The 57,671-nt window shown below is 58.4% G+C and carries 48 protein-coding genes (1 of these 48 running past the window's edge); 24 read left to right on the forward strand and 24 right to left on the reverse strand.

Features of this window, described 5'->3' with window-relative positions; genetic code table 11:
• Positions 1 to 372 precede the first annotated feature (372 nt).
• Entirely contained in the window at positions 373 to 1,569 is a 1,197-nt protein-coding gene (locus GWQ27_RS18030) for an NnrS family protein (protein WP_275907954.1), read from the forward strand.
• Between the two features lie 10 nt (positions 1,570 to 1,579).
• Here GWQ27_RS18030 and GWQ27_RS18035 read toward each other — a convergent pair whose 3' ends face one another.
• Complete coding sequence (locus GWQ27_RS18035) at positions 1,580 to 2,155, reverse strand: XRE family transcriptional regulator (protein WP_275907955.1); 576 nt, start codon at positions 2,153 to 2,155, stop codon at positions 1,580 to 1,582.
• A 121-nt stretch (positions 2,156 to 2,276) separates the two neighbouring features.
• On the opposite strand from GWQ27_RS18035, the gene GWQ27_RS18040 reads away from it, so the two are divergent.
• Positions 2,277 to 3,428, forward strand: coding sequence for a benzoate/H(+) symporter BenE family transporter (locus GWQ27_RS18040; RefSeq protein WP_275907956.1), 1,152 nt, complete (start codon positions 2,277 to 2,279; stop codon positions 3,426 to 3,428).
• Between the two features lie 150 nt (positions 3,429 to 3,578).
• Positions 3,579 to 4,643 carry a DUF3103 family protein gene (locus GWQ27_RS18045; RefSeq protein WP_275907957.1) on the forward strand — a complete coding sequence of 355 codons (1,065 nt, stop codon included), beginning with the start codon at positions 3,579 to 3,581 and terminating at the stop codon, positions 4,641 to 4,643.
• Between the two features lie 70 nt (positions 4,644 to 4,713).
• Here the strand turns inward: GWQ27_RS18045 and metF are convergent, their stop codons facing one another.
• Positions 4,714 to 5,610 carry a methylenetetrahydrofolate reductase gene (gene metF, locus GWQ27_RS18050; RefSeq protein WP_021140731.1) on the reverse strand — a complete coding sequence of 299 codons (897 nt, stop codon included), beginning with the start codon at positions 5,608 to 5,610 and terminating at the stop codon, positions 4,714 to 4,716.
• Positions 5,611 to 5,939: 329 nt separating this feature from the next.
• Here metF and GWQ27_RS18055 point away from each other — a divergent pair, with 329 nt between their 5' ends.
• Complete coding sequence (locus GWQ27_RS18055) at positions 5,940 to 6,740, forward strand: GNAT family N-acetyltransferase (protein ID WP_087756675.1); 801 nt, start codon at positions 5,940 to 5,942, stop codon at positions 6,738 to 6,740.
• Positions 6,741 to 6,804: 64 nt separating this feature from the next.
• On the opposite strand, the gene GWQ27_RS18060 is transcribed toward GWQ27_RS18055, so the two are convergent.
• The 6 genes from GWQ27_RS18060 to GWQ27_RS18085 all read right to left on the reverse strand — a co-directional run bounded on the left by GWQ27_RS18060 (position 6,805) and on the right by GWQ27_RS18085 (position 17,065).
• Positions 6,805 to 8,385: an extracellular solute-binding protein gene (locus tag GWQ27_RS18060; protein WP_275907958.1), complete on the reverse strand. Its 1,581-nt coding sequence runs from the start codon at positions 8,383 to 8,385 to the stop codon at positions 6,805 to 6,807.
• A gap of 8 nt (positions 8,386 to 8,393) precedes the next feature.
• Positions 8,394 to 10,373, reverse strand: a complete 1,980-nt coding sequence (locus GWQ27_RS18065) for a methyl-accepting chemotaxis protein (RefSeq protein WP_125602521.1) — start codon at positions 10,371 to 10,373, stop codon at positions 8,394 to 8,396.
• Between the two features lie 219 nt (positions 10,374 to 10,592).
• Positions 10,593 to 11,204: an OmpW family outer membrane protein gene (locus GWQ27_RS18070; protein ID WP_021140735.1), complete on the reverse strand. Its 612-nt coding sequence runs from the start codon at positions 11,202 to 11,204 to the stop codon at positions 10,593 to 10,595.
• Positions 11,205 to 11,648: 444 nt separating this feature from the next.
• Complete coding sequence (locus tag GWQ27_RS18075) at positions 11,649 to 13,334, reverse strand: diguanylate cyclase (RefSeq protein ID WP_275907959.1); 1,686 nt, start codon at positions 13,332 to 13,334, stop codon at positions 11,649 to 11,651.
• Positions 13,335 to 13,478: 144 nt separating this feature from the next.
• Positions 13,479 to 16,307 (reverse strand): excinuclease ABC subunit UvrA, encoded by a 2,829-nt coding sequence (uvrA, locus tag GWQ27_RS18080; protein WP_265452856.1) that lies wholly within the window; start codon positions 16,305 to 16,307, stop codon positions 13,479 to 13,481.
• A gap of 95 nt (positions 16,308 to 16,402) precedes the next feature.
• Positions 16,403 to 17,065, reverse strand: coding sequence for a LuxR C-terminal-related transcriptional regulator (locus GWQ27_RS18085; protein WP_265434555.1), 663 nt, complete (start codon positions 17,063 to 17,065; stop codon positions 16,403 to 16,405).
• Between the two features lie 519 nt (positions 17,066 to 17,584).
• Here GWQ27_RS18085 and GWQ27_RS18090 point away from each other — a divergent pair.
• Positions 17,585 to 18,175, forward strand: a complete 591-nt coding sequence (locus GWQ27_RS18090; protein WP_005316531.1) for a single-stranded DNA-binding protein — start codon at positions 17,585 to 17,587, stop codon at positions 18,173 to 18,175.
• A gap of 168 nt (positions 18,176 to 18,343) precedes the next feature.
• Positions 18,344 to 19,102, forward strand: a complete 759-nt coding sequence (locus tag GWQ27_RS18095; RefSeq protein ID WP_275907960.1) for a transporter substrate-binding domain-containing protein — start codon at positions 18,344 to 18,346, stop codon at positions 19,100 to 19,102.
• A gap of 75 nt (positions 19,103 to 19,177) precedes the next feature.
• On the opposite strand, the gene GWQ27_RS18100 is transcribed toward GWQ27_RS18095, so the two are convergent.
• Complete coding sequence (locus GWQ27_RS18100; RefSeq protein WP_011899188.1) at positions 19,178 to 19,303, reverse strand: hypothetical protein; 126 nt, start codon at positions 19,301 to 19,303, stop codon at positions 19,178 to 19,180.
• 452 nt (positions 19,304 to 19,755) lie between these two features.
• Between GWQ27_RS18100 and GWQ27_RS18105 the strand changes: the two genes are divergently transcribed.
• From GWQ27_RS18105 to GWQ27_RS18120, 4 genes are all read left to right on the forward strand, one after another.
• Complete coding sequence (locus tag GWQ27_RS18105; RefSeq protein ID WP_275907961.1) at positions 19,756 to 20,634, forward strand: cation diffusion facilitator family transporter; 879 nt, start codon at positions 19,756 to 19,758, stop codon at positions 20,632 to 20,634.
• Between the two features lie 172 nt (positions 20,635 to 20,806).
• Positions 20,807 to 21,091: a DUF3811 domain-containing protein gene (locus GWQ27_RS18110; RefSeq protein WP_011899186.1), complete on the forward strand. Its 285-nt coding sequence runs from the start codon at positions 20,807 to 20,809 to the stop codon at positions 21,089 to 21,091.
• A 493-nt stretch (positions 21,092 to 21,584) separates the two neighbouring features.
• Positions 21,585 to 21,797, forward strand: coding sequence for an RNA chaperone/antiterminator CspA (cspA, locus tag GWQ27_RS18115; RefSeq protein ID WP_005316548.1), 213 nt, complete (start codon positions 21,585 to 21,587; stop codon positions 21,795 to 21,797).
• Positions 21,798 to 22,225: 428 nt separating this feature from the next.
• On the forward strand, positions 22,226 to 24,172 hold the full coding sequence (locus tag GWQ27_RS18120) for a ligand-gated channel protein (protein WP_275907988.1): 1,947 nt from the start codon (positions 22,226 to 22,228) through the stop codon (positions 24,170 to 24,172).
• Positions 24,173 to 24,203: 31 nt separating this feature from the next.
• Here GWQ27_RS18120 and GWQ27_RS18125 read toward each other — a convergent pair whose 3' ends face one another.
• The 3 genes from GWQ27_RS18125 to GWQ27_RS18135 form a co-directional block, all read right to left on the reverse strand.
• Complete coding sequence (locus GWQ27_RS18125; RefSeq protein ID WP_275907962.1) at positions 24,204 to 25,619, reverse strand: sensor domain-containing diguanylate cyclase; 1,416 nt, start codon at positions 25,617 to 25,619, stop codon at positions 24,204 to 24,206.
• Between the two features lie 172 nt (positions 25,620 to 25,791).
• Positions 25,792 to 27,177 (reverse strand): ATP-binding protein, encoded by a 1,386-nt coding sequence (locus GWQ27_RS18130; RefSeq protein ID WP_059113375.1) that lies wholly within the window; start codon positions 27,175 to 27,177, stop codon positions 25,792 to 25,794.
• Between the two features lie 10 nt (positions 27,178 to 27,187).
• Complete coding sequence (locus GWQ27_RS18135; protein WP_005316557.1) at positions 27,188 to 27,910, reverse strand: response regulator; 723 nt, start codon at positions 27,908 to 27,910, stop codon at positions 27,188 to 27,190.
• A 184-nt stretch (positions 27,911 to 28,094) separates the two neighbouring features.
• On the opposite strand from GWQ27_RS18135, the gene GWQ27_RS18140 reads away from it, so the two are divergent.
• The 4 genes from GWQ27_RS18140 to GWQ27_RS18155 all read left to right on the forward strand — a co-directional run bounded on the left by GWQ27_RS18140 (position 28,095) and on the right by GWQ27_RS18155 (position 31,642).
• On the forward strand, positions 28,095 to 28,280 hold the full coding sequence (locus GWQ27_RS18140) for a hypothetical protein (protein ID WP_275907963.1): 186 nt from the start codon (positions 28,095 to 28,097) through the stop codon (positions 28,278 to 28,280).
• 83 nt (positions 28,281 to 28,363) lie between these two features.
• Entirely contained in the window at positions 28,364 to 28,696 is a 333-nt protein-coding gene (locus GWQ27_RS18145) for a hypothetical protein (protein ID WP_275907964.1), read from the forward strand.
• A 374-nt stretch (positions 28,697 to 29,070) separates the two neighbouring features.
• Entirely contained in the window at positions 29,071 to 29,421 is a 351-nt protein-coding gene (locus GWQ27_RS18150; protein ID WP_005316566.1) for a hypothetical protein, read from the forward strand.
• 226 nt (positions 29,422 to 29,647) lie between these two features.
• On the forward strand, positions 29,648 to 31,642 hold the full coding sequence (locus tag GWQ27_RS18155) for a methyl-accepting chemotaxis protein (protein WP_265422289.1): 1,995 nt from the start codon (positions 29,648 to 29,650) through the stop codon (positions 31,640 to 31,642).
• A gap of 62 nt (positions 31,643 to 31,704) precedes the next feature.
• On the opposite strand, the gene GWQ27_RS18160 is transcribed toward GWQ27_RS18155, so the two are convergent.
• Both GWQ27_RS18160 and GWQ27_RS18165 read right to left on the reverse strand, forming a co-directional pair.
• Complete coding sequence (locus GWQ27_RS18160) at positions 31,705 to 32,124, reverse strand: hypothetical protein (protein WP_275907965.1); 420 nt, start codon at positions 32,122 to 32,124, stop codon at positions 31,705 to 31,707.
• A gap of 150 nt (positions 32,125 to 32,274) precedes the next feature.
• Entirely contained in the window at positions 32,275 to 33,276 is a 1,002-nt protein-coding gene (locus GWQ27_RS18165; RefSeq protein WP_275907966.1) for a sensor domain-containing diguanylate cyclase, read from the reverse strand.
• Between the two features lie 495 nt (positions 33,277 to 33,771).
• Here GWQ27_RS18165 and glnK point away from each other — a divergent pair, with 495 nt between their 5' ends.
• The 4 genes from glnK to GWQ27_RS18185 all read left to right on the forward strand — a co-directional run bounded on the left by glnK (position 33,772) and on the right by GWQ27_RS18185 (position 36,612).
• A complete protein-coding gene (glnK, locus tag GWQ27_RS18170) occupies positions 33,772 to 34,110 on the forward strand; it encodes a P-II family nitrogen regulator (RefSeq protein ID WP_021141050.1) in 339 nt (112 codons plus the stop codon).
• Between the two features lie 25 nt (positions 34,111 to 34,135).
• Positions 34,136 to 35,377 (forward strand): ammonium transporter, encoded by a 1,242-nt coding sequence (locus GWQ27_RS18175; RefSeq protein WP_169046941.1) that lies wholly within the window; start codon positions 34,136 to 34,138, stop codon positions 35,375 to 35,377.
• A 78-nt stretch (positions 35,378 to 35,455) separates the two neighbouring features.
• Positions 35,456 to 35,707 (forward strand): hypothetical protein, encoded by a 252-nt coding sequence (locus tag GWQ27_RS18180; protein ID WP_275907967.1) that lies wholly within the window; start codon positions 35,456 to 35,458, stop codon positions 35,705 to 35,707.
• 272 nt (positions 35,708 to 35,979) lie between these two features.
• Complete coding sequence (locus GWQ27_RS18185) at positions 35,980 to 36,612, forward strand: porin family protein (RefSeq protein ID WP_005316583.1); 633 nt, start codon at positions 35,980 to 35,982, stop codon at positions 36,610 to 36,612.
• Between the two features lie 301 nt (positions 36,613 to 36,913).
• Here the strand turns inward: GWQ27_RS18185 and GWQ27_RS18190 are convergent, their stop codons facing one another.
• Positions 36,914 to 37,882 (reverse strand): AraC family transcriptional regulator, encoded by a 969-nt coding sequence (locus GWQ27_RS18190; RefSeq protein WP_275907968.1) that lies wholly within the window; start codon positions 37,880 to 37,882, stop codon positions 36,914 to 36,916.
• A gap of 57 nt (positions 37,883 to 37,939) precedes the next feature.
• Between GWQ27_RS18190 and GWQ27_RS18195 the strand changes: the two genes are divergently transcribed.
• Complete coding sequence (locus GWQ27_RS18195) at positions 37,940 to 38,338, forward strand: VOC family protein (protein WP_275907969.1); 399 nt, start codon at positions 37,940 to 37,942, stop codon at positions 38,336 to 38,338.
• 263 nt (positions 38,339 to 38,601) lie between these two features.
• Here the strand turns inward: GWQ27_RS18195 and GWQ27_RS18200 are convergent, their stop codons facing one another.
• The 8 genes from GWQ27_RS18200 to GWQ27_RS18235 form a co-directional block, all read right to left on the reverse strand.
• Positions 38,602 to 39,150 carry a GNAT family N-acetyltransferase gene (locus tag GWQ27_RS18200; protein ID WP_111589440.1) on the reverse strand — a complete coding sequence of 183 codons (549 nt, stop codon included), beginning with the start codon at positions 39,148 to 39,150 and terminating at the stop codon, positions 38,602 to 38,604.
• 504 nt (positions 39,151 to 39,654) lie between these two features.
• Positions 39,655 to 40,602, reverse strand: a complete 948-nt coding sequence (locus tag GWQ27_RS18205; protein ID WP_275907970.1) for a hypothetical protein — start codon at positions 40,600 to 40,602, stop codon at positions 39,655 to 39,657.
• Positions 40,603 to 40,717: 115 nt separating this feature from the next.
• Positions 40,718 to 42,796, reverse strand: a complete 2,079-nt coding sequence (recD, locus tag GWQ27_RS18210; RefSeq protein ID WP_275907971.1) for an exodeoxyribonuclease V subunit alpha — start codon at positions 42,794 to 42,796, stop codon at positions 40,718 to 40,720.
• Positions 42,793 to 46,413, reverse strand: coding sequence for an exodeoxyribonuclease V subunit beta (gene recB / locus GWQ27_RS18215; RefSeq protein ID WP_275907972.1), 3,621 nt, complete (start codon positions 46,411 to 46,413; stop codon positions 42,793 to 42,795). The genes recD and recB overlap by 4 nt, the downstream gene beginning before the upstream one ends.
• Complete coding sequence (gene recC, locus GWQ27_RS18220; RefSeq protein ID WP_275907973.1) at positions 46,413 to 49,817, reverse strand: exodeoxyribonuclease V subunit gamma; 3,405 nt, start codon at positions 49,815 to 49,817, stop codon at positions 46,413 to 46,415. Before recC ends, recB begins: the two co-directional genes overlap by 1 nt.
• Positions 49,818 to 50,053: 236 nt before the next feature.
• Positions 50,054 to 50,446 (reverse strand): DoxX family protein, encoded by a 393-nt coding sequence (locus GWQ27_RS18225; RefSeq protein WP_005316605.1) that lies wholly within the window; start codon positions 50,444 to 50,446, stop codon positions 50,054 to 50,056.
• 40 nt (positions 50,447 to 50,486) lie between these two features.
• Positions 50,487 to 51,173 carry a pirin family protein gene (locus GWQ27_RS18230; protein WP_021139925.1) on the reverse strand — a complete coding sequence of 229 codons (687 nt, stop codon included), beginning with the start codon at positions 51,171 to 51,173 and terminating at the stop codon, positions 50,487 to 50,489.
• A gap of 30 nt (positions 51,174 to 51,203) precedes the next feature.
• Entirely contained in the window at positions 51,204 to 51,536 is a 333-nt protein-coding gene (locus GWQ27_RS18235; RefSeq protein WP_017411873.1) for a hypothetical protein, read from the reverse strand.
• A gap of 257 nt (positions 51,537 to 51,793) precedes the next feature.
• Between GWQ27_RS18235 and GWQ27_RS18240 the strand changes: the two genes are divergently transcribed.
• Both GWQ27_RS18240 and GWQ27_RS18245 read left to right on the forward strand, forming a co-directional pair.
• Complete coding sequence (locus GWQ27_RS18240; protein WP_017411874.1) at positions 51,794 to 52,708, forward strand: LysR family transcriptional regulator; 915 nt, start codon at positions 51,794 to 51,796, stop codon at positions 52,706 to 52,708.
• A 438-nt stretch (positions 52,709 to 53,146) separates the two neighbouring features.
• Positions 53,147 to 53,911 carry a helix-turn-helix transcriptional regulator gene (locus GWQ27_RS18245; protein ID WP_005316617.1) on the forward strand — a complete coding sequence of 255 codons (765 nt, stop codon included), beginning with the start codon at positions 53,147 to 53,149 and terminating at the stop codon, positions 53,909 to 53,911.
• A 142-nt stretch (positions 53,912 to 54,053) separates the two neighbouring features.
• On the opposite strand, the gene GWQ27_RS18250 is transcribed toward GWQ27_RS18245, so the two are convergent.
• Complete coding sequence (locus GWQ27_RS18250) at positions 54,054 to 54,818, reverse strand: UTRA domain-containing protein (RefSeq protein ID WP_275907989.1); 765 nt, start codon at positions 54,816 to 54,818, stop codon at positions 54,054 to 54,056.
• Between the two features lie 232 nt (positions 54,819 to 55,050).
• Here GWQ27_RS18250 and GWQ27_RS18255 point away from each other — a divergent pair, with 232 nt between their 5' ends.
• The 3 genes in view from GWQ27_RS18255 to GWQ27_RS18265 are tightly spaced (at most 9 nt apart) and all read left to right on the forward strand, a layout consistent with a single transcriptional unit that may run on beyond the window.
• A complete protein-coding gene (locus tag GWQ27_RS18255) occupies positions 55,051 to 56,097 on the forward strand; it encodes an extracellular solute-binding protein (RefSeq protein WP_275907974.1) in 1,047 nt (348 codons plus the stop codon).
• A 9-nt stretch (positions 56,098 to 56,106) separates the two neighbouring features.
• Positions 56,107 to 56,940 carry an alkaline phosphatase family protein gene (locus GWQ27_RS18260; protein WP_275907975.1) on the forward strand — a complete coding sequence of 278 codons (834 nt, stop codon included), beginning with the start codon at positions 56,107 to 56,109 and terminating at the stop codon, positions 56,938 to 56,940.
• Positions 56,940 to 57,671 carry the 5' portion of an ABC transporter permease subunit gene (locus GWQ27_RS18265; protein ID WP_275907976.1) on the forward strand. The gene runs 165 nt beyond the window's last position, so only the first 732 of its 897 coding nucleotides appear in the window; its start codon is at positions 56,940 to 56,942; its stop codon lies off the right edge, out of view. Before GWQ27_RS18260 ends, GWQ27_RS18265 begins: the two co-directional genes overlap by 1 nt.

Raw genomic sequence — 57,671 nt, forward strand, 5'->3', positions numbered from 1 at the left:
TGTGAGTGCCCACACAGATTGCTTGATTCAAATTGTTAAAGAGCGTCACGCTTGTCGCGTTGAGGAGGCGCATATTACGCTCCTCACTTCGAAAGTCAAGCGGTTGTTTTCGCTTTTCTTTCGGCGCTGGCTTCGCAAGGAAGCTGGCTCATCAGTTCGGCGTGTTCCGCCGTGCTGGTAGTGGCGCATTATAGGGAGCGGCGCCGGGATGACAAGGGCTTTTTCATCGCAATTGTTCGTTCGCTCAGATATGCAGCAAACCCGTGCCTTTTTGCTCATAACCCCATCAATTCAGGCTTTGACTGGATTTAAATTGAACATTTGAAAAGTCACTTTATAATTGGCTTTTCAAATGTCAATTAAGGTTTAACCATGCATCAGATCCTGGATAGCCGCAAAGAAGAACAGATAGTTCCTCTGTTCCGCTTGGGGTTTCGGCCTTTCTTCCTGCTCGGGGCCCTCTTCTCTGCCTTGGCCATGCTGGGCTGGCTGGCACAGCTCAATGGCTGGATCCTGTTGCCAGGAGTCGGCAACCCCATCTGGTGGCATGCCCACGAGATGCTGTTTGGTTTCGGCGCCGCCATAGTGGCGGGCTTTCTGCTAACCGCCGTACAGAACTGGACGGCCCATCCCGGTGTTCGGGGCTGGCCGCTGGCACTGGTCGTGGGCCTGTGGGCCGTACCCAGGTGCTTGTTGCCCTGGCTGGGAGAAGGGAACCCGGTTCTGATGATGATGGATCTGATGTGGTTACCACTCTGCGCTTGGTTCCTGGCCAAACCCATCATAGTGACCCGCCAATGGCGCAACCTCTTCTTTGTCCCCCTGCTCGTGGTACTGACTCTGCTCAATGGCGCTAGCTGGCTATGGCATGGGGAGTGGATCGCCATAGAGCATCTGCTGATCACGACAGTGCTGCTGTTCACGACCCTGATTGCAGTGATGGGAGGACGGGTCATCCCCTTCTTCACCGCCCGAGGTACCGGCCTGGAGAAAGCCGCTCCCCTGCCGTGGCTGGAGCGCATAGCACTCGCATCGCTGTGGCTTATTTTGCTGTGCTGGCTGCTGCTCCCCACCCAATGGACCACCAGCACTTATATGGTGCCTCTATATATAGTGGCGGCAGGTTTGCATCTGTGGCGACAACTGCGCTGGCGCCTCCCGACCACCCTTGCTCATCCCCTGCTGTGGTCACTGCATCTCGCCTACCTGTTTATTCCGCTCGGTCTGCTCGCTCTCGGGGCGCAGACAGCAGGACAGCCCATCACCTTGTCGACGGCCAGCCACCTGCTCAGCGCCGGCTGCATGGGCACCATGATCCTGGGGATGATAGCGCGCGTCTCCCTCGGCCATAGCGGTCGAGCCTTGCAAGTGGGGCACCGGATAAGCTGCGCGTTCGCACTGGTCATAGCGGCAGCCGTGATCCGGGTTGTGATCCCGCTACTCTGGCCTGCCTATACCCTGCACGGCTGGAACCTGAGTGGTCTGGCCTGGGTCGGCGCCTATGGCCTGTTCGTCTGGGTTTATGCCCCCATACTGACCAGCCCCAGGGCGGATGGCCGTCCGGGCTGATCATCCGGGCTTATTCTCGGGGCCTGGCCGCAGGATAGTGGATCAGGTTGTGAAAGATCGCTGGAGCAATCCCCAGATTGCGATAACCATGGGGGCGATCGGCGGCAAAGCGCACCGCCTCCCCTTGCGCCAGTGAACGCCACTCCCCTTCCATCAGCACCTCCATCAGACCACTGATGACGATGACATGCTCGGTCACACCGGGCTCATGGGGTTCGGATTCGCGCTGATACCCGGGTAGCAGCGTCAGTTCAAACAATTCAAAACCAAACCGCTTCTCATAAGGAAATAAGGGGGCGACCTGCATGCCCTCTCCCGCAGGCTGCTGGCGAATGGCGTCGGCGGTACGATAGAGCACCTCTCCCTGCGCTGCCGGGGCAGGCTCGATAAAGCTGGAGAAGGAAACACGAAAGCCGGTGGCGATCTTCCACAGGGTAGCCACAGTAGGACTGGACTCTCCCCGCTCAATCTGCCCCAGCATGGCCTTGCTCACCCCCGTCTCACGCGCTGCCACATCCAGGCTCCAGCCCAGTTCGCTGCGCAATCCCTTCAGACGTTGGGCCAGATGCTGATTCATCTCTTGCATGACTGCCTCTTTATTACTCTTGCATGAATCGCCTTGTACGCTATAACGCACAACGATATAGTCAGAAGACACATTGTACGTAATAACGCACAACCAGTCACAATCCGACAAGGACGTCACTATGCCCTTCGCCCTTCCCCACCTGGTGGCAGGTTTCATCGCCGTGATGGTCGGCTACACCAGCTCCGTCATCCTGATCATTCAGGCTGCTACGGCGGCGGGTGCCGATGCCACCCAGCTTGCCTCCTGGCTATGGACGCTGGGTATCGGTATGGGAATAAGCTGTATCGGCCTCTCCTTTTATTACCGCATACCCGTACTGACCGCCTGGTCGACCCCGGGGGCCGCCCTGCTGATCACCAGCCTGGGCAACTTCACCCTGGCTGAGGCCATAGGCGCCTTCGTTATCTCTTCCCTGCTGATCACCCTGTGCGGCATCAGCGGCTGGTTCGATCGCCTGATGCGGCATATCCCGGCTCCGCTGGCCGCCGCCATGCTGGCCGGAGTCTTGCTCAGATTCGGGCTGGATCTGTTCAAGATCGCGCCACAAGATCCCTTGCTGCTTGGTACCCTGCTACTGGCCTTCCTGCTGGGCCGCCATCTCTGGCCTCGCTACACCATGGTGCTGGTGCTGGCGATGGGAATAACCCTCTGTGTCCTGCGGGGGGATCTGCAACTCGACACTCTGCACTGGCAGTTCGCCAGCCCGGTCTGGACCTGGCCGAGCTTCTCCTTCGATGCCTTGTTCGGCATAGCCCTGCCACTGTTCATCGTCACCATGACCTCCCAGAACATGCCCGGCATTACCATATTGCGAGCTCACGGTTACCAACCGGCTACCTCCTCCCTGATCACCTGGACCGGCCTGACCGGCCTGTTGCTGGCCCCCTTCGGCGGTTATGCCTTCAACCTCGCCGCCATTACGGCCGCCATCTGCATGGGCAAGGACGTGGATCCCGACGCCAGCCGTCGCTGGCCGGCTGCCGTCTGGGCTGGCGGCTTCTATCTGCTGACCGGTTGCTTCGGGGCAAGCGTGGCCGCCCTGTTCACCGCTTTTCCTGCCACGCTGGTCACCTGCGTGGCAGGGTTGGCTTTGCTCGGCACCATAGGCAGCAGCCTGCACACGGCATTGCAACAAGACGAAGCGCGAGAAGCCGCCCTGCTCACCTTCATTATCACGGCCTCCGGGATCAGCCTGCTGGGTATCGGCGCCGCCTGCTGGGGGCTGCTCGTCGGTGTCATCCTGCATCAAGTCAATCAACGAAGAAACTGACCTGACCATCTGGGGAGCCTCCCGTGAGACACAGCACAGAATTCAGAAAAATTGGTTCACAGCTGAAACTAATTGCCATTAAGTGGTGCCGAGGCACTTCTTCTTCCCCGATGCGTGCCTCATGTCAGACTCATAAACTGGAGAATAATAATGAGGAATCAGGCTGTCATCTTGTTACTGGCACTGCTGGGCGCCACCACCGCCCACGCTGCCGACTCGGATCGGGAGCTGGCACGCCAGCTCGCGCTACAGCAGAAAAACCTGCTGCCACTGCTGAGCAATCAGGAGTACCAGAGCCCGCTGCCTAACCTGCTGCAAAAAGCCAGTCCACGGCTGAAACGGCAGGCGAGCGATGCCAACCAGGCCGCCATCAGTCGGCAAGGGCTGGACGGCGAAGTCAAGCAGTTGATGCAACTGCGACTGGCCACCCCGGAGCAGGCCGCCGCACTGCAACAAGGGGTCGAACCCCTGGTTGCCTATGTACCGAGCGGAGATGAGAAGAGCTGGAGCGCGATCGAAGCTTTCGACAGCGCCGGCAATCCCGTCTATCTGGATGTGGACAAGGCACCGGCGCGACCTGTCTTGGTGGTGGAAGCAGACCCCGTCAAGGCCAAGAACGCCGGCCTGAAGGTGATGCGCAAGGCGCTGGCCGCAGCCGATCTGCAGGCAGCCCCGCGCACCGCCGCCAGTACGGCACCGCTCAAGACCAGCATCCTGAAGAAGATAAGACTGAAGGATGATCAGGAGCCCTGGCTGCTGGGTGCGGCCGAAGTCTATGCGGTGGTCGCCGGGGTCAATCCCAGCCGGGATGAGCCCGTGGTCGACATAGTCGACATGCCCTACCTCGACTATGACAACACAGACTACACCCCCAACCAGATCCTGGTGTACTGGGATCGCTACCGCTGGGGTGCCGTCGACATCGTCATGATGGAGCAGGATGACAACGTCAACTACAAGGAGCTGAGCGCCTTGTTCATCGATGCCCTCAAGCTCGCCTTTACCGCTGGCGGCGTGCCGGAGGCCCTGCCCTTCCTGGATCTCGGCGGTCGTATCGTCAAGGCGCTGCCCGACTCCTGGATGACCAACAACGATGACTATCTGGATACCTTCTACACCCTGGAGCAGGACCAGAGCTATCACCAGTATCCGGGTGCCGCCGGCAATGCGGTCATCGATCTCGAACCAAAAGAGATAGCCCCAACCCGGCCTTGATAAGCCGCTATGACAAAAAAGCCAATGAGCAGCAACTCATTGGCTTTTTTTGTGCCTGCGGCAACCTGTGTCAGGCCGGGTCCTTCGGTCTGACGCCCAGGGTATGGCAGATGGCGTAGGTCAGCTCTGAGCGGTTCAGGGTATAGAAGTGGAAATCCTTCACCCCCTCCTGACTCAGCACGCGCACCTGATCGATAGCAATGCTGGCGCCCACCAGGTTGCGGGTCATCTGATCGTTGTCCAGCCCTTCGAAACGCTGATGCATCCAGCGCGGGATCTTCACGTTGGTAAAACCGGCGAACTTGGCCAGGGTCTGGTAGTTGGAGACCGGCAGTATCCCGGGCACGATTTCAGCATCTATGCCGATGGCGGCGCATCGATCCCGAAAACGCAGGTAAGTCTCCACATCGAAGAAGAACTGCGTGATGGCGCGGTTGGCACCAGCATCAATCTTGCGCTTGAGGTTGAGCAAGTCTGACTGCGCACTTCTGGCCTCGGGATGACCTTCCGGATAGGCGGCCACCGAAATATCGAAATCAGCTTCTGACTTGAGCAGGGCCACCAGATCGGTGGCATACATATCAGGCTTGTCGAGTCCGGGCGGCAAGTCACCACGCAGGGCCACGATATGGCGGATGCCGCTGTTCCAGTAATCGCGGGCTATGGTACGCAGCTCGTCGCGACTGGCATCGATACAGGTCAGGTGGGGCGCCGCGATCAGGCCGGTACGCTCCTTGATGTCCTTGATCACTTTGTGAGTACGATCCCGGGTGCCTGAGTTGGCACCGTAGGTCACGGAGACGAACTTGGGTTCCAGCACTTTCAGCCGTTCGATGGACTGCCAGAGGGTATTTTCCATCCCTTCACTGTTGGGTGGAAAAAACTCGAAACTAACCCCTATGTCACCGCTTAAATCGGCCAGACTCTGGTTGAGTGCCTCAACCTGACGTGCACTGTGAAATCCCATCTGCTCTCTCCCTGCCCTGCAACCCATTCCTCTACGTCAAAACGGATGTTTGGACGTCTAAACGTCTTTATATCTTTATGAGAAAACGGATCAAAGTCAACCCTGATTTACAGATAGGAGTGAGACTCTGCTGTTTATTTGGCAATTAACCTGAAGTAACGATTGGCACCCCATCCCAAAAGCCGTGGAGTCGCGTTATGATGAACACAGATCGTCCTGAACGTTCTGAATCTGCGTGTGATTGTTTGGCCGGAGGTTTCTCCGGCCCCTTTTTCAACCTCTTCCCTTCCCTGCCGATAACCAATTGAGCCATTCGCAGGAGCCTCGTCATGGATACCCACCCCGGTTTTGCAACAGACCTGCTGTTCGATCGCTATCAGGGCAACGTGGTAGACCATGAGCAGTTCTGGGCCGTGCGCACCCCTGATGCTCCCGATTACTATTTTGGCAACTACCTGCTGCTCCCCACCCCCCCCAGCGATCGTGACAAAGGCTGGCTCGAGGCCAGTTTTGACAAGCTGATTGGACTGGACCCCAGAGTGCAGCATCGCACCTTTCAGTGGCCGCTGGCGGAAGGCCAGAACAGCCGCGTAGCAGGTTTCGTGGCAGCGGGATATCAATACATGGAATGCGTTGTGCTGGCGCTGGATGCCACCAACTTGCACCAGGCTGCCACTATCGACCAAACCGCAGAAGCCCGCCCTTTTTCGCCCGCCGACTGGGATGTCTGGCTGGCGTTTGAGCTCAATGAGCGAGATCCCGGTCACTCGGTGGAAAACTATCTCCCCTACCTGCAGTCCCGACGTCGCCTGTATGAAGCCATGATCGCGGATGGACTCGGGAAGTGGTGGGGGATCTGGCAGGAGGATCAGCTGGTTGCCAGCTGCGGCCTCTTCTTCACCGGGACCATGGGTCGGTTTCAACTGGTACGTACTCATCAGGAGTGGCGCAACCGGGGGCTATGCCGTCAGCTGCTGAGCCAGGTTGCGCGCCAGGGGTTGGAGCGGGCCAGGCAGCTCATCATAGTGGCCGACGAGCACTACCACGCTCAGCGGGTCTATCGTTCATTGGGCTTTACCCCTGTGGCCCGCATCGGCAGCCTCTGCCGCTGGCCCCATGAGACACAATAGCCCGAGTGGCAGGCAGAAATGAAAACGGGAGGCTGGTGCCTCCCGTTATTTATGATGTTGCCATTTACTGCTGTGGCGCTTCCAACTCTTCGGACAGTGCCTGCTCAATCTCGGCAGATGGCGCCGGTAACGGGGCGGCCGCTGCAGAGGCTGGCATAGCCGGCGTGATCGATGGGATGGGCGCGGCAGGGGCATCCTCTGTCACGGCGGGTGTGGCCGAAGATGGCGAAAGAACGGCAGGCGTCTCTGTCGTGGCGGAGACAGCCGAAGGCGCAGGATCGACCGGTACCTCGGTCGCGGGGGTAGCCGCAGGCGCTGGTGCGACCTGAGCCTCAGTGGTGGGTACCGCAGGTACGACAGTGGCGGGAACAGCCGGTGCCTCACATTGGCAATCCTGCCCCTTGGCCTTGTTGCCCTGATGGGGTGGATACCAGCCCTTCAGCCCTTGCTCCAGCCGGTCTGCCGCCGCTTGTGGTGCCATCTTGCCCAGCAGCACGGCCTGACTCACCTCGGCCAGCTCATCCCCCAGTTTGGGTTTGCCACGGGAGAGGATCTGGGTCGCCACCCGTATGGTGGAATCACACTGATCGCGCCACTCCATCATCTCCTTCGCCGCCGGATTGGTGACATCAAAGAAGTGGTTGGAGAGGGAGAAGAACCCTGGCAGCGAGTTGGTATAGAGCTCGGCAAACTGGGGGGTGGTCAGCCACTGCAAGAACGCCATGGCCGCCTCCTTGTTCTTGCTGGCGGGGTTCATGCCCATACCTATATCGGTGTGATCGGTAAAGAAACAACCATCACCCTGTTTGGCTACTGGTGGGCGCATGACGCCAAAATCGACCTTGCCGGTAAAGGGGGCGATTTCCCACGATCCCGCCACGTAGAAGGCGGCCTTGCCGGAAGTGAACAGCTCATTGGTGGTGGCATAGTCCCGGTTCTCACCCCCCTCTCCCAGGTAGGGGCGCCAGCGGGCCAGCTCCTCAAGCACCTTGACGTATTGCGGGTTGTCGAGCCGCTCCTGCCCGCCGATCAGCGCCAGACGACCATCTTCCCCTTTCCAATAGTTGGGGCCTATGTTCTGAAAACCGAGTTCGGACGAAACCCAGCTCTCGGCACCACTCATGGCCAGCGGCACATAGCGACCGTCAGCTTTCACCTTGTCTAACGCGGCAAAGAAACCATCGCGGGTTTGCGGTATGGTCAGGCCCAACTCACTGAATATCTTCTTGTTGTAGAAAAAACCGTGGATCACTGACGCCATGGGCACACAGAAGGTTTGGGCACCGGAATCGGTTTGCCAGGGTGACTGGGCAAAACTCGGGAAGTTTTCCATCCCTGACATCTCGGTCAGCTCCGCCAGATGACCGGCCTTGAACAGGGCAAGGGAGTCGTCAAACGGGCGACAGGTAATGAGATCTCCTGCCTTGCCATCCTTCAGACTGGTCAACAGGGTCGGCATGTAGTCGACGTTCTGCACACCATTGAATTTCACCTGGATTCCCGGGTGAGCAGCCTCGAAAGCAGGAATGATCTTCTGCTCCCACAAGACTTTGTCATCCGTCCGCCAGCTCTCGATCACCAGCTCACTGGCCACCAGTTGACCACATAACAGGAGACTCAGGGCCCCAATCCACTTGTTAGACATAAGCCCTCCTAGACCTTGAAATGTGCGATCAATTGCTGCTGCTTGGCGACCAGATCCGCCAGCACTTCACTGCTGCTTGCCGACTCTCTCGCCTCCCGCTCGGTCTCATAGGCCACGTCGGCGATGCCGGCGATATGTCGAGCCACCCCCTGGCTGACCGAAATCTGCTCCTGGGCGGCATGGGCAACCTGATCCGCCATCGACTTGATGGAGGTCATCCGCTCGGCGATGGACTGCAATGCCAGGTCCATTTCACGAGTCTGTTCAACACAACTGCGGGTCTGGTCCTGACTGCGGCCCATCACCTCCACCACCTGTTTGCTCGAGTTCTGCAGGTTCTCGATCATCGCCTGGATCTCTTCGGTCGAGGTCTGGGTACGGTTGGCAAGCGCTCGCACCTCATCAGCCACCACGGCAAAACCGCGACCGGCATCGCCAGCACGGGCCGCTTCGATGGCCGCATTCAGGGCAAGCAGGTTGGTTTGCTCGGCAATGCTGCGGATCACATCCAGAATGCTGCCGATATTGTTGCTGAACTCTCCCAGCTTGTAGGTGATACCGACGGCCTCTTCCATGGCACCAGCCAGTTGTTCGGTGATGCGACGTGTGGTGGCCACTTTCTGACGGCCACTTCTCGCCTCATCATCAGCCAGATCCACTTCCCGTTTTGTACCATCGGTGGAACGGGCCACCTCAGTGGCGCTCACTTCCAGCTCTGTGATGGCCGCAGCCACCTGATCGGTCTGGCTCTTCTGATCCTGCACCCGTGACATGGCCCGCTCGCTGATCTCGGCGGCGCGGCTCGCCTCCTCCACCAGGTGGCGAGAGCCGGCATTGATCTGGGAGAGCAACTCCCCCGTCTTGCCCGCCAGGGTGTCGATGGAGCGGGAGAGGCTGCCGAACTCACAACTGCTCTGATAGTTGATACGGCGGGTCATGTCACCGGCCGCCATGTAATTCAACTCTTTGTTGATCATCTGCAGCGGTCGCTGAATGCTGCGCGCCGTGGTATAGCCGATGATGAGCGCTGCCCCAGCCGAAATGGCGGCGACGATCAGGATCCAGAAGCTGGCACTGCTGACCGCATCATCCGCCGTAGTACGGCTCTGGCTGGCGATAGTCCCGGCCGACTGGCCCATCTGGTCGAGCAAGCTCAAGCTGTTGACCAGGCTGGCGTCGAGCTGCTGGTTCAACGTCTGCAAGGATGCCGCCAGTTGCTGGGCATTGCGCATGGTGGCAAGCAAGCCTTGCTGACCGAGTGCCAGCTCTTGCATGCGATCCAGGTTGGACACGAAACGCTGCTTCACATCGTCTGGAACCAGCACGCGTTCGAGGCGCTTGCGGGCCATCTCTATGTCCTTGCTGAGCACCTTTTCCAGTTCATTGAGGTCGGTTTTGGCATCGGCTCGGCGAATGTTTTTCAGATCACGGGCGATCCCGGAGGTGATGAGTTCGGCCTTGTTGCGCATGGAGCGCTTGCTTGCCGTCTGTTGCAGCAGCAGATCCGCCGCACGCTGATAGGTGTCCTCCAGCCGGATGAAATCGATCTCCAGCTTGTGGCGCTGAACCAGGGCATTGACCCACTGGCTGTGCTGGGCAAGCACCTGGTCCGCCAGACCATAGAACTGCCTGGTGGCGCTATCCACCTGCTGGAAGCGGGCATTGGCCTCGGCGACCCCGGTGAACTTGCCCATCTCCTGGCTCAGCTGAGTGAAGCGGGTTTGCTGCTCTTTGAACTGGCTGGCGAGTTGTGGCAACTGACTTGCCTCCTCGCTGGTCCGATAGACCAATACCCAGCGGTTGCTGTCTTGCAGGGCGCCTTTCAGGCCTGCAACGGCAATCACCAGTGGCGTCGCCTGGTCGGATACCTGCGACAAACCGTCGTTGATACCCCTGATCTTCACCGTGCTGATCACGCCAAGCAGGATCAACAGCAGCAGCATCAACACAAATCCGGCGATGATCCGCTGCACAATAGATAAACCCATGGAGACATCCTCACTCGTGGGGGGAAGGTAACGTGAACATAGACACTATCGGCACAAGCGGCGAATTATAGAGGGTGGGCTTGGGTTATTTTATTGATCCATATAGGGTTGGATCACCATTGACTGAGGATAAAGCAGACACAAAAGGGCCCGAACAGTGTCGGGCCAAAGAGACGTGCTTAGCTGTAAAGGCCCTTGACGGACCGGTTCGGCTACTTGTCAGAAGCGATAGCCGACACCAAACATGAAGGCCATGGGATCGATGGAGGTCTTGATGGTACCGACGGCAGTGTGTACATCGGTGTCGATATCCATGATCCAGGCAGAGGCGTTGACAAACCAGCGATCGTTGATCGCCATGTCCAGACCGACCTGACCGGCCATGCCCCAGGAAGAGTCTACGCTGACATCGGTTCCTGCCAGGGCACCACGTCCTTCCTCATCAAAGAAAGTGGTGTAGTTCACACCGGCGCCTATGTAAGGACGAACCTTGCTCTTGGCATCACCGAAATAGTACTGCGCCATCAGGGTCGGTGGCAGGTGCTTGACCTTGGCAACCTCACCCAGACCAGCAGTGGAAACGGAGTGGGAGAACGGAGTGGCTGCCAACAGCTCGACACCCCAGTTATCCGTGATCAGATAAGAGAGAGTCAGACCCAGCTGCATGTTGCTGTCAATTTCCAGCTCGCCGGTACCCAGTACGTCATCACTGCTCGTTTGAGGAGAGACAAATGCCAGGCCGCCGCGCACCAGAATATCGCCAGCTTGGTGGGCCATGGCGACGGGAGAAGCAAGTGCGGCTGCGATCATCAGAGGGAGGATCTTTTTCATCACATTTTTCCTTTTAGTTTTCGTTCTATGTTGCAAGCCTGAAGACTATAAAAGGATGTGAATGCGGGGTTATTGATTTAGCTCAAAAGTTACCAAGAAATAGATAGATGTGTACAGCAGCTTCCAGACCGCCTGAAGCTCCGACAAAATAAATAAAATTACATTAATAACAATAATTTAGTTTAAATAACTTCAGATTAAACCCCATTAAATAACCATTCAAATATATCTTATGGTGGATTTAAGCAGCGGCTTGTGACTACCTAGTCTTCATGGCAGTGTATTTTTGTATCAAATGTGACTCGGCTGTGAGCGGAATATTCATAAAAAAACAGACCAAAGGGAAACGCAATAGTCTCCGCGTCACCATCATATGAGATCCCCTTTTTTCCAGCTGATGTGGCAGGTATTTATCCCCTGCATCCTACTGTCAATACAGACTCATCAAGCGGGCTGACGGAGATGGGATGCCTGACACAAGAGGAACTCTCCCTCCACTATCTGTTCCGGGCTCAATGCCCACTGCTCCCTAGCCAGTTCACCGCTGTATCCCCGCCAGCGATCCCGTCCCTCCTGCTTGGCCCTGTACAGCGCCATGTCCGCCAGCTTGAAGCTGATATTCCAGAACGAATCTTTCAGCTCGGGGTGCAGGGGGTAACTGCAATACCCTAGTGATGCCGTCATCCGGAGGGGCACCTCTTCCCGACCGAACCGATATTCGGCAATCTTGCGGCGCAAGCGCTCAATCCGAGCTGCCACCCGCTCCGCCTCCTCACAGGTCAACAACAGCAGGAATTCCTCCCCGCCCAGCCGGATCAGCGGCTCCTCCTCGCCGAGAGCATTGCGCATCAATGCGGCCAGCTGGCACAACACCAAATCTCCCATGTCGTGGCCAAAGCGATCGTTGACCTGCTTGAAGTAGTCCAGGTCCAGGATCACCAGCACCCTGGCAGCGGTGACGTTATCCCGGCTCAGCAACCACTCGTCGAGGTAGCGCCGATTGGAGGCATGTGTGAGCGGATCCGTATAGGCGGCGACCTCCATCCTGGAAGAGTGCGCCTGCAAGGCACTGTGGTGCAGACTGATCTTGGCCGCCATCTCCCTGAACTTGCGGCTGAGCAGGGCCATCTCCTGGCTGCTGTCGATAAGCGGCAGCAGGCTCACATCCTGCTTGTCGCCAAATTTCTGCAGCGCCTTCACCATCTCGCTGACCGGCCCCAACACTATGGCTCTCAGCCGGGCCAGGGCCATCAGGACGCAGGCGATGCTGATCAACAACATGCCAAAGAAGGTCCAGATAGCCCCCTCCATGGCCCCCTGCAACACATAACGCTCCTCTTCCACTATCAGGGTCAGCACGGGATCCCCTTCATTATCGAGCAACAAGCCCTCCCCTCTGACCCGTTGCAGCCCCAGATCCACCAGTCGGTAACGCATCTGTGGTTTGAGCGGCTTGAAGGAGACGAAGTTGTCGGAGGGCTTGGGCTGGGAAATAGTCAGGGAAAGCGCGGTACGTTCCGCCAAATCACTCAGATACCGCGCATCCAGCCAGCGGGTGACCAGCAGGTAGCCGTTGGGCTTGATGCTGCCTTGCGAGTCGGTCACTGGCTGGAGCGAAAAGATGAGCGGCCCCCATTGGGAACCTCTTACCCCGCTCAAGCTGCTCACTCCATTTTGACGCGACTGACGCAGCAGCTGCTGCTTGAGGTCATCCAGAAAGAAAGGGAGCAGGGTCGTATCCGTGTCTGGCGTCTCGGGCAGCAGGGTGCGGGTCCAGATCTCATGTCCCTGTAAATCCATAAAGCTCAACACATTGAGTTCGAAATCCCGCATCGGGGTGTCGACCAGCAAGTTGGAACGGATATAGGCCTGATTGGGATGAGCCAGGAAGCGATAGCTCTCGTCCCAGATCCCCCAGTCACGGGCAAAAGCATTGATGGCGTTGATATCTCCCTGCACTGCCTTGATCACTCGCTGCAGGTGATCCTTCATCCGCTGCTCCTCGACCCGCTGCGCCGCCGGTACTTGTGCCAGGGCAATCACGATGAGCAGCATCAGGATGGCGCCGGCCCAGACGGGAAACATGGAGTAAGCCAGCAAGTGGTCGATGGAGCGGGAAGATTGAGCCATGAACGCCAATATCCTCTGGATGGCAAACAACGGAGCGGAAAGGGTCTTGTGCCAAGTATGGAGTATCCGCTTCCTGAGACGGCAACTGAATATCCACCATAAAAAACAAGGGGCCCAGGGCCCCTTGTCTCATGACTGCTGTGATTATTTTACCAACAGCGGCGCCAAAAAGCGCGCCGTATGAGAATCCTCACAACGGCTGATCTGCTCCGGCGTGCCCGTCACCAGAATGCGACCGCCGCCAGCGCCCCCCTCGGGTCCCAGATCGACGATCCAGTCGGCGGTTTTGATGACGTCCAGATTGTGCTCGATGATAACGATGGTATTGCCGCGATCCCGCAGTTGATGCAATACCTTGAGCAGCTGCTGGATATCGTGGAAGTGCAGCCCTGTGGTCGGCTCATCCAGGATATAGAGGGTCTGGCCGGTGTCCCGCTTGGAGAGCTCGCGCGCCAGCTTGACCCGCTGCGCCTCACCGCCGGAGAGCGTCGTCGCTGACTGACCAAGGCGAATGTAAGAGAGACCCACATCCATCAAGGTTTGCAGTTTGCGCGCCACTGCCGGTACCGGATCGAAGAAGGCACGCGCGTCCTCCACCGTCATGTCCAGTATTTCGTGGATGTTCTTGCCCTTGTACTTCACCTCCAGGGTCTCGCGATTGTAACGCTTGCCCTTGCAGACATCGCATGGCACGTAAACGTCCGGCAGGAAGTGCATCTCCACCTTGATGACCCCATCCCCCTGACAGGCTTCGCAGCGACCGCCCTTGACGTTGAAGGAGAAGCGACCCGGCAGATAGCCACGGGAGCGCGCCTCCTGCGTGCCGGAAAGCAGCTCGCGGATCGGGGTGAACAGGCCGGTATAGGTGGCCGGGTTGGAGCGCGGGGTACGACCGATGGGGCTCTGGTCGATATCCACCACCTTGTCCAGATGCTCCAGTCCCTCAACGCTGCGATAGGGCGCCGGGGTCGACTCGGTCGCCTTGTTGAGCTCGCGGTGGGCAATGCGGAACAGGGTATCGTTGATCAGGGTCGACTTGCCGGAGCCGGAAACACCGGTGACGCAGGTCATCACCCCGAGAGGCAGATCCAGATTGACGTTACACAGGTTGTTGCCGCTCGCGCCTTTGAGTTTCAACCACTTGCCAGTGAGCGCCGTACGCTCGGCAGGAATGGCAATCCGCTTGCGGCCAGAGAGATAGTCACCGGTCAGCGAATCCGGGTTGTCGATGATCTGCTGGGGTGTCCCTTGAGCTACGATATTACCGCCGTGTACCCCGGCCCCGGGGCCGATGTCGAGCACGTGGTCAGCCAAGCGAATGGCATCTTCGTCGTGCTCCACCACGATGACGGTGTTGCCCAGATCGCGCAGATGGATGAGGGTCGTGAGCAGCCGCTCGTTGTCACGCTGGTGCAGGCCGATGGAAGGTTCATCCAGCACATACATGACCCCAACCAGGCCAGCGCCGATCTGGCTCGCCAGCCGGATACGCTGGGCTTCCCCGCCGGAGAGGGTCTCTGCACTGCGTGAGAGACTCAAATAGTTGAGGCCGACATTCACCAGGAACCCAAGCCGTTCGACGATCTCTTTCAGGATCTTCTCGGCGATCTGGGCGCGCTGGCCGGTCAGGCTCAGTCCCTCGAAGAAGGCCAGCGCATCACCGATGGACTGTTCGGCGATGGCGGAGAGGTTGCGGTTGTCCACGAATACGTGGCGCGCCTCTTCCCGCAGTCGACTGCCGCCGCAACTGGTACAGGATTTGTTGGCGATGTACTTGGAGAGCTCTTCCCGTACCGAGTTGGACTCTGTTTCACGGTAGCGGCGCTCCATGTTGTGCAGGATCCCCTCGAACGGATGCTTGCGCACCACCACATCGCCGCGATCGTTCATGTAACGGAACTCGACCTCGGTACGGCCCGAGCCACGCAGGATCACCTCCTGGGTCTTGAGGGGCAGATCTTCCCACGCGGCCTCCAGATCGAATTTGTAGTGATCGGAGAGGGATTTGAGCATCTGGAAGTAATAGAAACTGCGCTTGTCCCAGCCACGAATGGCGCCGTTGGCCAGACTGATGGAAGGATCATGGATCACCTTGGCCGGATCGAAATATTGCTGTACCCCGAGCCCATCACAGGTGGGGCAGGCACCTGCAGGATTGTTGAAGGAGAAGATGCGCGGCTCCAGCTCCGACATGGAGTAGCCACACTCGGGGCAGGCGAAGTTGGCAGAGAAGGTCATGGGCCCAACCCCCTCCTCCCCATCCATGGGCACCACCTGCACGATACCGCCTGAGAGGGTCAATGCCGTCTCGAACGATTCGGCCAGCCGCAACGCCAGGTCATCGCGTACCTTGAAGCGGTCCACCACCACTTCTATGGTGTGCTTCTTGTGCAGCTCCAGGGTGGGTGGATCCGAGAGATCACACACCTCGCCATCGATACGGGCCCGGATATAGCCCTGAGCCGCCAGATTCTCCAGCAACTTGGTGTGCTCACCCTTGCGATCCCGTACCACGGGCGCCAGCAGCATCAGTTTGCTGCCCTCCGGCTGGGCCAGCACCTGATCCACCATCTGGCTGATGGTCTGGGCGGCGAGCGGGATGGCATGAGTCGGGCAACGGGGCTCACCTACCCGCGCAAACAACAGACGCAGGTAGTCATAAATTTCGGTGATGGTGCCGACGGTCGAGCGCGGGTTGTGGGAGGTGGATTTCTGCTCGATGGAGATGGCAGGGGAGAGCCCCTCTATGTGATCCACATCCGGTTTCTCCATCAGGGAGAGAAACTGGCGGGCATAGGCAGATAACGACTCCACATAGCGACGCTGCCCTTCGGCATAAAGGGTATCGAACGCCAGGGAGGACTTGCCTGAACCGGAGAGGCCGGTAACCACGATCAGCTTGTCGCGGGGCAAGGTCAGATTGATGTTCTTGAGGTTATGGGTGCGAGCACCCCGGACCACTATCTTTTCCATCTTGTTGCACGCTCGATACACAAATCAGAGCGAATCAGTATGGCATAGAGACTACTGGATGAATAGACAGGTTTTATCCATCATCTCCATCGATTTCAGAGATATTCTTTGGCCCAGCTCACCGCCTGCAACCGGTTCTTGACGTTCAATTTCTTGAAGACGTTATAGAGGTGGGACTTGATGGTGTGCTCGCTCACAAACAGGCTGTCGGCAATCTCGGTATTGGAGGCACCCGTCATCAGGTAGCGAATGATCTCCTGCTCGCGCGCAGTCAGCAGCGTCTGGTTGCGCAGGTGATGTTCTCCCCCCTTGCGGTAGTAGTTGACCAGATCACACAGCAAATGGCGCGGGATCCAGTACTCCCCCTGCAACACCTTGCGAATGCCGAGCACCAGCCGATCCAGCGGATCCTGGCGGAAGAAGAGTCCGCTGGTGTGAGGCCACATCAGCAACAACTCGCGATCCGTGCTGGCCGGGGCATTGAGCAATATCGTGTTGGCTTCCCCGAAGCGACTGGAGATCTCCCTCGGCCACCCACTCTGCTGGCTCGACTTGAGGTAATCCAGATCGACCAGAAATAATGGGTGTGACTCTCGCCCATCCTGTTCCGGCAGCGCCTCCAGGGTGCTTACCAGCAGGATGGGGAGTGCCAGCTGCTCAGCCAGATAGCTCTGAAAACTGGTCGCCTGCACATTATTTTCAGTCACCAGTACGACTATGGTGTATGGGGTGGTCATGAAGAGCACGTCCTTGAACATTCAGGCCATGGTTTTTTTGGCAGCAGAGAGTACCAAGCCCCCCAAACGCTGCAGCATTAAAAAAGCATTAGACGCCAGTGTGCCTCTTTTGAAACTCACCAATTTCCCAAGCAATACAAATGACTAGCCATGCCCCCCCATTTGGGTGGAATACTGGCACTGTGCCCGGCAAAGAGTGTCACAGTGCAGTCGGAACCCGTTTTGCTACGTTTGCTCAGGCCATCCAGCCCTGCTTGCTTGCTGGCCATGGTCGGCCTCGTGTAAGTTAATCCTTCGGTTCATGTTACGGGTGGAGGATGGCAGGGCAGGAAGATGTGCGCTCGTTCACGCCAACTGTTATTATTGCGGCCAAAATCTGAAAGCGGAACATTGGCCAGCTGGCCGACTGAACCGGGTTCAGTCATCGCATGATGTGTCAGTGTCGCCAAGCGATGCTGCCTATCTCGCAGAAAACAAACGATATGTTGAATTGGTCCGGGCATATGGCCTGGCCGGTATATAAAGGGTGGAAGAGAGATTATGGCCAGTCGAGGCATCAATAAAGTCATTCTGATCGGTAACCTGGGACAAGACCCGGAAGTACGCTACATGCCGAGTGGCGGTGCCGTGACCAATATCACCCTGGCCACCTCTGAAACCTGGCGCGACAAGCAGACCGGTGAGCAGAAAGAGCGTACAGAATGGCACCGTGTGGTGTTCATGGGCAAGCTGGCCGAAGTGGCTGGCGAGTACCTGAAGAAGGGCTCCCAGGTCTATGTCGAAGGGAAACTGCAGACTCGCAAATGGCAGGATCAAGGTGGCCAAGAGCGTTATACCACTGAAGTGCTGGTAGACAGCTTCAGTGGCGTGATGCAGATGCTGGGTGGTCGCCCGCAAGGTGGCGCTGGCCAAAACATGGGTGGCCAACCTCAAGCGCAAGGCAACTGGGGTCAACCGCAACAAGGCATGCCAGCCCAGCAGCCGGTAAACCAGGCTCGTCCTGCCGCCGCACCGCAGCAGAACATGCAGCAGCCACAAGGCGGTTATGGTCGTCCGGCCCAGCAGCCCCAGTCAGCACCGCCTGTCTACAACGAGCCGCCGATGGACTTCGACGACGATATCCCGTTTTAATCGGCAATGAATCCCGAGAGGCCCTGTTCATGCAGGGCCTTTTTTTACCTGTTATTGACGCAGGCACGGCATGCGGTGCTATTCCTGTGTGAATGTGGCCGTTATTTCCACGTGTCACAGGCCGTCTTGGGATTATGCTCAGGGCGACTCGTTTGCCAGAGAGAACTCATGGTGTTTCTGCATCGCACGCTACTGCTCACCATTTGTCTGACCGCCGCCATGGTGGCCCCCCGGCTATTTGCCGCCGAACTGCTGCGGGTGGGCGTCAGCTTCGCCATCCCCCCCTATGTGATCGAGGAAGAGGGACGCGGGATCGAGCTCGACCTGTTTAAAGAGGCCTTTCGCGACAGTGGCTATGAGCCCCGCTTTGAATATCTGCCACTGGAACGCACTTTCCGGATGCTGGAGTCCGGCAAGCTTGACGCCATCATCAACGTCAAGCCCGGCATGCTGAACAATGTCTTCCTGTCACAGCCAGTGATCGCCTTCCATAACCGGGTGTTCACCCTCGGCAAGACTCATATCAGCACACTGGACGATATGAAAACCCTGAGAGTCAGCGCCTTTCAGCGGGCTCGCCAGATACTGGGAGGTGCCTTTGCCAGCATGGCGGATCAAAATCCCCGCTATGAGGAGGTCGCCAAACAACAGGGGCAGGTTCACAGACTGATGCTGGGGCGGGTGGATGCAGTGATCCTGGAGCAGCGGGTGTTTTACTACTATCTGGCAGAGCTGGCCGACAGCAAATATGGCGCCGAGCTCTATGCTAGTGGCCGGGTCAGGCAATATGACCTGTTTGCGCCAACCCATTACCATTTCGCCTTTCGTCAGGTGGAGCTGCAACGCAGGTTCGATCGCCAACTGGATGCCATGCGAGTCGACGGACGCTATAGGCAGATCTTCGAGGCCTACGGCGCCACACCATAAGGCGAAAACATAAAAGCCAGCCTGTGAAAGGCTGGCTTGATACTGGCTCCAGAGGAACTACAGCGTGGAGGAGCGTTACTTTATAGCGCTGCCATTTTTCAGGTCTGCTTTCTGACGTTTGGCGTCGCGCTTCTCTTTCAGTGACATCTGCGGTTTTTTCTTGGCATCTTTGCCGTTGTGATGTTCTTTGTTACTCATCATCAAACTCCAAAAATGTTACCCAGACAGTTGGAACCCAGGTTCCAGCATGCCATCCGAATCGTAGACTTCAGTAGTACGCTTTCAGTGACGACCGATTGATCGCACTCACTCCAGCATACCCCCAATGTTGCGCAAGAATCCACCCTCATCAGCCAGGGTGCGTCCTGAGTCATGCCTCCATCTCGGCCCTGATCGGATACGTGATGGCATGAAAGGCCAAAAAACCTGAGTATGCCTGATAAAATTCGCCTCCCCTGACATATTCACTCACGAATCGAAATAAATCACCAAATCAAAAATAACTATTCTTTAAATAAGACAAGGTAATTTAGATAAGCATTCTCACTACCGTCAGAAACAAAATATTACAACCTGAATAGGCGGTTTTATTTTCAAGCTGATATTATCCCGACTTATTTTTATAATTATGTTCCCGAGAATAAGGACATCCCATGACCAGAAAAACGAGAGCCGCGCTGGTCTCCGTTTGCTCAAACATCACACTGATTATCATGAAGATATTCGCTGGCATTCTGAGTGGCTCCGTCAGTATTATTTCGGAGGCAATTCATTCGGCAATGGATCTGGTGGCAGCTCTCATCGCCCTGTTTGCAGTACGCAGGTCAGATATTCCCCCCGATCAACGCCATCCTTATGGACATGACAAAATAGAAAACGTCTCCGGCGTGATCGAAGCTTTGCTGATCCTGCTGGCCGCTGGCTGGATCATCTTCGAAGCTATCGGCAAGTTGATCACACCAACGCCGATCGAAAGCGTGGGTTTTGGCGTACTGGTCATGCTGATCTCGGCGCTGGTCAACAGCGGCGTTTCGACCTATCTGTATCGGGTGGCGAAAGAGGAAGAATCCGTTGCCCTGGCAGCGGATGCCCTGCACCTCAAGGCAGACGTGTTGACCTCCCTCGGGGTGGCTGCCGGTCTGTCGGGTATCTGGCTCGCCGCCGGGCTGGGTTACAACCTCTATCTGCTCGACCCCATAGTCGCCATCTGCGTGGCGCTCTTCATTCTCAGAGAAGCAATGTCCATGCTTGACCAGGCTTTTCAACCACTGCTGGACCACAGCATGAACGAGGAGGAACTGGCCATGACGACCCGAGTGATCGAACAGTGCTGCCCGGAGCATGGGGGCTTTCACGCCCTGCGCAGTCGCCAGGCCGGACGCCGTCGCCACATCGATTTCCATCTGACCTTGCCCAAGGAGATGAGCATCGAACACTCCCACGCCATCTGCGATCGGATAGAAGAAGGCATAATGCATCACATACCTCATGCCATAGTGTTGATCCATGTCGAACCGAGCGGCCACGGCTGAGAGCTGTACCAGACAAACCGGGACATACGAGAAATCTGCAGTGAACTGGCAGATAAATGACGGAGAAAAGTGCAGAACCGGCTCTTTTATGACAACAGAGCGGATTGCATAAGAAATAGTCGGTGAAAATGTGTTAATGTATTCCACCCCCCAGCCGCCCCAGGAGCGCGCCGTGAAAAAGTTGGAAATGAAAGACCTCACCGAAGCCGAAAAGGCCGAGATAACCCTGTTGCTCCAAAAAGCCCAGGCCAATGCTGATCATCAGCTGACCAACGCAGAACGTAACAGGATCCGTGAGGAAGGCCGGCTTAAAATCGTGGCAGATCGTGCAGAGGCGGCCAAGGTGGCTTCCAAACTGGCTCGGGAAAAGGCCAAAGAACGGGCCAGAAATCAGGTACTGCCAGAAACCTTCAGCTGGATCGACTCCGTCAGCAACAAGTTTCGCAGCAAGCGCTGAGTTAGCGCTGTGTTGATGAACGCCCACCCACACCAGACCGGTGTGGGTGGGCGTTTGCCATTCAGGCCCTGCGGCAACCAAGGAAGAGCACTGCTATACCGCTCTTGATCAGGAACGCCTCTACGCCAGTCAGAAAGCAGTCACAAAAAAGCTCAGCGCCAATCATAGCAAGGGCCAGCGCTCAATCTCGCCAGTGAACACCGTGGCTCATGTGACAATATGAAGTTGGTAGCACGTCGATAACCAGAAATTAATATTGAGATAAAGTTTGCTTTAACGAAGATAGCATGTTTTAATCTCTCTCGATGGTTCGGTAGTTCAGACCTGTTTATGTTAGGCAGTCATTTTAGTAAAGCAGTGATTAGTATAAGAGTTATCTACGATAGTTCTTATTAAATAATTCTCCTTCTTTAGTGCTCCCCATACGTATTGCTGACGAAAAATCATAGATTGCCAAATTTTGGCACTTAAAACACTATTTTAGGAAATTATTATGTCTAACAAAATGACTGGTACCGTTAAATTCTTCAACGCCGAGAAAGGTTTTGGTTTCATCTCCCCGGCTGACGGCAGCAAAGACGTGTTCGTACACTTCTCTGCAATCCAGTCCACCAGCTTCAAAACTCTGGACGAAGGTCAGCGCGTTGAGTTCACCATCGAGCAAGGCCAGAAAGGCCCGGCTGCTGCCAACGTAGTTGGTCTGTAATTCAAGCAAGGAAGCCTTCACGCTAGCTAACGCCTGCTGAGAAGACCTTCTGCAAGAATTAAAAAACCCGCCTAGGCGGGTTTTTTGTTGTCTGAAATTCAGTGTTTACCCCGTTTACCCCCTCTCTCTCAGCCCTTTCATCTCTCCCTCGCCTCTGTTCATCTTGCTGCTTTATGTCACCCAGGTACTCCCCGCTCTGTCTGCCCCTCCTGCTGGCCCTATGACAGCCCAACAAACTTAATGAGATTAATTATCGTTTACACATCTTTCACTGATCATTACAATGCCAGCCGACAAACGGGAAGATTATTCAATTGAACCTTCCCAGTCCTGATTTCACGCGGGATGCAGTGAAGTCACCCCATCGAGTTCACCCAAAGGATGAATGTCACTTTCTCATTAAAAGAGTTCAGGCCAACATGATAAAAATGCACCGCAACAAGCTGACCACGCTCATTCTCGCCGCCCTCGCCTCCCACGCCTATGCCGCCGAACAGGAAGTCATGGTTGTGACGGCTTCCGGCTTCCAGCAGAAGATCGAAGATACCGCCGCCTCCATCTCGGTAGTGACCCGTGAGCAATTGGAAAAACGCGCCTACCGCGACGTGACCGATGCACTGAAAGATGTGCCGGGCGTGGTGATCACCGGGGGTGGCAGCAGCAGTGACATCAGCATTCGTGGCATGGGCTCCAAATACACGCTGATGCTGGTGGATGGCAAGCGTGTCGACAGTCGTGGCACTCGTCCCAACAGCGATGGCCCGGGCATAGAGCAGGGCTGGTTGCCACCGCTGCAAGCCATAGAGCGTATCGAGGTAGTGCGTGGCCCCATGTCCTCCCGTTACGGATCCGATGCCATGGGCGGTGTCATCAACGTCATCACCCGCAAGACCGCCAGCATGACGGCATGGCAGGGGTCGCTGCATGCTGACTCCACCTTCCAGGAGAACAAGGACTCAGGCAACATCTTCCAGACCAACGCCTACACGGCCGGCGCACTGGTAGACGGGCTGCTGGGGGTGCGTCTGAACGGCCAGCTTTCCCATCGCGGTGAGGATCAGTTCCAGAATGGCTTCGCCGAACAGGAGATGCGCAGCGGCACTGCCGTGTTCAGCCTGACCCCTGACGAGCACAATCGCTTCGACTTCGAGGCCAGCCGCGGTCTGCAGGATCGTGATCGCACGCCGGGTGAGTCCATCCCGGCCAAGTCCAAGCCCAGCCTGAGCACTTACGAGCGCACCAACTACGCCATCACCCACGACGGCCGTTACGACTTTGGCTCCTCCACCAGCTATCTGCAGCGGGAAGAGAACACCAATCCCGGCCGCCAGATGAAGCTCATCAACACCATAGCCGACACCCACACCCAGTTTGAGCTTGGGGATCACTACCTGAGCGTGGGTGGCCAGTACCGCTACGAGGATCTGCAGGATCAAGGCAACCAGCTCAACGTGGTCAACCGCGCCAACCAGCTGACCCGCTGGAGCTGGGCCATGTTCGTGGAGGACGAGTGGGCACTGACCGACAGCTTCGCCCTGACCGGCGGCGTACGCATGGACAGGGATCAGAACTACGGCACTCACTGGAGCCCGCGTCTGTACGGGGTCTGGCATCCGGCTGAGTCATGGACGCTGAAAGGGGGCGTCTCCACCGGTTACCGTTCACCGGATCTGCGCATGTCGGCCGCCAACTGGGGCCAGGCCACGGGTGGGGGCACTCAGGATGGGATGCTGGTGGGCAGCCCGGCTCTCAAACCTGAAACCAGCGTGAGCCAGGAAATCGCACTGCTGTGGGATGGCCAGGAGGGGTTGAGCACAGGGCTGACTCTGTTCAACACTGACTTCGAGGACAAGATCTCCGAGATCCGCCGTTGCACCAGCAAGAGCGATCCCTCCTGTACCCTGAACGGTCATACCTATGACTTCATCAGCGACCGCATCAACGTCGACAAGGCGAATATGCGCGGGGTGGAAGGCACGGCCAACTGGGCCATCAACGAAGACTGGTCGCTCGCCTCCAGCTACACCTTCACCCAGTCCGAGCAGAAGAGCGGCCCGATGGAAGGCAAGCCTCTGAACCAGATGCCGCGCCACATGTTCAACACCACGGTCGACTGGCAGACCACAGAAGAGGTCAGCCTCTGGTCACGGGTCAACTTCCGCAGCAAGACCTCTGACTACCTGAGCCGGGTCAAGATGGCAGAGGGCACGCCTTCCTACACCTTCTTTGACACAGGTCTGGTCTACAAGGCCAACAAGAACCTGGACGTGACCGCCGGTATCTACAACCTGTTCGACAAGACGGTGGATTACACCAGCTTCGGTACAGTGCTGGACGGGCGCCGCTACACACTGGGAATGACCTACAACTTCTGATCAATCGCCGCCGCCCATCCCGGGCGGCGGCCTATTTCTCCCCTTTTTCCGCGTCCTCTTCTGCATAACAGGCTGCCTGCCAGGTATTGCGACCACGAGATTTTGAACCGTACATCAGTTTGTCTGCCTGCTGCAGCAAGCCAGTGCTCTCTGCCCTGACCCCCGATGGAACCCAGACGGCCCCCGTGCTGATGGAAAGCCCCAGCTCACCGGCACTGGTCTGCAACTTCTGAGCACTCACCTCCCGTCCGATCCGGCTTGCCCAGCCTTGCAACGCCGCCATATCTGCCATCGGCAAGCTGATGCAGAACTCCTCTCCCCCGATCCGGGCAAACAGCGCATCGCTTGGCAAGACGGCCTCTACCCGCTCGGCCAGGGCAGCGATCACCTCATCCCCAACGCCATGGCCAAAGTGATCATTGATGCCCTTGAAACGGTCGATGTCAAACAGCAGCAGGGCCGAAGCCTGGCCGCTTGCCAGCCGCTCGGCCAAGAGCGGCAAGAAGGCGCGCCGGTTCAGGATCCCTGTCATGGAGTCTGTGTTGGCGAGGCTCTCCAGTCGGGCATTGGCCCGGAGCAGCTCGGCGGTACTGCTCGCCACAGCGCGCCTCAGCTGCACTATGTAAACCAGCAATACAGCCCCTGCCGCCGCCGATAGCCAGAACCAGAAGTGGATTGGATAGACGGTCTCTATATGCATCCATTTGCGGGTAATGCGCTCCCTGTCCGCCTCGCCCATGCGAGAAAATCCCTGCTCCAGCTCCTGCAACAGGGCCTGATTGCCCTTGGCGACGGCAAAACGCACCTCATCGCTGTAGAGATGGCGTACCGGAATGAAGCGGGTGGGATCTTTCGAGGTGTAGATATAAAAATTGGCCATCTGCAGATCGGCGATGAAGGCATCCAGCTTTCCGCTCAAGGCGGCGCTCAGCATGGCATCGTTATCGTCAAAGGCTTGCAGGCGCGTGTTGGGAAAGTGCTTGCGGGCGTAATACTCCTCATAACCGCCCGCTACCACCCCCACACTCTCGTGCAACAGGTAGTAATTCACATCTGTGCCGCGCAGAGAATTGGAAAAAAACAGCTGGGCATCCAGCCGGGAGAGCGCCCGACCATAATCATAGAGCGGATTGCGCTCCTGTGACCAGAGCAGGCCACCATGGACATCGGCCTTGCCGGTGCGCACCAGCTCCAGCGAGGTCTGCCAGTCCACCAGCTTGAACTGGACCGGCCGCCCAGTGACCCGCTCGAACTCCCGCCAGTAGTCGATCAACAGGCCATCCGGCTGCCCCTTGTCATTGATGTAGGAGAAGGGCTGCCAGGCCTTGGAGTTGGCCACTATCAGGGGTTTGACCTCGGGGGTAGCCCAGACGGGCAACAAGAGTGCAAGGAGCAGCAAACCTGCGCCCCAACTGACCCGCCAATCTGCCCCAGAAGAGACCGCCATTCCTGAACCCACCTTGTTATTGGACATCTATGCGGCCATTTATTATCACTAGCTTCATCATAGAAGAGCAAGCATGACCCAGTATGAAATTGGCGTTATTTCAGTCTGATAGCAGCAAAATAAACCAAGGAGGGCGCCATCTGGGCGCCCTCCTCATACAGACTCGACACAGTTACAGGGGCAGGCTAATCCTGGCTTCCAGCCCACCCTGCTCCCGGTTGTGCAGGGTGAGTTCGCCCCCATGCTGATGTACCAGGGTGCGAGCGATGGAGAGCCCCAACCCAACGCTACCGGATTCGATATTGCGCGCCTCATCGAGCCGCACGAACGGCTTGAACACATCTTCCAGCCGTTCAGGATCTATGCCAGGCCCCTGATCGCAGACCCGGATCAACAGCTCACTCTCGGTGCGCTCCAGCGATACCTCGGCACTGCCGGCGTACTTGATGGCATTGCCGATGAGGTTTTGCAGCACCCGCCGCAAGGTATTGGCGCGGCAGGCATAGACCTGCTTTCCCTCCACCAGGCAAGTCACCGGCTGACCGGTATCGGCATAATCGTCACACAGACTCTCCAGCAGACTGACCAGATCCAGCTCCCTGGTCGCCTCCTGCTGCCCCTCTTCCCGGGCAAAGCTCAAGGTGGCCGCCAGCATCTGCTCCATCTGTTGCAGGGTCTGCTGAATGCGTTCCTTGTCCTCTCCCTCGGCCAGAAACTCGGTTCTTAGCCGCAAACTGGTGATGGGGGTGCGCAAGTCATGGGAGATGGCCGCCAGCATCCGGGTTCTGTCCTGCACGAAGCGGTCGAGCCGGGTATGCATGCGGTTGAACGCCTGGATGGATTCACGGATCTCGGTCGGCCCCTCTTCGTGGAGCGGCTCTATATCCTCGCCACGCCCCAGCCGGTCGGCATTGGCGGCCAGCTGTTTGAGCGGCCGGGTCGCCCGGCGAAACAGCCAGATCATCAGGCCAATCACCATGCTAGCTACCAGCATCAGGTTGAAGGTGGTCTGCCAGGACCAGCTCGACGACTCCTTGTCCACCAGAGAGCTGAACTGCAGCCAACCCCCGCGCGGCAACTGGATGGAGCCATACAGCCGCATGTCCTGCGGTGGCGGCATCCCCTTGCGGTCCTTGATCATGCGGGAGTGGTGTTTCCAGGCGCGGCTGCGCTGGGCATCCTGCTTCAGCTCGGCACTGATCTCCACCATCAGTGACGGCGGATAGCCCAGCCGTGAACGCACCTGCTGCTCGAAACGGGGGCTGCGATTCTCCGGTTGCAGCGGCTCGTCAGAGAGGCGCAGCAGCAGGGTATCGCTGCGGCTCGCCTTGAGAATTTCGTCGTAGAGCGAAGGAGGGGACAGGGCCAGCAGACGCGCCACAGAGACGATGCGCTGCATGGCATTACGGCTGTTGATGTAGCCGAGCGCCTCCTCCCGATCCGAGCGGTAGATCTGGATGCTGAGCAGCTGGATCAACACCAACCCGGCCAGCGCCACCAGTATGATCTGGCCGGTGAGCCCCTTGGGCCAGAGGCGGGAACACAATCGCTTGATCATGGCCACGAGGTCACACCTGGGTCACATCGGCGGCGAACAGGTAACCGCCACCCCAGATGGTCTTGATAAGTTCGGGGTTCTTGGGATCCCGCTCCAGCTTTCGGCGCAGCCGGCTCACCAGGGTATCGATGGCCCGATCGAAGGCGACAGCCTCCCGGCCACGGGCCAGATCCAGCAGTTGATCCCGACTCAGCACCCGCTGGGGACGTTCCAGAAACACCCGCAGCAGGTCGAATTCGGCGGTAGAGAGGCTCAGCCCCACCCCCTCTTCATCCACCAGCTCCCGCCGGTTGATGTCGAGCAGCCAGCGATCGAAGCGCAGATCCCGGGTCAGGGTCTCGGGGGCGGGCTGCGGCTCGACGTTGGTGCGGCGCATCACCGCCTTGATGCGAGCCAGCAACTCACGCGGGTTGAACGGCTTGGCGAGATAGTCATCGGCTCCCATCTCCAGCCCTATGATGCGGTCCGTCTCCTCCCCCATGGCGGTGAGCATTATGATGGGCATGCAGGATTTCGCCCTGAGCTCCCGGCACAGGGTCAGGCCATCCTCCCCCGGCATCATCAGGTCCAGCACCAGCAGATCGAACTCCCGCTCTTCCAGCAGCCGCTTCATCTCCTTGCCATCCCGGGCACAGCTGACCCGCAGGCCATGCTGCTCCAGGAAGCGTTTCAGCAGATCGCGGATCTCGCTGTGATCGTCGACGACCAGAATGTGGGTGCTGCTTTGGTTCATGAGAGCCTCTCCTGTTAGAGCTGGCACGAGTATACGAAAATCTGTCGGGCGGTTTGTGTCAAAGTGTGCCAGATCAGCAAGATGCCACACTCTGCTACAAAAAAGCGGTCACTCGGCAAAATTGAGACACAAGGCGAAGGTTTACTGGGGCTCGTCCATATTCGCTCATTGCAGGAGACAGGCCATGCTCGCCCTCACCACGCCCTTCATGCTGGCTTATGCCGCCAGTGAGGCCCTTGCCAGAGCGGCGGCCACACCGCACCAACCGGCAAAGACAGGCCGCCTGACCCGGGAGCCCTCTTCGGATGGCGATGGCATCACGGCTGCCAGCCTCCCTGCACCCGACGAGACGCGCTTCCCTTACCCATGATGCAGACCGCGCCCGGTTCGGGCGGCGCCTGACACCATGACACACAACGCCGGCATCCTTCGGCGAGCCACACCAAGGAGACAATGATGATTAAAAAGACCCTGACCCTGTTTGCACTGGCCGGACTGGCCCACATCGGCATGGCACAAGCGGCCATTCCGGCCGACGTCAGCGCAGCCCCCGGCCTGCTGTTCGTCAACTGGCACGATAACGCCAGCAGCAGCAGCAGCGCCAACCCGACCCTGATGATCCGCAACGCCTCGGGCGATCTGCTCAAGCAGGTGCCCGCCGAGCTGAAAGGGATGCAGCAGGTCCGTCTGCCGATGAGAGCCCAGGGCAAACTCACCCTCAGCCTGGACGGTGACAGCGACAGCTATCGCATGCCTTACAGCGTTGGCAGCGGCCGCCAGCGCTGAACCAACCTATTCACCCTGTGGTTTTCTCACGATAATGATGTTGCCTGACCGGTGACATAGAAATACCCCGCCAGAGACTGCATCCGGTGGGGTATTTTTATTGGTTCATACCGGCACTGAATATATTTCGGCCCGCCACTATCACTTATTCCCCTGATCCGATGATCAGACAAATTTAACCGGGAGGCAGCCACTCTTCTATGGGTTTCCCCCTGTTTTCGCTGCCGTCTTCAGCAAGGTGAAATACAAGATCCCGATGTCACACTCTGCTACAAAATAGGCTTCAACTGGCAAAGTTCAGACACCGGTCTGGTGTTTACTTGAGGTCAAGGCGAGCAAGCCGAATCCGAACTCAATCCGCAAGGAGATATACCATGAAGACTCTGACCAAAACTCTGCTGACCGCCACCCTGATCCTTGGCCTGCCGCTCGGCGCCTATGCCGCCAGCGAAGCCGTTGCCACTACCCAGGCCGGCGCCATGACCAATTGCCCCATGGATGGCAGCGGCATGAAAGGTGGCAAGCACCACGGTGGCCGCCACGACAAGATGGCCCGCATGCAGAACATGACCCCGGAGCAGATCCAGGCCAACCTGCAACAACGTTATGACAGGATCGAAGACCCGGCCAAGAAAGCCGAATTCGTGAAGAACCTGAACCTGCGCGCCGACGGCATGACCAAGCACGCCGACGCGATGAAGCAGTTTGCCGAAGCGCACCAGTAAGCGCATCGCAATCAGCACAAGGGTGGCCTCGGCCACCCTTTCTTTTTTCCACTTTCCCGCGCACTGCCTCACGGCAGGGGGATCACCCCGTCGAGCCGTCATTTCCCTTATCTTCTGCTCCGGGTTCTGTGAGCGATAACAAACGTTTTATGTTCGAAATGGCTAATAATGGCGACTCAAACAACAAGGTCACGCAAGACAGTGCCAACAACAGACAGGAGTCGTTATGGGGTGGAGTCTGGGAACAATCAAGGGACGATATACAGCCGTCTTCGTGGGATTCATGGTGCTGGTGTGCGCCCTGACGGTCATCGGCATCCAGATCTGGATCAAGCCGGCGCTGCAAAAGGCCGGTGAACAGAATGTGACGCTGCTGGTCAGCGAGATCGCCACCGACATCCTCGATGAGCTCAACGGCGTACAGAGCCAGTCCCGCAGCATCACCCAGCTGGTCGCCCAGCTGCCAAGCGAGCAGATTGATGCCCTGCTGCCTGCGCTAATCGATCAATATGGCAATGCCATGGTGTTTGGCGGCGGCATCTGGCCGCTGCCGGATCAACGGGAAGCGGGCCGCGCCAAGTTCAGCACCTTCTTTCACAGGGATGCGGCCAACAAGCTGATCCCCAACACCTACTGGAACTCGGCCGAGGCCCCCAACTACTTCGAACAGCCCTGGCACAAGGCGGGGCAACAGGCTCCCCAGGGCATGTGCGTCTGGGCGGCGGCCTACAAGGACGGTGCCAGCCAGCAGCCGAGAACCAACTGCGCCATGGGGATCTATCGCAACGGCGCCCTGTTCGGGGTATCGACCATAGATGTGACCCTGGGTTTCTTCAACGATCTGGTGGCCAGGAAAGAGCAGGAGATAGGGGGCCAGGTGATGATCATCGAGGCTGACGGCAAGATCCTGAGCAAGAATGCCCGTCTGAACGGGGATGTTGTGCTGGGCAACCTCTCGGCTCACGCCGATTACCCCTTCGCCGGTGCCATCGCCAGCCTGATCGGCCAGAGCCGGGGTACTGGGCTGTTGCGCGCCACTTTCCAGGATCAGGGGCAGGAACAGACATTGCTGCTGCAGGCCATAGAGGGGACTCCCTGGTTGCTGGCCACCGCCCTGCCAACCAGCACCCTGACCCAGGACAGCCAGGACGTGCTCACCACGCTGGCCGCCATCCAGCTGCCCCTGGTCGGACTGCTGTTCGTGCTGATGCTGCTGGCCATCACTCAGCTCGGCAGCCGCTTGCAGACCCTCAAACAGAATATCGACGCCCTCTCTGCCGGCGATGCGGACCTGACCGCCCGCATCCAGGTGAAGGGGAATGACGAGCTGGATCACATCGCTCTGTCGGTGAACCGCTTCATCGCCTATTTGCAGCAGATGATGGTGCAGGTGACTGACGCCACCGACCTCATCACCCGCGAACTGGCGCAGCTCGATCAGCAGACGGGTCAGGCAAGACGGATCCTGGGTGAACATGCCGCCGAGACGGATCAGGTGGTCACCGCTCTCACCGAGCTCAGCTCCACCGCCGACAGCGTGGCACAACACGCCAGCGACTCGGCCAGCTTCACCGAAGCCGCCAACGGCCAGGCCGCCAATTCACGCAAGGTAGTGGGATCGGCTTCCGCCAGCGTAGTGGCCCTGATCGACGAAGTGGATCTCGCCGCCGCCAAGGTGCTGGAGATGCAGGAAGATGCCAAGCAGATTGGCAGCGTACTCGGAGTGATAGGTGGCATCGCCGCCCAGACCAACCTGCTGGCGCTCAATGCCGCCATCGAAGCGGCCCGGGCCGGTGAACAGGGCCGCGGTTTCGCTGTGGTGGCTGACGAAGTGCGTGCCCTGGCGGCCCGTACCCAGAACAGCACCGCCGAGGTGGGCAGCATGCTGTCGCGCCTCACTCAGGGGGTGGCCGACGCCGTCGTCGCCATGGAGCAGACCAAACGCAGCTGTCAGGCCGCGGCAGATACCACTGGGCAGGTGACTGGGGGGCTCGACAGCATGGCCGACTCAGTGGTGCAGATCCACGATCTCAGCAGCCAGATCGCCACCGCCGCCGAGGAGCAGAGCCGGGTGACAGAGGAGATCAACCGCAACATGGTGAGCATCCGCGACATGCTCAACCTGCTGGTAGAAAATGGCCGCAACACGGAGCAGAGCGCCGAGTCGCTGCTCAGCTCCAACCGCCAGTTGCTGGCCCTGGTGCGTCGCTTCAAGGTGTGATCATGAAGATCAGCCAGCAAAAAGGGGCCATCAGGCCCCTTTTTCATGCACGTCACTCAGACTCAAGCCTTGGCTTTGTCGGCCAGGTTCAGGGTCTTGACGGTTTCGCCTTCGAACTTGATGACCACGTTCTTCTGAGCGGCTTCGGCATCCTTGAACAAAGTCTTGGAGGTCTCTGCCAGCATGGGAGATACCTTGCTCAGGGCGCTCAGGTCATAGGTCCACACTTCCAGCCGGGCTTCGGTCTTGGTGGTGACGGGCGCGCCCAGCTTGTCCTTGATGGCCTGCTTGTTGGAGCCGCCTTCCTTGATGTCCAGCGCTCTCTTGATCGCTTCGTTGGAAGCGCTGTCCATGGCGGTACCAGCCATCTCTTTGGCACTGCTGGTGACACTGCTGGTCACTGTATCGGTCAGGGAGTCCATCAGACCGGCGTGGGCAAACAGGGGCAGTGCAGTCAGGGCAACCAGAATGCTCTTTTTCATCGATTCATGTCTCATGGGGGATTAAAGAGCGCGCATCAAACCAGCGCCCTCAACAGGAGTCAAGGCAATCGCGCGGTCAATATGCATTCGGGGGGTAAATGAGAGAAATCCGACAACCGGTCAAAACAGCCCCTTGCAGGCCCTTGTCATCTATTCACCGATCTGGTTCTTGCCCGCCAGCTTGGCCTGATAAAGCGCCCGATCCACCCGTGCCATCAGCTGGCTCAGGGGTTCATTCAGCCGGTATTCCGCCAGCCCGAAACTCAGGGTGATATCGCGCTGCTCGCAGACCCGTGACTGGGCGATCAGCGCCCTCAGCTTGTCGGCCACCCGCCTGGCATCAGCAAGAGCGGTATTGGGCAGCACCACCATGAACTCGTCCCCACCCCAGCGGGCCAGCAGGTCAATCTCGCGAATATGGCTTTGCACCCGCGCCACTACGTTGATCAGGGTTTGATCCCCGGCGGCGTGGCCATGGCTGTCATTGATCTGCTTGAAGTCATCCACGTCAATGGCGATCACCGAGAACGGCTGATGAAAGCGCTTGGCCCGTTCGCACTCCATCTGGATATCCCGCTCGAGCCGATAACGGCTGGCGGCGCCGGTCAGGGCATCGGTTTCTGCCAGCTGGCGGTTCTCTTCCGCTTTTTGCTGCAAGATCCCATTGAGCTGAACCAACTCGGCCGTACGTTTGGCGATCAACTGCTCCAGTGAATGGTTGCGTGACTCAAGCTGTTCATAGAGCAGCTTGCGCGCATGAATATTGCGGTGGGCACCTATCATACGCGCCACTGAACCATCCGGATTGCGCGCTATGATATGGCCGCAATCCTCGATCCAGATGTAGCTGCCATCCTGACAGCGGCAGCGGTACTCGACCCGATAGTCGGGAGCAGAACCCGTCAGATAGGCATCGAAGCAGGCCATCACCCACGCAATGTCGTCGGGGTGGATCACCCCCTCCCAGGTGAAGACGTTGTTGCCCAGCGAATGGGGCTCATAGCCCAGCATCTGATACCAGCCCGGGTTGCGATAGACAAAACCGGTATTGACGTTCCAGTCCCAGATCCCGTCACTGACCACCTCCAGAATGCCGTGCACTACGGCCTCACTAAGGTCCGAGATCCTGATCGTGTCACTCTCTTGCAGCATAAAGACCATCCTTGTTCTTCTGCCCCGCACAGTGGCGGGGATGCTCAAGCCCGATTGTTGAATAGACAGCGGGGGGACTATCACCCGGCAGCTTGCCCGCCGCTCTTTGCCCGCCCAGACCTGCCCTGCTATTGGCCATATTATCGGCAGAAATCAGGTTCGTATGAACAACGGCTGCAACCAGTGTGGTTCAGGTTATTGCGTCTGTCCGGTTATAAATCCTGAATGACGCAGGCAAACCCATGAGCCGGGCACGCCCAGTCGACAAGGGATTCATCCAGCCGAGCCAGGGACGCCCCCCTGCGGCTGCGTGTCAGTAGATGGCGATAATTGCACCAATGAGGGGCACCGCTTTGGCGCGGCCCTGTCCAGATTGGGTAAACATCACACTACATAGGCCAGAGATAAACTTAAAGCATTGAAAATAAACACTAATACTTTTGGCCCACTAATTGCTTTGATCAGGGTCAACCACCAAAGGATTGGGGAAGCTGCATGAAACTGATCACCGCCATTATCAAGCCATTCAAACTGGATGACGTTCGCGAAGCCATCGCCAGTCTCGGCGTCGAGGGGCTGACCGTCTCCGAGGTCAAGGGCTTCGGTCGCCAGAAGGGGCACACCGAACTCTATCGCGGAGCCGAATACCAGGTCGATTTCCTGCCCAAGGTAAAGCTGGAGATCGCCACCTTGGCCGACAACGTCGAGCACATTGTCGAAGCCATCTGCAAGGCCGCCTACACCGGCAAGATCGGTGACGGCAAAATTTTCGTCTATGACCTGCAGGCTGCCGTGCGGATCCGCACCGGCGAGACTGACGCAGAAGCCCTTTGATACAACAGGAACCGAGGAACACAACATGGAAGAGTTGATCAAGTCCGTTTCAGAGCTGCGCTATGCGCTCGATACCTTCTATCTGCTGATATCCGGCGTGCTGGTCATGTGGATGGCCGCCGGCTTCTCCATGCTCGAAGCCGGGCTGGTACGCGCCAAGAACACCACCGAGATCCTGACCAAGAATATCCTGCTCTACTCCATTGCCTGCATCATGTTTCTGCTGGTTGGCTACAACATCATGTACGTGGACAACGCCGCCGGTGGCTGGTTGCCAAGCTTCGGCAGCCTGATCGGCACCCAGGCTGACGATGCCGGTCACTCACTGCACTCCGACTTCTTCTTCCAGGTGGTGTTCGTGGCGACCGCTACTTCCATCGTCTCGGGGGCCGTGGCCGAGCGGATGAAGCTCTGGTCCTTCCTGCTGTTCTGCGTGGTGATGACGGGCGTCATCTACCCGATGGAAGGGTACTGGACCTGGGGCGGCGGCTTCCTCAAAGAGGCCGGTTTCTCCGACTTCGCAGGCTCCGGCATAGTGCATATGGCCGGTGCCGCCGCCGCCCTCGCCGCCGTGCTGCTGCTCGGTGCCCGCCGCGGAAAATATGGCAAGCAGGGTGAGATCTACCCCATCCCGGGTTCCAACCTGCCGCTGGCAACCCTGGGTACCCTGATCCTCTGGATGGGCTGGTTCGGCTTCAACGGTGGCTCTCAGCTGGTGCTCTCCACCGCTGCCGACGCCACCGCCATCGGTACTGTGTTCGTCAACACCAATGCCGCAGCGGCAGCCGGTGTGGTCGGCGCCCTGCTGGTCAGCAAGCTCACCTGGGGCAAGGCGGATCTCACCATGATACTCAACGGCGCTCTCGGCGGCCTGGTTGCCATCACGGCCGATCCCGCCTCCCCCAGCCCCCTGTTCGCCAGCCTGATCGGTGCCCTGGCCGGCGCCCTGGTGGTCTACGCCATCGTCGCCTTCGATCGCCTTAAGATTGATGATCCGGTCGGCGCCATCTCGGTACACGGTGTCTGCGGCCTGTTCGGCCTGATGGTAGTGCCCCTCTCCAACGAGAGTGCCACCTTCTCGGCCCAGCTGCTGGGTGCGGCCGTCATCTTCGGCTGGGTGTTTGGTGCTTCCCTCATCGTCTGGGGCCTGCTCAAGGCCACCATGGGGCTGCGGGTCAGCGAAGAGGAAGAGATGATGGGAGTCGACGTGCACGAATGCGGCATCGATGCCTACCCCGAGTTCGTCACCGTCAAATCCAGCATCTGACCGACTGAACAAGCACATTGCCACAGGGCCGGAGGCAAACCTCCGGCCCTGTTTTTTATCGCCAGAAACGGGTGCTGTGTGGCTATTCTGGGGCGCAGTGCCATGCGCCATCGTCATGCCCCTGTGGTGCCAATGGCAAAAATGTGTTCAACACAGGGCAAAGATACGCTGTTTATCGGGCTTGAAACACTCAGTGGGATTGAACGAATAACCGTCATCATGCCCATGATGACCTCTGTTTACATCCGCACAATAAACAAACCAGAGATCAAAATGTCATTCCCGACGGATGAAGGAAAATATTCAATAAAATCAGATTTGTGCCATTAAAATTCGCCACTGCTATTATATCTTGCCAGCCCACCTTGTTTTTACTTATATAAATAAAGCTAAAACTCTAAACAAGTCACTTATTGAGCATGATGCTCTACCATTACTTTCCATAATATAAAAACCCATGACGACAATGGGTTGTTATTGCTGAATGCACTGACTATAATCCGCGGCCCTCCAGCAATGGCGGACAAAGGGAATATAAATAAACTTCATGGATAGAGGTATTTCAACCACGCAGAGTTCACGCATACAGGAATAATTTATCCATGAATACCTTCAATAAAGCGCTCGTTTTCTCCCTGCTCGGTCTGGGTATCAGCACTGCCGCCTGTGCAGAAGGCTGGTATGCAGGGCTGGATCTGATCACCTCCAAGGCAGATCTGGATGGCATGGCGCAGCAAGCGTATGACGCCAAATTGATGGACGATCGTCTCGATGGCGGTAGCCTGATCGTGGGTTACAGCTTCAAACCCTGGCTGGCCATCGAAGGTGGTCTGCATGCCCAGCAGATGAGCCAGCTGATGTGGATCACCAGTTCAGTGGCCACCGGCTTTGTTGATACCACCATAGACACCCGCAGCATCAGCCTGGCCGCCAAGTTCAGTCAGCCGCTTGCATATGGCTTCTCTGCCTACGCCAAACCCGGCCTCGCCTATACCCGCACCGAAGTCGAAGTGATTGGCAACGGCAGCATACCTGCGCTGGGAGTCAACGAGCAGGGTCGCATCGACGAAGCGAAAGGCCGGGTTCACCCCAACCTGGAAGTCGGTTTCGACTATGCCTTCAACAGCAGCATCTCTGCCGGTATCGGCTATGAGCGTCAATTCAGCGCCCTGACACTGGGTGACGACCACCACTCAATGGATACGTTCAAGCTGGGTCTTCGTTACCATTTCTAAGTTATCTTGTTCCTCAGGGGGAGATCTCCCCCTGCTTTTCCCGCCAATGGATCTTCTCCCCCTGTTTCCATCCGCCAGAATATAAGTTACATCCGCCATTCAGGTTATTTGACGATCTATATAAAAATCCGGAAATGGCTTTGTTACCTGATCCGAACAGATATTCACCCGGCTTATTCCTCCCTGCTTCACCCATGTTTGGGCATCTCATTAGATGCGGGCCAACATAGCTCAGTTGCCGCACAAAATGGTGCCAGACAACGTCTATTTCGCTATTTTTCCGATCAGGTCTGTGCGCCGCTTATTCTATCGACTCAGTGCCGCCTCTCCGTGCAGATCCGGCTTTAAATGCGGGATGGTGCAGATTGCGATAATGGCTGGGAGCCAGACCCTGCTGGCGCTTGAAGGCGGTGGAAAAGTGATACTCGTTCTTGAAGCCGCACAACTGGGCCACCTGTTTCACCGAGTCGCCGCCGCTGGCCAGCAAGAGGGCGGCCTTTTGCAACCGCAGCCGTTGCAGCAAGGCCATGGGGGCCAATGCAAAGTGCTGCTGACAGAGCCGATAGAGCTGGCGCTCGGAGAGGTGCAGGGCGTCTGCCATACGCCCTATGTCCCAGCACTCGGTCAGGGATTCTTTGAGCATCAACTCGAGACGCAGGGCCTGCCGCTCGCCGCGGCTCTGCCCTTCTCCCTTTTGCAGCAGGCGGCGCAGATAAAAACCGAGCTGTTCTACCAGCAGCGCGCTGAGCAGCGGGTCCTGATGGCGCTCCTGCTCCGCATAGAGGTTCTCTATGGTGCGAAGCAGGGTCCCCTGCTGGGAGGTACACCCCAGCCTGGAGTGGCTGGCGAAGGCATCCCAGGGAGAATCCTTGTGCAGCAGCAGCCACACCAGATCCCAGTCACCACTCGCCGCCGGTTGTGGCTCCGGCGCTGGCGACTGCCCCTCCGGTAATAGCGTCTCTGGTAGCTGATAGCAGAGCGGCTGGCCCGCCGGGATCAGGGCCCACTCCCCGACTTGCAGCCGCTCAAGACGATCGCCAATCAACACCTCCCCCTCGCCCCCCAGGGTGAGCAGAAAACAGTGCACGTCCTCAAAGCGACGTTCAATCCTGTAGTAGGTGCGCAGACATGAGCAGCCCGCCAGCCACACCTGCTCTTGGGCAAGGGCGGGCAACAGACTGTCACAGCAGATCTGCTCGCGGCAGTCGGGGGAGACGTCAATGACTTCAGGATTGGCAGTTTCAGACATCATCAGGACGGGCTCAGCCATGTCGAACATTCAAGGCCCAGCATAGCATGGAGGACATCAAGTCACAGGAGACAGGCCATGCACATACATCACGTCGCCATCTGGGCACAGGATCTGGAGGCACTCAAGACATTCTACTGCACCCTGTTTGGCGGGCAGGCCAATGAGCGATACCACAATCCGGTCAAACAGTTTTCGTCCTACTTCGTGCGCTTCGAGGGGGGCGCCAGTCTGGAGCTGATGAACAGCCCCATCCTCTTTCCGGCAGATCTCAGCCTGCCGCACCCGCTGCAGGGGCTGGCACATATTGCCTTCTCCCTCGGCAGTGTGGAGGAGGTGGACAAGATGACGGCCCGCCTCAAGCTGCTCAAGGGCGCTGAGGTCAAACACCTGGACGGCCCCCGCTGGACCGGCGACGGCTATTACGAAAGCACCTTCCTCGACCCGGAAGGCAACCGGCTGGAGCTGACTGTTTAGCCCCTTGATTGGCCCCTCACCCTAGCCCTCTCCCAACGGGAGAACCGCGTTCGCCAGCCACGCAAGGGCTGGAGGTGAGGGACAATCTCATTGCCGTAGTCAGCAAATATGGCGACAAGGAGCATAGGGGAAAGGTTGGGATGCGCAGGCGTAACCCCCCGCCAAACCAACCAGAGAAAATAAATGCTAAATAGGACTTTGGAGGGTGTTTTACCTAATGAATTATCTTAAGGTCATGTACATGATGTGTAGCAGTACGAAACTTAAACTTTTTTCGTCATGAGTATCGTCTCATAACCTTCAAAAACACCAGAAATAGCTAAAAACTCTCCAGCCTTTACAAAACCTGCATTTTCATACGCCCGTAACGCTTTTTTATTGTCTCGTTCCGGATCGATGATAAACGTATCCGCTGTAGCATCTATTGTTGAACGGAAAAACGTGATGAACTCGTTGATTGCTATGGCTGCAAGTCCTTTTCCAAGGAAACCTTCCTCACCGATCATAAAATCCAGGCTGACAGTACTTCCTGTTTTTGATAGATACGATTTCCAGAGATCGGGAATTTCATCACCTTCCGATATTTTATTTGACATCATGAGGCAAAATGGCTCACCATTTTTACACCCAATCCAATAATCAAATATTCCATCAAAATAAGGGCTTGTTATTTTTCGGCCTTTCATAAAGATATCAAGATCTTCTCGATAGGCATCACTGTTGTCCCAAAACTCTTGGACGTAAGGTTTATTTAGCCAACTCAAGACCTGCTCTTTATGCTGCAAAGTCGCTTTTTCAAAAGCAATGCTCATATTAATCACCAGGATTGTTAATCTGATTTAATCTTATCACTTTAACCTGAACCTCAGATTAATGTCAGTAGGTAGGGTGTAATAAGCTAATCGCATACACCTTTTGGCAGATAAATAGCAGCGGTGCAATTCACTTCGTTCATTGCACCCTACCCGATTTTACCAAGTGGGCGAAGTGGGCATTGTGGCAACCCGCTCCCTCACCCTGCCCTCTCCCACAGGGAGAGGGGATTATGCAGCATCGGGGATATGGTGTTGACAATGGGGGAGGTTAGGGAGTGGCTGATTGCACGATTTTTCGATTACACGATGTTCAATTACATTTCGCTAATCAAACCTACAAATGCCAGATAAACCAGTGGTGAAAAATATATCAAAAGGAGCCCAATATCCCTTCTCCCCTTGCGGAATAAGGGTTGGGGATGAGGGGGAGAAAAAGTATGTGATACGTGTCAGGTGATAAGTAGCTCTGTATAAAAACATTAATTTTTCACTAATTCAACCTTATAATATTGGGTCAGTCTCTATACACTTCAAAATCACTTGAGAATTAAAGTCAGTTGAATTTATGACATCTAACATTCTATAGGCACTGTCACCATGTTTAACAACTGGAACTTTAGTTTTTATTTTTCCATCACTAGTAACATGCTCTATTTCAAAAACCCAAGCCAATACCCCATGATTAATTTGCTCGTAACTAGATACAGTCATAGGAAGAAAATGATTATCATAGGTGTAATTTACTTTGATGTTAACCCCAACTCTAATGAATCTGCCATTTATGAATACATAAAGAACTAAGCGCCTGTCACTCTCAAAGGTGAATGCAGCAACACCCTCAATTGCTCCCTTAAAGTCTAGATGAAGTTCTTTTATCAACGGTGAAAGAACTTCTACAATAGATAACTTTTCTAGTTTATCCCTTGACCATATTTTTTCATTAGATTGTATTTCTTTGGTGTCTAATAATGATAAATCAACACTACCTCTTTCTACGCAACAGCTCACACTAGAAATAGCAGTTATACTAACATTTTCATATTTGACGTAGAAAGAAAGAAAATTTAATGGCAATGAGTCTGGCATCGCTTCTTTTAAGTTTATTAAAAGAACCCTCTGTCCGTGAAACCGAGCGATTTCCTTTACACTCTCAGGAAACTCTTTTCTTGAAATACAAATTAAACAATTCGCACCCACATCATCTAGTTTTTGTAGCCAATCATTAAATGCTCCGATGTTGACTTGCGATTTTCTATCCTGAACCTCAACAATTGTCATGCTACGACGAAATTCAGGCCCACTCTCAATCACGACATCACATTGTCTAGTTCTGTCGACTTGTGAAGTAAGAACAGGCAACATAACATTCTGCCGAATAAGTGAGCTTGGAGATATTGATCTCTCTATTAACTCAACTATTTTTTCAAGATCATCACCTGACTTCGCCATGATATTAAAATTCCTCATGTGGTTTTTTTATAAAAAACACTCTACTGTTGAAAGTCTGATTAGAATTAGTGAAACCTAATCAAACGGCAACAAATCCCTTCACCGCCGCCATCAATTACTCCCCCAACCTCTCCGCCAATCCGGAATAACGCTCGGTCTTTTTCCGCACAGCTTGTGCCAACAGGGCACGATCGCCATAGAGGTCGAGGCGCGCCTTGGCGCGAGTGATGCCGGTATAGACCAGCTCGCGGGTCAGCAGGGGACTGGGGCTGTCGGGCAGCACCAGCACTGTATGGGCAAACTCGGAGCCCTGGGATTTGTGGATGGTCATGGCGTAGACAGTCTCGTGGGGTGGCAAGCGGCTGGGCAAAAGCGCCCGCAGGGTGCCGTCCGGCTGCTCAAACCATACCTTTAACCGCCCGCTTTCATCCGGCAGGCAGAGCCCCATATCGCCGTTGTAGAGGCCGACGCCGTGATCGTTGCGCACCACCATCACAGGGCGACCGGCATACCAGTCGCCATCGCGGGCAATCAGGCCGGCCCGTGACAGGGCCAGTTCGAGCCGCTCGTTAAGCCCCAGCACCCCGAACGGGCCGCCCCGCAGGGCGCAGAGGATCTGGAAGCTGTTGAATGCCTTGAATACGGTGGCGGGCGCCTCCCCCGCGCGGGCCGCCTTCAGATAGCTGCCGTAACCGGCCACCCCCTGGGCAATCAGGGCATCGTAGGCCTCCCCCGACCAGGGGTGCAGGCTGATATCGGCAAAGCCCATGCCCCAGACTGATTCCACCGCCGTGGCATCGCCGCTGTTGCAGGCGCGCGCCAGCTGGCCGATGCCAGAGTGCTGATCAAAGCGCCAGCTCTTGGCCAGCAAACAGAGGCTGTCACGCACCGGAGCACCCGCGGGCGAGCCCTGCAAGCGGTAGCCGGTCTGGCGGGAGAGCCAATCCGCCTGCGCGGGGCTGATGCCCTGTTCGATAAAGCTGCAGATATCGCCGAGCACGGCCCCAGCCTCCACCGAGGCGAGCTGATCCTTGTCGCCAAGCAGGATCAGGCGGGCGTGGCTGGGCAGCGCATCGAGCAGGCGGGCCATCATCGGCAAATCGACCATGGAGGCCTCATCCACCACCAGCAAGTCGAGGTGTAGCGGGTTGCCCGCGTGGTGGCGGAACTGGCTGCGACCCGGAATGACCCCGAGCAGCCGGTGCAGGGTGCCCGCTTCGGTGGGAATGGCTTCGACCCACTCGGGGGGCAGATCGAGAGCCTGCAAGGCAGAGCCGATACTCTCGGTGAGGCGGGCCGCCGCCTTGCCGGTGGGGGCCACCAGCCGGATCGCCGGGGCCTTGCCTGCTTGCAGGCCGGTCTCCACCAGAATGGCGAGCAGTTTGGCCACAGTCGTGGTCTTGCCGGTGCCGGGGCCGCCGGAGATCACCGCAAAGGGGCGCGCCGCCGCGGTGGCCGCCGCCAGCTTCTGGCCGTTGCAACAGAGCGCCTCGGGTACCAGCGTATCCAGCTTGCTCAAGTCGCTCGCCGCCTGGGCGCTGGCCAGCAATGCCTCGATGGCGGGCCAATCCACCTCGCTCGGGAACACCAGATCGAGATACTTCTCGATAAAGTGGCGGGTCGAGAAGTCGGGGGCGAGGCGGGCTTTGAGCAGCGCCCCGAACACAAGCCCGTAGTCGCGGGCAAACAGCCGCGACAGGGCCGGAGCTATCTCGGGCCATTCGGCGCGTTCACTCAGGGCGCGCAGATGGCGGGCCACCCCCAGCTCAAAGTCGTGGTAGCGGGTGAGGTAGAGCCGCCCGTGCCACAGCCGCAGCGGCCAGCGCGGAGCGAGCCCCTCATCCTGTTCCGTACCAACCAAGGGGCTGGCCACAAACAGGGCGGGCCAACTGGCAGGATCCGCCAGATCCACCAGCAGATCCCGGCTCTGCTGGGGATCCAGCCCGAACGGGCGCAGGGATCCCTTTTCGTTACCGGAATGCGTCAGCATCGCCAGCGGCAGGCAAACATGGCCGCGCCCCAGCTCGAAGCAAGTGAGCGCCGCCCCCAACACCAGCTCGGGGCTGCCGCCAAGATCGGCCACCAGCTTGGCAAATTGCAGATCCAGCTGGCGAATGCGCCCCGTCAGTGCCAGTGCTTTCAACCGTTCGATCATGATGGCGCTGGTCACTGTGCTGATCATGGTGTCGCTCATGCCTCTACCTCGTTCAATGGGTGGGATCCCGCTGCTGGCGGCTCACTGCCTTCGCTAAACAACCGATCCAGCCCCAGTACCAGTTCACGGCTCGGGCGGGTATGGAAGATGCCCCCCTGCGGCATGCCGCGCAGGAACAGATAGAAGACCCCGCCAAAGTGCTGCTCGAAGTCGTAGCCCGGCAGGCGCAGGGTGAGCAGCCGGTGCAATGCCAGCGAGTAGAGCTGGTATTGCAGGTCGTAGCGGTGCTCGGCCATCGCCTGCTCCAGCACCGGTCGGTTGTAATCGGCGGGGCTCATGCCGAGGTGGTTTGATTTGTAGTCGAGCAGATACCAGCGCCCCTGCCACTCGAACACCAGATCGATAAAGCCCTTGAGCATCCCCTGCACTGTGGCAAAGCTGAGCGGTTTGTTGCCCCGCGACAGCGGGTCGTGCTGCTGGCAGAGCGCCGTCAGCGCCGGTGCCGTCACCCGCCCCATGGGCAGGAAGAACTCCAGCTCCACCTGTTTGCGCTCGGGGGCCAGATCCCGCAGTCGCACCGGCTCGCCAAAGCCTGTTTCAAGCGGGGTATCGAGCACTGCCTCCACCTGCTGTTGCAGCACGGACGCCCAGTCCTCGTCGAAGCCATCCTGCGCCAGCAGGGTGGCGATATGGTGGGTCAGCGACTCGCCACCCGCGCTCTGAAAATCGATGGTCTCGAACAGGCTGTGCAGCAGGGTGCCGGGGCGTGCCCCCTTCGGGAAGGTGAAGATGGAGGGCTCAGGCGCTGCCACCTCCCCCGACTCGGCCAGCAAGGCAGCCGTGCTCGCCAACTCTGTGGCGACCTCGTCATCGAAGCCGGGATTGGCCAGCACGCCCTTGCTGTGACCATTTCCTTGCGCCGCCAGACCCGAGTAGGAGCTGATCCACCAGTCCCGTTCGAGGGAACCGGTAAAGCGGCGCACCTGCGGCTCGCCAAGCTGCTCCTGCTCCACTGGCAGCGGTGCCGGACGGGTGAGCGAGGGCTCACCGACAGCCACACCGGGCAGCGCCTGCGACAGCTCGGTCAGGGCGGTCGCCAGTGTCTCGGCATCCCCCTCTTCGCCCTTTTGCAGCAGATAGCCAATGGCGGTGTGGTGCAGGTCTGTCTTCTCCGACTTGCCGTTACCGGCCCGCACCGGTGCCAGCCCCAGCCAGGTGGCATAGACGCCCCGGGTCAGCGCCACGTAGAGCAGCCGCAAATCTTCGGCAAGGCGCTCTTTGTCCGCTTCCGCCAAGGAACCCTCGGCGCCGGTCAGATCGAGAATGGTGCGATTGCCCACCTCGTCCGCCTCGTGATAGAGCGGGGTCTCGGCGGTTCTGTGGCTGCAGATAAAGGGCAGGAACACCAGCGGGTACTCCAGCCCCTTGGATTTGTGGATGGTGACTATCTGCACCAATTTGCGCTCGGATTCGAGCCGCAGTACCTGTTCCGCATCCTGGCCGCTCGGGCGGCTCACCGCCTCCCCCAGCCAGCGCAGCAAGGCATATTCCCCATCCAGCTCGCTGCTCACCTGTTGCAGCAGCTCAGCCAGATGGAGGAAGTTGGTCAGCCGCCGCTCCCCATAGGGGCTCGCCAGCAGGGAGGAAGCGAGATTGCGCCTGTGCAGCAGGGCCCGCAGCATGGCCAGCACGCCGCGGCGATGCCAGATCGATCGGTACTCCATAAACTCCTGCACTGCGCTCTCCCAGGCCCGCTCGTCGCTGGCCAGCCCATCGAGCGCCCTGGCATCCAGATCAAACAGGCCGGTGGCGAGCGCCGCCCTAAGGCTACGCTCTTCGCTCGGGTTCTGGCAGGCGTGCAAAATCAGCAGTATCTCCCGCGCCTCCACCTGCTCCAGCACGCTCTCGCGGTTCGACAGATAGACAGAGGCGATGGCGAGGCGCGCCAGCTCCTGCTGCACCAGCTTGCCCTCGGCACCGGTACGCACCAGCACGGCGATATCCCCCGCCTTCACCGCCTGATCACCTATCTTTGCCTTGCCTTCGCGGGCGAGGGTCAGCAGGCGGTGGATCTCGGCGGCGGTGGCGCGAGCCATCTTGCTCTGGTAATCCCCCCGATTGAAGGTGGGCTGACCGGTCAGCTGCCAGCAGTGCAGCACGGGTGCAGGTTGGTCATCGATCAGAAGCGATTCATCTTTTCCTTTGGCATCCACCGGCAGGAAGGGGATATCCGCCTCGTAGATGAAGGGATCCTTGGCCCGCTCGAACAGGCCGTTGACCGCCCCCACCAGCGCACTGCTGGAGCGCCAGTTGCGCCCGAGGGTGTAGTGGGCGCTCACATTTCGCCGCGCCTGAATGTAGGTAAAGATGTCGGCGCCGCGAAAGCCGTAGATGGCCTGTTTAGGGTCACCGATCATCAACAGCGCCGTGTCTTTGTGACCGCCGTAAAGCCGGTGGAAGATGCGGTACTGCTGGGGGTCGGTATCCTGAAATTCATCGATCATCGCCACCCGATAGGTGGCGCGGATCCGATCGCAGAGCCGCTCGCCAAGACTGGAGCCGAGCGCCCCGTCGAGATCCTTGAGCAGGTCATCGAACGAGAGCTGATGAGCCTGCCGCTTGCTCGCCTGCATCCGGCTGCGCACCACCCTGGCCGCCCGTTGCAGGATAAGGTCACGAATACCGGGGCGGCTCGCCAGCAGTTCGTCGATCTGGCTGAACAGCGGCAGGGTTGGTAACGCCTTCCCCTTGCTCAGCTTGGCCTCCAATGTTTCCTGGCCGAAGCGCTCGAGATCCTTGGGCAGGTTATAACCGCTGGTCGGATCCTGCGCCCAGTCCCCGATCTTGGCGAGCCAGCCTTCGTAGTTCTTGCCGGTATAGAGCTTGATTTGCCCCTCTGTCTGGCGGCGGATCTCGTCCCCTTGCGCCAGCCAGCCATTTTTCACCGCCTCGATACGGGCCATGGCCGCCTGATGACGAGCGGCAAGAGTCTCATCCCCCAGCGCAGGCAGTATCTCCAGCTCGCTGTTGTCGAGCCAGCTGCTCATCTCCCGCAGCAGGGCGGCGGGGCTCGGCCAGAGCGCACGCACCGAACTGGCCAGGGTTTTATCCACCGGATAGAACTCGGCGCGCCAGTAGTCACTCACCGCCTGCAGCCTGAGCTGGCTGTCATCGGTGAGAAATTCGGTTTCAAAGAGGGCGCCCGACTCGAAGGCGTTTTGCTTGAGCATCCGCTGGCAGAAGCCGTGGATGGTAAAGACAGCCGCCTCGTCCATCTGCCGCTCGGCGGCCAGCAGGCGACGGGCCGCCAGTTCGTGGTCCTCCACCTCTTCAAGCAGCTGGGTCAGCAGCACATCCTTGCTCTCACCACGCAAAAACGCGAGGCGCGCCTCGTGGATGCGGGCGCGGATCCGCCCGCGCAGTTCGGCGGTGGCCGCTTCGGTAAAGGTCACCACCAGGATCTCGGTCACAGAGAGTGGCCGTTCGTGGGCGCTGGGCTGACCGGCATCCGCCCCCTCTTCGATAAGCGGGCCGTGACCCAACAGCAACCGCAGGTAGAGACCGGCTATGGTGTAGGTCTTGCCGGTACCGGCAGAGGCTTCGATCAGTCGTTCACCGTGGAGGGGAAAGCGCAGGGTATTGAGCGGGTTAGCCATTATTTCAGCTCCTCCAGGGTCTTGAGCAGCGGGGTCAGGTGCTCGCGGGCCAGCACCTGCAACTGGCTCAGCACGGCTTCATCCAGTTCGGGGAAACAGCGGGCAACGTAAACATCCTGCCCCTCACCGGTCACCATCCAGCCGCCGTTGAAACGGGTGATGGCCGCCTTGTCGGCGGCATCCGGTTTGTCAGGCTCCTTCTCCATCGCCTTGAGCCAATCCCAGGCGGTGTTGGGGAAAAACGGCAGCGGCCGCTTCATCCCCTGCGCCCAGAGCGCCACCAGCGCCGCCAACTTGGGCCGCGCCTCATCGGCCGAGAGCTTGGGCAGCCGCAGACTCTGTTTGGCATCGAACAGCAGGGTGTCACCGGGAGCGTCGCTCAGGCAGAGGCAGAGGTGCTGGATCCAGCCCAGCAGCAGATCCTTGCCGTTGAAGCTGCCGGGTTTCACCACCAGCAAGCGCCCCTTCTGGGTGTCGATCCACCCTTGCAGCTGGCCCTGGGCCAGGGAAATATCGATCTCCACCGCCTGTTTTTCACTGACCCAGGGGCGCAGGCGCTCCGCCAGCTTGCCCATCTCGGCGTCCAGATCATCCAGCAGCAGGCTGCCGAACCAGCCTTGGGGCAGCAGGCCGGTGAGCTGCAACCGCTCACGCCGCACCGCACTGTCACCCTCGGCCAGATGGGAATCGAGCAGCAGGGCCTTGAGCTGATAGTGCTGCAGACCGTCCAGCTCGAATGGCTCGCTGTCTTCGATATTGGCTTCGTTGAGTTCAAACCACACCTTGAGGCGGCGGTTGAGGAAATACTTGGCGGGCTGGCGATAGAAGCGCAGCAGCTCCGCCAGCTCCAGCCCCTGCTCTCTCCCCCATTCGGGCGGCAATGGCAGCTCGCCACTCTGGAAGTTGGCGGCACCACGCACCGGATTGAGGGCGGGCAGCCAGTCGGCGGCATAGGTAAAGAGGCGGGACTCTGCTTCCGGATAGAAGTAGCTGCGGCTGTAGGGGGTGAGCGGGTGCTCGACCACCAGGTGCTTGAGCAGCCGCTCGCCGGAGGTCTCGTCGTCGAGCGCCTCATCCCCCGCCAGCACGAAGCCCTGACGTACATAATCGATCAGCTCCGCCAGCAAGACGGACGGCACCTTGTCGCTGTTGTCCTGAGCGCTGAAGCCCTGATAGCTGATATAGAGCCCCTGCTGGGCGCTGAGCAGCGCCTCCAGGAACAGGTAGCGGTCGTCATCGCGGCGCGAGCGATCCCCGCGCCGCGACGCCACCGCCATCAGATCGAACCCCATGGGAGCGAGAGTACGCGGGTAGACGCCGTCGTTCATGCCGAGCAGGCAGACCTGCTTGAAGGGGATGGAGCGCATCGGCATCAGGGTACAGAAGTTGACCTGACCGGCGAGGAAGCGCTGACTGGAGCGGGACTCCCCCAGTACCTTGCCGAGGTAATCTTGCAGCAGGTCGGCGGTGATGGGCTGATCGAAGCGGGCCTCGCCGAGCTGGGTCTGCCACTCGGCCAGCTGGCTGCGGATCAGTTGCAGCAGGCGCTCTTCTTCCTCGTCGGCCAGATAGAAGCGATCCAGCAAATCAAGGAGGCAGGCTGACCACTCGGGCAGGCTCTGCTCACGCTGCAAACGAGGCAGAAACTCCGCCAGGGAGTCGACAAACCAGGCCAGCTTGCCAAGGGCCAGGCCCTGCTGACCTTCGATCTCGGCATAGGGCAATATGCTGGCCACAGCGCCCTGCTGCCCTGCACCATGATCGGCGCAGAACGACATGCCCGCCACCGGCTCCCCATCCCCCATGGCAAAGCCCAGCAACATGCGGCGCAGGCCGAACAGCCAGCTGTTGCCGGACATGGGCGGCAGATCGAAACGGACGGGGTAGGCATCATCCAACCCCCAGCGGATGCCGGTCTCCTGCACCCAGACCCGCAGCTGGTTGAACTCGTCGTCATCCAGCTCGAAGCGGCGCAGCACGGCGGGCACCTCGAGAATGGCGAGCAGCTCACCGGCGCCGAGGCGGGCGCTCGGCAGGTGCAACAGGGCGAGAAAGCTTTGCAGCAGCGGGCTCTCCTGACTCGCCGCCCGATCCGATACCGCGAACGGGATCTGGCCCCGCGCCCCAAACACCGCCTGAATGTAGGGGCCGTAGCTGTTCACATCCGGCATCATCACCACCACATCTTTCGGGGTGAGGGACGAGTCCTGCTCGAACAGCGCCAGCAGCCGGTCGTGCAGCACTTCGAGTTCCCGCATCGGGCCGTGGCAGGCGTGGATCTGCAAGGATCCATCCGCCGGGCTGATGGGGCTCTTGTGGTGGCTGCTGTCGAGATCGAACTGGCCCTCGCCCCGCGAACCCAGCTCCAACACATCCTTCTGGATGGCGCGCAGCAGCCTGACATTGCCACTGGCGTCCACCTCGTCGATATCGACGAAGGCCTCGATTTGTGGCACCTCCAGCTCCATCAGCTGGTGCAGATAGTCACGCCCCAGCTTGCCCATGGAGGCGAGCAGCGGGTTGGCGGGCCCCTGCAGGGTGTCGAGGTCCGTGCCCGGTTTGAGCTTGTTCTCCAGCCGCGCCAGGGTTTTGCGATCGAGCAGATCCCCCCAGTAGTAGCGGCAGGGATTGGTGACGAACAGGTGCACCTCCACCTCCGGTCGGCTGCCAAGGGCCAGCAGCGCCTCCACATAGCGCGGCGGCAGCGCCGAGATGCCGAACACGAAGACCCGCTGGGGCAGCTTGCCCGGCAGATCCCGGGTACGTTGCAGCTCGTGGATGAACTCCTCGTAGAGGTTGGCTCTGTGGTAGCCGCTGGGGCTCAGTGCCAGGGTGCGGGCCACCAGCTCGCGCCACAGTTCGGGCTGCCAATCCTGGCCACTCACTCCGGCCAGATCCTGACTCCCTGTTCCGACCAGCCCTTCCCCCTCTTCCCAGCGAGCGATCCAGTCAGGCCGGTAAACCAGATACTGGTCGAACAGATCCGCCACCTTCTGGCAGAGCTGCCACAGTCGCACCTGTTCGGGATCCCCGGCAGGATCTTGCTCATCCCCACCGCCCAGATAGGCGGCGAGCGGTGCGAAGGCGGGCCTGCCCAGCAGGGCGGGCAAAATGGTCATCAGCTGCCAGCTCATGGCGCCCTTGTTGTAGGGGCTCTGGCGCGGCACATCCGCCAGCACCCGGGTGAACATCTCCCAGATAAAGCTGGCGGGAAGCGGAAATTCGATATTGGCGGCGATGCCGAATGCCTTGGCCAGTTCCAGCTTGAGCCACTGGGCCATGCCAGGACTCTGCACCAGGATCTGTTCCTGCTCGAAAGGGTGAGCGAGAGGTGCCTGCCGGATGTGGTTGACCAGCAGCTCCTTGAGCAGATCCAGATGATTGGAGTGGTAAAGGGTAAACATGGACGACTCCCGCCAATTCAAACGAGGGGGTGAGCACGGAAAAAGATGAGCGATTCCCGTCACTTCACACGAAATGAGATTGTCAGGGATCGGGGGGGAAGATGCAAAAGGCGCTTGTTGCCCCTGATGGCGCCGGCGGCAGAATATGCGGGTGGTCGCACATTTGTCCCGGGCACAAAAAAGCCGGTGCAGTTGCACCGGCCAAAAGGCGTTGGAAAACTCTCGCTATCCGGGTATTACCAGTTCTTGCCGAGGCGGGCATCCAGACTGAAGGCCCCTGCACCGGCCGCCGCCAGGGCCAGGAAACCACCGGCCACCGAGACGTTCTTCATAAACATCAACATCTGCATCTGATCCGCAGGCTGATAGTGGAAAATAAAGGCGGCCATCAGGGTAAAACCGGCCAGCAATACGGCGATGCTGCGGGTAAACAGGCCCAAGACCACCGCCAGACCACCACCCAGCTCAAGCAAAATTACCAGCGGCAACATGAACCCGGGTACGCCCATGGCTTCCATATAACCCTGAGTACCGGCATAACCGCCGATCTTGCTCCAGCCTGCCATCACAAACATCAGCGCCAGCAGTACACGACCCACCAGCAGTGCCATATCTTTCATCTTGTCCATTTCAAATTCCTCGTTTTACGTCAAATCACCGCTGACTGCTTCAGGGTAGGTCAAATAACAGGGCTTGGCTGGCACTCGTTGCCACCAGATCCCATTTGGGTTCATCACGACTGAGTACCCCGTCGCCGGGTCGGGCAGCCAGACCGTTGGCGGTCAGCTCCCCTGAAATCATCTGCAGATAACCGTGTCGGCCAGCCAGCGCCCAGGTGAGACTCTCGCCGGGTTCGAGCTGCAACTGCCATACACGGGCCTGCTGGCGGATCCTGAAGGATCCTGCTTCGCCATCCGGTGATGCGACCAGCGTCAATCCCGGGTTGGCTTCAATCTTCTTCTGCTGATAACCGGGGGCCGTGCCGTGTTCGTTCGGCTCGATCCAGATTTGCAACAGGGAGAGCGGCTCCGTCTGCGAGGGGTTGTACTCGCTGTGCCGGATGCCGGACCCTGCGCTCATCAGCTGGAAATCCCCTGCCGGTATCTGCTCGGCGTGGCCGAGGCTGTCCTTGTGCTCTATGGTGCCGCTCAGTACGCAGGTCAGAATTTCCATGTTGGCGTGAGGGTGAGTGGCGAAGCCGCCACCGGGTGACACCAGATCCTGGTTGATGACCCGCAGCACCGAGTGTCCCATCCAGTCCGGGTCATAGTAGTGCCCGAACGAAAAACTGTGGCGCGCATCCAGCCAGCCGAAGTTGGCCTTGCCGCGCGCTTCTGCGGCTCTCAATTGCATCATGGTGTGCTCCTCACGTACCAAATAGGTCGATTAACGTTGGCGGCCGTCACCCAGACCGAACGGGATGCGGTAGTCACTGCTCTGATCACCCAGGCTGACGGTCAGGTTGCCCTGAGTGCGGCTTGGTATCTTCACCTGCTGAGCGCCCATCAGATTGGCGTGGACAGAGGCAACCAGATCACCGGACTCATCGCGCACTTCCAGCATGGGGTTGGCCTTGCCATCCATCGCAGCGGTTGCATGCCAGTTTACAAACAGCACGCCCGGTGCGGCATTGAGGTCGGCAGGAACAGAAGCCTGTGCAAAACCTGCGGTCATCAGGCCTGCAACGGCCAACATCTTGATTACGTTTTTCATGTTCATTTACTCTCTTGGTATTTGTGTCATTGCCTGGGCCGGTTTGGCCAGAATCAATGCATCCGTGCAAGAGGTTATTCAAATAGTGTGTTGTTCTTTCACCGAAGTCAGACATCCTGATTTACGATGTCACAGCCCGGAACTACCTTTTATTTGGCCGCTAGGCCTTCCTGCCTAAGCGTTGATTGAATATTAAAGTGACTTGGCCTAAGTTGTTAGCGAGATAAACTGGCAAACATGTTCAAAAAAATTGAAGGTATGAAATGGCCAAGGAATCGAACAAGGAACGGGCGCTGACCCTGGAGGCGATCCGGGTGCTGGACGCCATCGATCGCCGTGGCAGCTTCGCGGCGGCCGCCGACGAGCTGGGCAAGGTCCCCTCGGCGCTGAGCTACACGGTACAGAAGCTGGAAGACGAGCTGGACGCCATGCTGTTTGATCGCAGCGGCCACAGAACCAAGTTCACCCCGGCCGGCCGCATGCTGCTGGAGCGGGGCCGGGTTCTGCTGGAGGCGGCCGAACATCTGGTGGGCGAAACCCGGGCGCTGGCCCGGGGCTGGGAAACCGACATCACCATAGCCGTTGATGCCCTGGTGCCGGTACAGGCGCTCTATCCCCTGGTTGAAAGACTGGCCGAGCTGACGGATACCCGATTGAGGTTTCGCGCCGAAGTGCTGGCGGGCAGCTGGGAGTGTCTGGAAGATGGCCGCGCAGACCTGCTCATTTCCTCTCTCAACCCTGACATCATGATGACCGGCATCAAACATCAGGCGCTGCAGGAAGAGGTGATGCTCTATGTCGCCCACCCGGATCACCCACTGCACCGGGAGCCCGAGCCCCTGGCGGACGAGACGCTGCGCCGCTACCGCGCCATAGCGGTAGCCGACTCTGCACTGCGCAAACCCGTGCTCACCTATCGCCTGCTCGACAAACAGCCACGCCTCACCGTCAGCACAATGACAGAGAAGCGTGATGCCCTGCTGGCGGGGATCGGCGTCGGCACCATGCCACTGAGCTGGATAGAAGAGGACATCAAGGCCGGCCGGCTCAAGGTGATCAGCCCCGAATATCGTCACCAGATCCAGGTCGTGCTGGCCTGGCGGCGCGATACCATGGGCAAGGCCAAGAGTTGGCTGGTGCGGGAGATCCCCAAACTGTTTCCCTGCAAGGGAGAGTAAGAGGGGGAACACTCAGCATGACAAACGGAGGCGGCGATCGCCTCTGCTTGACGGCGGGCTCAAATTCGGGGAAAAGAAAAAAAGCGGACCTCTTGCGAGTTCCGCTCAATGCCAGGAAAGAATAAAAACCTTGCGGTTTAAAAAACCCTTAAATTGGAAGCAAACAATCGTTTTCTCAACCAGGAAGGTCTTGAATCCGATTCGTTTTGAATTATGCGCGATGTTTTATGCATCACCAGTAAAATGTTGAACGGTTGAAGGATATGCACCGCTGAGTATCACTATCTGCAACCTTCATCGCTAACTGGTCTGGCCATTTCAATCGTTTTCAACGGGTTTATTTCCTCTGGTTTTTTTAAGTGTCAATATCTGAGCCCATAACCAGAAAAGAACTCAGTTTCTGACACAACATAAAGATGCAGATAAAGGAATAGTTGCATGACCTATAGCCAGACCCTGGCCAACCACATTCTCGACACCCTGAAGAAGACCCTGACCGACAAGGGGATCCGCTATCAGACCCTGGCAGAAGCCATGGGCGTCTCCATCGCCACCGTCAAACGCATGATGAACAAGCCCTCCCTGCCGTTCGATACTCTGCTGGAGATCTGCCACCTGGTGGGACTCTCGTTCGAGGAGCTGCTGGACCGTACCCAGGATGCCCAGAGCCGCCGGGCCGTCTTCACCCAGGAGCAGGACGAGGCGTTTCACAAGGAGCCGGGGCTTTATGCCTTTCTCGCCAACATCTTCTGGCGCGACAAGACCCTGATCGATCTCAAGCGGGAGTACAGCCTGACCGATGCCTCCTGCTACCTCTACCTGCGTAAACTGGAGAAGCTCGGCATCTTGCAGCTCGGCATCGACAACAGCTACCACTTCCTCATCAGCGAGCGCATCAGCTTCGAGCAGCACAGTCGCTTCGCCCGCCAGCAGGCGCGCCAGGCCATGTCGGTGCTGGGGGACTATCTGGTGGAGAACATGCACAAGTCCAACAATTACATGGCGCTGTGCCAGCTTCATCTGGACGAGAGCGAGGCCATGGCACTGATCGAGCGGATGAAGGAGTACTGGCATCAGGAACTCAAGCTCAACCGCCCCGCCATCGGCCAGCGGGAGGGCAGCAAGACCTACACAATGTCGCTGCAGCTGGCGGACTGCGGTTATCAGAGCTTCGACGATCTGATCCCCAATATCGACAACTGATCCCGGCGGATCCTGCGGGATCCGTCTGATTTGATCAGCTTGATAGCGGCACTTCAGACCGTCTTGCTGCCATTATCCGCAACACCCGCATATCCAGACAGATACGGATGGCCACTGTGCCCGTCTGTGCTCTGGCGCCCCTTTAGTCTGTGAGTTGAACTGTCTGCGATCTGCCAGCGACCGGCTGCAACACCCGCGTATCCAGACAGATACGTATGGCATCCGGCCGCCAGTGTTCAATATCGCAATCCACCAGCCCCCCTCTCTCGTCATAGTTGACCCGCACCAGCCGCAGCACAGGGCTCCCTTCCGCCAGATTGAGGGAGCGGGCTATGGTGCCCCGCGCTGCCGAGGGGGTGATCTCGAGGCTGGCCCCGCCCTGGCCTATGCCATAGCGCTGCTGATAAAGCTCGGTGAGGGAGCTGGCCAGCGGCGCACTGGCGATATCGGGAAAACGACTGGCCAGCAGATGGTGGCTGACATGGAGCACGGGACGATCGTCGATCAGGCGCAGGCGGCGGATCTCGTAAAGCGGCGTGAAGGGATCCAGCCCCATCCAGTGACATAACTCGCTGCTGGCCAGGACGCTGCCGTGGGCCAGCACCCGGGTCTCGGCGATTCGCTGCTGCTCGCCGATCCACTGGTGGAAATGGGTATGGATGGCGGGATCATAGGTAAGTCTGGGCGGTGCCACGAACCAGCCGCGCCGCTCGGCCCGGTAGATAAGGCCATCCGCCTCCAGGCTCGACAGTGCCTCCTTGATGGTGATGCGGGTGGTGGCGAAGCGCTCGCTCAAGGCCCGTTCGGCGGGCAGCTGCTGCCCCGCCGCCAGCTGGCCGCTGCCGATATAGCGGCGCAGGGTCTGGCAAATCTGTTCACACTTGGAGGGGCTCCGGCCAGCGGCCATACCCTGCTCGCTCAATCGCAACTCAGTCACTGTCACATCCCTTGGTCATTCAGGTTTGTTCACCGCTGGAGTAGACCAGCGTCTATTGGCCCTGAGTTGTAACCCGTCTGGATGACAGTGCCGTGACAGCCCAATTGTCATCAAACTGCCATCAAAACGCCCCGCCACCGTCATATTCCCCCTCTAGCATCCCTCTCGAACCTTAACTGACCTAGTCCAGAGGGATGGGATGATGAAAAGCGTGATCGCAAGTGCACTGGCCCTGGTGGCCATCAGCCAACCACTGTTTGCCGCCGAGAATATCGCGGATCTTGAGAAGGCCGCCCGCGGCGAAGGCCAGCTCCACAGCATCGGCATGCCCGACAGCTGGGCCAACTGGAAGGACACCTGGCAGCAGTTGGGCAATATCTACGGCATCAAGCATCAGGATACCGACATGAGCTCGGCGCAGGAGATCGCCAAGTTTGCCGCCGAGAAGGTCAATGCCACCGCCGACATCGGTGACGTGGGCGGTGCCTTCGGTCCGGTCGCGGTCAAGCAGGGGGTTACCCAGCCTTACAAACCTTCCACCTGGGCAGACATTCCAAACTGGGCCAAGGATGCGGACGGTCACTGGATGCTGGCCTATACCGGCACCATCGCCTTCCTGATCAACAAGGATCTGGTCAAGGCCGCCCCCACCAGCTGGCAATCCCTGCTCGGCGGTGACTACAAGGTGACCCTGGGTGATGTGGGTGTTGCTTCCCAGGCCAACAACGGCGTGCTGGCGGCGGCCTATGCCACCGGCGGCAGCGAGAAAAACCTGAAACCCGCGCTCGAGCTGTTCGGCCAGCTGGCCAAACAGGGACGCCTCTCCCTGAACGACCCTTCCATCGCCAATATCGAGAAGGGTGAAGTGGAAGTGGGCGTGCTGTGGGACTTCAACGCGCTCAACTACCGCGACAAGATAGACCCCAAGAAGTTTGATGTGGTTATCCCGAACGACGGCTCCGTCATCGCCGGCTATACCACCATCATCAACAAGTGGGCCAAGAACCCCAACGCCGCCAAGCTGGCGCGGGAATACATCCTCTCGGACGCAGGTCAAATCAACCTGGCCCGTGGCTACGCCCGTCCCATCCGCAGCAATGTGGTATTGCCGGATGACGTGAAAGCCAAGCTGTTGCCTGCCGAGCAGTATGCCAATGCCAAGCCGGTGCAGGATCATGCCGCCTGGGAGCAGAGCTCCAAGGCTCTGCCGCGCCAGTGGCAGGAAACCGTCATGATCAACATGCAGTAAGGGTATCCAGTGCAACACAAGGTGATAGTGGTACTTGTGGATGGCCTGTCTGCCGAGGTAGCCCACACAATGGGCTACCTCACAGGCATGGTGGAGGCGGATCGCGGCTTGTATACGACCCTGAGCTGTGCCCTGCCCTCCCTCTCCCGGCCGCTCTACGAGTGCATCCTGACCGGCGTACCGCCAGTGGCCAGCGGCATCACCCACAACGGTGTCAGTCGCTTGAGCCAGCATGAATCCATCTTCCATCTCGCCCGAGCCGGCGGCAAACGCACGGCAGCCGCGGCCTATTACTGGGTGAGCGAACTCTATAACTGCACTCCCTGGCTCGCATTGCGGGATCGCTATACCCATGACGAACAGCTGCCTATCCAGCACGGCTGCTTCTACTGGGATGACAACTACCCCGACAGCCATCTGCTGATGGATGGGGAGTGGCTGCGAACCCAACATGACCCCGATTTTCTGCTGATCCACCCCATGGGGGTGGACGATGCGGGCCACAAGTTTGGCCTCGATTCGCGCCAGTACCGCAATCAGGCGCGCCGGATGGACAGCCTGTTGGCCGATCTGCTGCCCCAGTGGCTGGCGGAGGGGTATCAGGTGGTGATCACTTCGGATCACGGCATGAACAACGACTTGAGCCACGGCGGCACCTTGCCCGAGGAGCGCACTGTGCCGCTCTGGCTGTTTGGCGATGCCTTTGTGGCTCAGTGGCCTGCCGGACCGGCCTTGCAACAAACCCAGCTCTGCGGCCTGATGGCCGACTTGCTTGGCGTTGCCCATGACAAGCCTAGCGGCCTGCCGCTGCTCAAGGCTGCCTGCCTGCGCGAGGTGCACTGATGCTCTCTGCCGCCACAAGGATCCTGCCGGATCAAGCCGTGATCCCGCGTCAAGCCCGTCGCCACTGGCTGCCTGCGCTGGTACTGCTGCCGTTTTTCCTCTTGATGATACTGTTCCAGCTCGCCCCCATGGTGTGGGTACTGGTGGGCAGCTTTCAAACCCCGGATGGCTGGGGCCTGGATCATTACCGGGAGATCCTGAGCTCCCCCTTCTACCTGCAATCCTTCACCAATTCGCTGCGCATCGCCGGTATCGCCAGCCTGGCAGGGCTTGCCATCGGCACCCTGGGGGCAGCGGCGCTGCGCCAAAGCGGTGAGCGGGTCAAGCGAGCCCTGCTGGCGTTTGTCACCATGACCAGCAACTTCAGCGGTGTGCCGCTGGCGTTCGCCTTCATCATCATTCTCGGCATCAACGGCGCCATCACACTGCTGCTCAAATCCTGGGGCTGGATCGACGGTTTCAACCTCTACTCAGGGGCTGGTCTCATCCTCATCTACACCTATTTCCAGATCCCCCTCGCCCTGCTGCTGCTCTACCCGGCGTTCGATGCACTGCAGGATGACTGGCCCCAGGCCGCCGCCCTGCTGGGGGCCAGCAAGAGGCAGTATGTGTGGCACGTGGCGCTGCCGGTGCTGACGCCGGCACTGCTCGGTACTCTCATCATACTGTTTGCCAATGCGGTAGGAGCCTATGCCTCGGCCTATGCCCTCACCACGGGCAACTTCAACCTG

This window comes from Aeromonas sp. 5HA1 (assembly GCF_029237245.1).
GTDB classification, from domain to species: Bacteria; Pseudomonadota; Gammaproteobacteria; order Enterobacterales; family Aeromonadaceae; genus Aeromonas; species Aeromonas salmonicida.

Coding starts and splice junctions, on each gene's coding strand:
- GWQ27_RS18155 (WP_265422289.1), top strand. CDS start 29,648: ATGGGGTGGAGTCTGGGAACAATCAAGGGACGATATACAGCCGTCTTC.
- uvrA (WP_265452856.1), bottom strand. CDS start 16,307: ATGGAAAAGATAGTGGTCCGGGGTGCTCGCACCCATAACCTCAAGAAC.
- GWQ27_RS18120 (WP_275907988.1), top strand. CDS start 22,226: ATGCACCGCAACAAGCTGACCACGCTCATTCTCGCCGCCCTCGCCTCC.
- GWQ27_RS18130 (WP_059113375.1), bottom strand. CDS start 27,177: ATGATCAAGCGATTGTGTTCCCGCCTCTGGCCCAAGGGGCTCACCGGC.
- GWQ27_RS18065 (WP_125602521.1), bottom strand. CDS start 10,373: ATGGGTTTATCTATTGTGCAGCGGATCATCGCCGGATTTGTGTTGATG.
- GWQ27_RS18175 (WP_169046941.1), top strand. CDS start 34,136: ATGGAAGAGTTGATCAAGTCCGTTTCAGAGCTGCGCTATGCGCTCGAT.
- GWQ27_RS18100 (WP_011899188.1), bottom strand. CDS start 19,303: ATGATGAGTAACAAAGAACATCACAACGGCAAAGATGCCAAGAAAAAA.
- GWQ27_RS18135 (WP_005316557.1), bottom strand. CDS start 27,910: ATGAACCAAAGCAGCACCCACATTCTGGTCGTCGACGATCACAGCGAG.
- GWQ27_RS18245 (WP_005316617.1), top strand. CDS start 53,147: ATGACCTATAGCCAGACCCTGGCCAACCACATTCTCGACACCCTGAAG.
- recC (WP_275907973.1), bottom strand. CDS start 49,817: ATGTTTACCCTTTACCACTCCAATCATCTGGATCTGCTCAAGGAGCTG.
- GWQ27_RS18030 (WP_275907954.1), top strand. CDS start 373: ATGCATCAGATCCTGGATAGCCGCAAAGAAGAACAGATAGTTCCTCTG.
- GWQ27_RS18095 (WP_275907960.1), top strand. CDS start 18,344: ATGGTGTTTCTGCATCGCACGCTACTGCTCACCATTTGTCTGACCGCC.
- GWQ27_RS18055 (WP_087756675.1), top strand. CDS start 5,940: ATGGATACCCACCCCGGTTTTGCAACAGACCTGCTGTTCGATCGCTAT.
- GWQ27_RS18235 (WP_017411873.1), bottom strand. CDS start 51,536: ATGAACATGAAAAACGTAATCAAGATGTTGGCCGTTGCAGGCCTGATG.
- GWQ27_RS18200 (WP_111589440.1), bottom strand. CDS start 39,150: ATGAGCATTGCTTTTGAAAAAGCGACTTTGCAGCATAAAGAGCAGGTC.
- GWQ27_RS18225 (WP_005316605.1), bottom strand. CDS start 50,446: ATGGACAAGATGAAAGATATGGCACTGCTGGTGGGTCGTGTACTGCTG.
- GWQ27_RS18140 (WP_275907963.1), top strand. CDS start 28,095: ATGCTCGCCCTCACCACGCCCTTCATGCTGGCTTATGCCGCCAGTGAG.
- GWQ27_RS18195 (WP_275907969.1), top strand. CDS start 37,940: ATGCACATACATCACGTCGCCATCTGGGCACAGGATCTGGAGGCACTC.
- GWQ27_RS18185 (WP_005316583.1), top strand. CDS start 35,980: ATGAATACCTTCAATAAAGCGCTCGTTTTCTCCCTGCTCGGTCTGGGT.
- GWQ27_RS18190 (WP_275907968.1), bottom strand. CDS start 37,882: ATGGCTGAGCCCGTCCTGATGATGTCTGAAACTGCCAATCCTGAAGTC.
- recD (WP_275907971.1), bottom strand. CDS start 42,796: ATGAGCGACACCATGATCAGCACAGTGACCAGCGCCATCATGATCGAA.
- GWQ27_RS18075 (WP_275907959.1), bottom strand. CDS start 13,334: ATGGCTCAATCTTCCCGCTCCATCGACCACTTGCTGGCTTACTCCATG.
- GWQ27_RS18205 (WP_275907970.1), bottom strand. CDS start 40,602: ATGGCGAAGTCAGGTGATGATCTTGAAAAAATAGTTGAGTTAATAGAG.
- GWQ27_RS18230 (WP_021139925.1), bottom strand. CDS start 51,173: ATGATGCAATTGAGAGCCGCAGAAGCGCGCGGCAAGGCCAACTTCGGC.
- cspA (WP_005316548.1), top strand. CDS start 21,585: ATGTCTAACAAAATGACTGGTACCGTTAAATTCTTCAACGCCGAGAAA.
- GWQ27_RS18085 (WP_265434555.1), bottom strand. CDS start 17,065: ATGTTCAAGGACGTGCTCTTCATGACCACCCCATACACCATAGTCGTA.
- glnK (WP_021141050.1), top strand. CDS start 33,772: ATGAAACTGATCACCGCCATTATCAAGCCATTCAAACTGGATGACGTT.
- GWQ27_RS18160 (WP_275907965.1), bottom strand. CDS start 32,124: ATGAAAAAGAGCATTCTGGTTGCCCTGACTGCACTGCCCCTGTTTGCC.
- GWQ27_RS18255 (WP_275907974.1), top strand. CDS start 55,051: ATGAAAAGCGTGATCGCAAGTGCACTGGCCCTGGTGGCCATCAGCCAA.
- GWQ27_RS18150 (WP_005316566.1), top strand. CDS start 29,071: ATGAAGACTCTGACCAAAACTCTGCTGACCGCCACCCTGATCCTTGGC.
- GWQ27_RS18035 (WP_275907955.1), bottom strand. CDS start 2,155: ATGCAAGAGATGAATCAGCATCTGGCCCAACGTCTGAAGGGATTGCGC.
- GWQ27_RS18090 (WP_005316531.1), top strand. CDS start 17,585: ATGGCCAGTCGAGGCATCAATAAAGTCATTCTGATCGGTAACCTGGGA.
- GWQ27_RS18070 (WP_021140735.1), bottom strand. CDS start 11,204: ATGAAAAAGATCCTCCCTCTGATGATCGCAGCCGCACTTGCTTCTCCC.
- GWQ27_RS18240 (WP_017411874.1), top strand. CDS start 51,794: ATGGCCAAGGAATCGAACAAGGAACGGGCGCTGACCCTGGAGGCGATC.
- GWQ27_RS18060 (WP_275907958.1), bottom strand. CDS start 8,385: ATGTCTAACAAGTGGATTGGGGCCCTGAGTCTCCTGTTATGTGGTCAA.
- GWQ27_RS18145 (WP_275907964.1), top strand. CDS start 28,364: ATGATGATTAAAAAGACCCTGACCCTGTTTGCACTGGCCGGACTGGCC.
- GWQ27_RS18105 (WP_275907961.1), top strand. CDS start 19,756: ATGACCAGAAAAACGAGAGCCGCGCTGGTCTCCGTTTGCTCAAACATC.
- recB (WP_275907972.1), bottom strand. CDS start 46,413: ATGGCTAACCCGCTCAATACCCTGCGCTTTCCCCTCCACGGTGAACGA.
- GWQ27_RS18045 (WP_275907957.1), top strand. CDS start 3,579: ATGAGGAATCAGGCTGTCATCTTGTTACTGGCACTGCTGGGCGCCACC.
- GWQ27_RS18040 (WP_275907956.1), top strand. CDS start 2,277: ATGCCCTTCGCCCTTCCCCACCTGGTGGCAGGTTTCATCGCCGTGATG.
- metF (WP_021140731.1), bottom strand. CDS start 5,610: ATGGGATTTCACAGTGCACGTCAGGTTGAGGCACTCAACCAGAGTCTG.
- GWQ27_RS18125 (WP_275907962.1), bottom strand. CDS start 25,619: ATGGCGGTCTCTTCTGGGGCAGATTGGCGGGTCAGTTGGGGCGCAGGT.
- GWQ27_RS18165 (WP_275907966.1), bottom strand. CDS start 33,276: ATGCTGCAAGAGAGTGACACGATCAGGATCTCGGACCTTAGTGAGGCC.
- GWQ27_RS18250 (WP_275907989.1), bottom strand. CDS start 54,818: ATGGCCGCTGGCCGGAGCCCCTCCAAGTGTGAACAGATTTGCCAGACC.